General features: G+C 29.4%; 48 protein-coding genes and 1 other annotated feature. Of the genes, 43 read left to right on the top strand and 5 right to left on the bottom strand.

Annotated features, from left to right (window positions below):
* Positions 1–461 (bottom strand): hypothetical protein (locus OCV55_RS08085; RefSeq protein WP_394802859.1); only part of this gene is annotated, 461 nt, incomplete at its 3' end.
* 356 nt (positions 462–817) lie between these two features.
* On the opposite strand from OCV55_RS08085, the gene OCV55_RS08080 reads away from it, so the two are divergent.
* The 7 genes from OCV55_RS08080 (at position 818) to OCV55_RS08050 (ending at position 13,106) form a co-directional block, all read left to right on the top strand.
* Entirely contained in the window at positions 818–3,037 is a 2,220-nt protein-coding gene (locus OCV55_RS08080; protein WP_267309868.1) for a GGDEF domain-containing protein, read from the top strand.
* 33 nt (positions 3,038–3,070) lie between these two features.
* A complete protein-coding gene (locus OCV55_RS08075) occupies positions 3,071–4,714 on the top strand; it encodes a sensor domain-containing protein (protein WP_147580304.1) in 1,644 nt (547 codons plus the stop codon).
* Positions 4,715–4,827: 113 nt separating this feature from the next.
* Positions 4,828–6,867 carry a polyphosphate kinase 1 gene (ppk1, locus tag OCV55_RS08070; RefSeq protein WP_147580303.1) on the top strand — a complete coding sequence of 680 codons (2,040 nt, stop codon included), beginning with the start codon at positions 4,828–4,830 and terminating at the stop codon, positions 6,865–6,867.
* A gap of 10 nt (positions 6,868–6,877) precedes the next feature.
* Entirely contained in the window at positions 6,878–7,945 is a 1,068-nt protein-coding gene (locus OCV55_RS08065; protein WP_032090684.1) for a 6-phosphofructokinase, read from the top strand.
* A gap of 76 nt (positions 7,946–8,021) precedes the next feature.
* Positions 8,022–9,152, top strand: a complete 1,131-nt coding sequence (locus OCV55_RS08060; protein ID WP_147580302.1) for a GGDEF domain-containing protein — start codon at positions 8,022–8,024, stop codon at positions 9,150–9,152.
* Positions 9,153–9,181: 29 nt separating this feature from the next.
* Positions 9,182–11,548, top strand: coding sequence for a diguanylate cyclase (locus tag OCV55_RS08055; protein WP_267309867.1), 2,367 nt, complete (start codon positions 9,182–9,184; stop codon positions 11,546–11,548).
* Positions 11,549–11,666: 118 nt separating this feature from the next.
* Positions 11,667–13,106, top strand: coding sequence for a glycoside hydrolase family 1 protein (locus tag OCV55_RS08050; protein WP_032090681.1), 1,440 nt, complete (start codon positions 11,667–11,669; stop codon positions 13,104–13,106).
* A gap of 442 nt (positions 13,107–13,548) precedes the next feature.
* Here OCV55_RS08050 and OCV55_RS08045 read toward each other — a convergent pair whose 3' ends face one another.
* Both OCV55_RS08045 and OCV55_RS08040 read right to left on the bottom strand, forming a co-directional pair.
* The gene (locus tag OCV55_RS08045; protein WP_147580300.1) at positions 13,549–14,463 is read right to left on the bottom strand and encodes a prepilin-type N-terminal cleavage/methylation domain-containing protein; all 915 of its coding nucleotides are present in this window, start codon (positions 14,461–14,463) and stop codon (positions 13,549–13,551) included.
* Between the two features lie 31 nt (positions 14,464–14,494).
* Positions 14,495–15,415: a LysR family transcriptional regulator gene (locus tag OCV55_RS08040; RefSeq protein WP_147580299.1), complete on the bottom strand. Its 921-nt coding sequence runs from the start codon at positions 15,413–15,415 to the stop codon at positions 14,495–14,497.
* Positions 15,416–15,544: 129 nt separating this feature from the next.
* On the opposite strand from OCV55_RS08040, the gene OCV55_RS08035 reads away from it, so the two are divergent.
* The 6 genes from OCV55_RS08035 to typA all read left to right on the top strand — a co-directional run bounded on the left by OCV55_RS08035 (position 15,545) and on the right by typA (position 21,565).
* The gene (locus tag OCV55_RS08035) at positions 15,545–15,778 is read left to right on the top strand and encodes a hypothetical protein (RefSeq protein ID WP_199588461.1); all 234 of its coding nucleotides are present in this window, start codon (positions 15,545–15,547) and stop codon (positions 15,776–15,778) included.
* 1 nt (position 15,779) lies between these two features.
* On the top strand, positions 15,780–16,625 hold the full coding sequence (locus OCV55_RS08030) for a DUF3737 family protein (RefSeq protein ID WP_147580298.1): 846 nt from the start codon (positions 15,780–15,782) through the stop codon (positions 16,623–16,625).
* A 2-nt stretch (positions 16,626–16,627) separates the two neighbouring features.
* Positions 16,628–17,791 carry a MalY/PatB family protein gene (locus OCV55_RS08025; RefSeq protein ID WP_147580297.1) on the top strand — a complete coding sequence of 388 codons (1,164 nt, stop codon included), beginning with the start codon at positions 16,628–16,630 and terminating at the stop codon, positions 17,789–17,791.
* 62 nt (positions 17,792–17,853) lie between these two features.
* Positions 17,854–18,756, top strand: coding sequence for an Rpn family recombination-promoting nuclease/putative transposase (locus tag OCV55_RS08020; RefSeq protein ID WP_147580296.1), 903 nt, complete (start codon positions 17,854–17,856; stop codon positions 18,754–18,756).
* 91 nt (positions 18,757–18,847) lie between these two features.
* A complete protein-coding gene (locus OCV55_RS08015) occupies positions 18,848–19,642 on the top strand; it encodes a Cof-type HAD-IIB family hydrolase (protein WP_032090671.1) in 795 nt (264 codons plus the stop codon).
* Positions 19,643–19,747: 105 nt separating this feature from the next.
* The gene (gene typA, locus OCV55_RS08010) at positions 19,748–21,565 is read left to right on the top strand and encodes a translational GTPase TypA (protein ID WP_119363816.1); all 1,818 of its coding nucleotides are present in this window, start codon (positions 19,748–19,750) and stop codon (positions 21,563–21,565) included.
* Positions 21,566–21,573: 8 nt separating this feature from the next.
* On the opposite strand, the gene OCV55_RS08005 is transcribed toward typA, so the two are convergent.
* Positions 21,574–22,407: a MerR family transcriptional regulator gene (locus OCV55_RS08005; protein WP_119363815.1), complete on the bottom strand. Its 834-nt coding sequence runs from the start codon at positions 22,405–22,407 to the stop codon at positions 21,574–21,576.
* 106 nt (positions 22,408–22,513) lie between these two features.
* Between OCV55_RS08005 and OCV55_RS08000 the strand changes: the two genes are divergently transcribed.
* The 27 genes from OCV55_RS08000 (at position 22,514) to OCV55_RS07870 (ending at position 49,491) form a co-directional block, all read left to right on the top strand.
* Positions 22,514–23,695, top strand: coding sequence for an iron-containing alcohol dehydrogenase (locus OCV55_RS08000; protein WP_147580295.1), 1,182 nt, complete (start codon positions 22,514–22,516; stop codon positions 23,693–23,695).
* Complete coding sequence (locus tag OCV55_RS07995) at positions 23,688–24,344, top strand: cyclase family protein (protein ID WP_081918962.1); 657 nt, start codon at positions 23,688–23,690, stop codon at positions 24,342–24,344. The genes OCV55_RS08000 and OCV55_RS07995 overlap by 8 nt, the downstream gene beginning before the upstream one ends.
* A 2-nt stretch (positions 24,345–24,346) precedes the next feature.
* Complete coding sequence (locus OCV55_RS07990) at positions 24,347–25,003, top strand: YczE/YyaS/YitT family protein (RefSeq protein ID WP_032090667.1); 657 nt, start codon at positions 24,347–24,349, stop codon at positions 25,001–25,003.
* Positions 24,987–26,399: an MFS transporter gene (locus OCV55_RS07985; protein ID WP_147580294.1), complete on the top strand. Its 1,413-nt coding sequence runs from the start codon at positions 24,987–24,989 to the stop codon at positions 26,397–26,399. The genes OCV55_RS07990 and OCV55_RS07985 overlap by 17 nt, the downstream gene beginning before the upstream one ends.
* 79 nt (positions 26,400–26,478) lie before the next feature.
* On the top strand, positions 26,479–27,291 hold the full coding sequence (gene cdaA, locus OCV55_RS07980) for a diadenylate cyclase CdaA (protein WP_032090665.1): 813 nt from the start codon (positions 26,479–26,481) through the stop codon (positions 27,289–27,291).
* Entirely contained in the window at positions 27,284–28,684 is a 1,401-nt protein-coding gene (locus tag OCV55_RS07975) for a CdaR family protein (protein ID WP_052010941.1), read from the top strand. The genes cdaA and OCV55_RS07975 overlap by 8 nt, the downstream gene beginning before the upstream one ends.
* A 12-nt stretch (positions 28,685–28,696) precedes the next feature.
* The gene (gene glmM, locus OCV55_RS07970; protein WP_147580293.1) at positions 28,697–30,049 is read left to right on the top strand and encodes a phosphoglucosamine mutase; all 1,353 of its coding nucleotides are present in this window, start codon (positions 28,697–28,699) and stop codon (positions 30,047–30,049) included.
* Between the two features lie 94 nt (positions 30,050–30,143).
* On the top strand, positions 30,144–30,797 hold the full coding sequence (locus OCV55_RS07965) for a response regulator transcription factor (RefSeq protein WP_022001805.1): 654 nt from the start codon (positions 30,144–30,146) through the stop codon (positions 30,795–30,797).
* A complete protein-coding gene (locus OCV55_RS07960; RefSeq protein WP_147580292.1) occupies positions 30,797–32,104 on the top strand; it encodes a HAMP domain-containing sensor histidine kinase in 1,308 nt (435 codons plus the stop codon). The genes OCV55_RS07965 and OCV55_RS07960 overlap by 1 nt, the downstream gene beginning before the upstream one ends.
* 124 nt (positions 32,105–32,228) lie before the next feature.
* A complete protein-coding gene (gene murG / locus OCV55_RS07955) occupies positions 32,229–33,305 on the top strand; it encodes an undecaprenyldiphospho-muramoylpentapeptide beta-N-acetylglucosaminyltransferase (protein ID WP_032090661.1) in 1,077 nt (358 codons plus the stop codon).
* A gap of 2 nt (positions 33,306–33,307) precedes the next feature.
* Positions 33,308–34,222: a UDP-N-acetylmuramate dehydrogenase gene (gene murB, locus OCV55_RS07950; protein ID WP_032090660.1), complete on the top strand. Its 915-nt coding sequence runs from the start codon at positions 33,308–33,310 to the stop codon at positions 34,220–34,222.
* 1 nt (position 34,223) lies between these two features.
* A complete protein-coding gene (locus tag OCV55_RS07945) occupies positions 34,224–34,976 on the top strand; it encodes a cell division protein FtsQ/DivIB (protein WP_147580291.1) in 753 nt (250 codons plus the stop codon).
* A gap of 97 nt (positions 34,977–35,073) precedes the next feature.
* Complete coding sequence (locus OCV55_RS07940; RefSeq protein WP_032090658.1) at positions 35,074–36,336, top strand: cell division FtsA domain-containing protein; 1,263 nt, start codon at positions 35,074–35,076, stop codon at positions 36,334–36,336.
* Positions 36,337–36,355: 19 nt separating this feature from the next.
* Positions 36,356–37,435: a cell division protein FtsZ gene (gene ftsZ / locus OCV55_RS07935; protein ID WP_147580290.1), complete on the top strand. Its 1,080-nt coding sequence runs from the start codon at positions 36,356–36,358 to the stop codon at positions 37,433–37,435.
* A gap of 49 nt (positions 37,436–37,484) precedes the next feature.
* Positions 37,485–38,258, top strand: coding sequence for a pyrroline-5-carboxylate reductase (proC, locus tag OCV55_RS07930; RefSeq protein WP_107029559.1), 774 nt, complete (start codon positions 37,485–37,487; stop codon positions 38,256–38,258).
* 463 nt (positions 38,259–38,721) lie between these two features.
* Positions 38,722–39,099, top strand: coding sequence for a sigma-E processing peptidase SpoIIGA (locus OCV55_RS07925; RefSeq protein ID WP_147338788.1), 378 nt, complete (start codon positions 38,722–38,724; stop codon positions 39,097–39,099).
* Positions 39,099–39,794, top strand: a complete 696-nt coding sequence (locus tag OCV55_RS07920) for a sigma-70 family RNA polymerase sigma factor (RefSeq protein ID WP_022001796.1) — start codon at positions 39,099–39,101, stop codon at positions 39,792–39,794. The genes OCV55_RS07925 and OCV55_RS07920 overlap by 1 nt, the downstream gene beginning before the upstream one ends.
* Before the next feature lie 43 nt (positions 39,795–39,837).
* Entirely contained in the window at positions 39,838–40,608 is a 771-nt protein-coding gene (locus OCV55_RS07915) for a sigma-70 family RNA polymerase sigma factor (RefSeq protein WP_267309866.1), read from the top strand.
* Positions 40,609–40,632: 24 nt separating this feature from the next.
* Positions 40,633–40,875 (top strand): PRC-barrel domain-containing protein, encoded by a 243-nt coding sequence (locus OCV55_RS07910; RefSeq protein ID WP_022001794.1) that lies wholly within the window; start codon positions 40,633–40,635, stop codon positions 40,873–40,875.
* Positions 40,876–40,953: 78 nt separating this feature from the next.
* A complete protein-coding gene (locus tag OCV55_RS07905) occupies positions 40,954–41,394 on the top strand; it encodes a cell division protein SepF (protein ID WP_032090653.1) in 441 nt (146 codons plus the stop codon).
* Positions 41,395–41,423: 29 nt separating this feature from the next.
* Complete coding sequence (locus OCV55_RS07900) at positions 41,424–42,182, top strand: YlmH family RNA-binding protein (protein WP_032090652.1); 759 nt, start codon at positions 41,424–41,426, stop codon at positions 42,180–42,182.
* Between the two features lie 9 nt (positions 42,183–42,191).
* Positions 42,192–42,635 carry a DivIVA domain-containing protein gene (locus OCV55_RS07895; RefSeq protein ID WP_032090651.1) on the top strand — a complete coding sequence of 148 codons (444 nt, stop codon included), beginning with the start codon at positions 42,192–42,194 and terminating at the stop codon, positions 42,633–42,635.
* Positions 42,607–42,805, top strand: a binding site (T-box leader). It overlaps the preceding gene by 29 nt.
* Before the next feature lie 39 nt (positions 42,806–42,844).
* Positions 42,845–45,583 carry an isoleucine--tRNA ligase gene (ileS, locus tag OCV55_RS07890; RefSeq protein WP_147580289.1) on the top strand — a complete coding sequence of 913 codons (2,739 nt, stop codon included), beginning with the start codon at positions 42,845–42,847 and terminating at the stop codon, positions 45,581–45,583.
* Between the two features lie 112 nt (positions 45,584–45,695).
* Complete coding sequence (locus OCV55_RS07885) at positions 45,696–46,577, top strand: DMT family transporter (RefSeq protein WP_117480619.1); 882 nt, start codon at positions 45,696–45,698, stop codon at positions 46,575–46,577.
* The gene (locus OCV55_RS07880) at positions 46,574–47,845 is read left to right on the top strand and encodes a D-alanyl-D-alanine carboxypeptidase family protein (protein ID WP_119363800.1); all 1,272 of its coding nucleotides are present in this window, start codon (positions 46,574–46,576) and stop codon (positions 47,843–47,845) included. The genes OCV55_RS07885 and OCV55_RS07880 overlap by 4 nt, the downstream gene beginning before the upstream one ends.
* A gap of 109 nt (positions 47,846–47,954) precedes the next feature.
* Positions 47,955–48,740 carry a Cof-type HAD-IIB family hydrolase gene (locus OCV55_RS07875; RefSeq protein WP_147580288.1) on the top strand — a complete coding sequence of 262 codons (786 nt, stop codon included), beginning with the start codon at positions 47,955–47,957 and terminating at the stop codon, positions 48,738–48,740.
* A 1-nt stretch (position 48,741) separates the two neighbouring features.
* Positions 48,742–49,491 carry a DeoR/GlpR family DNA-binding transcription regulator gene (locus OCV55_RS07870; RefSeq protein ID WP_147580287.1) on the top strand — a complete coding sequence of 250 codons (750 nt, stop codon included), beginning with the start codon at positions 48,742–48,744 and terminating at the stop codon, positions 49,489–49,491.
* 12 nt (positions 49,492–49,503) lie between these two features.
* Here the strand turns inward: OCV55_RS07870 and OCV55_RS07865 are convergent, their stop codons facing one another.
* Positions 49,504–49,698 (bottom strand): hypothetical protein, encoded by a 195-nt coding sequence (locus tag OCV55_RS07865; protein ID WP_032090646.1) that lies wholly within the window; start codon positions 49,696–49,698, stop codon positions 49,504–49,506.
* Between the two features lie 94 nt (positions 49,699–49,792).
* On the opposite strand from OCV55_RS07865, the gene OCV55_RS07860 reads away from it, so the two are divergent.
* The 3 genes from OCV55_RS07860 to OCV55_RS07850 form a co-directional block, all read left to right on the top strand.
* A complete protein-coding gene (locus OCV55_RS07860) occupies positions 49,793–50,434 on the top strand; it encodes an HAD family hydrolase (RefSeq protein WP_147580286.1) in 642 nt (213 codons plus the stop codon).
* Complete coding sequence (locus tag OCV55_RS07855) at positions 50,431–50,877, top strand: DUF523 domain-containing protein (protein WP_032090644.1); 447 nt, start codon at positions 50,431–50,433, stop codon at positions 50,875–50,877. Before OCV55_RS07860 ends, OCV55_RS07855 begins: the two co-directional genes overlap by 4 nt.
* Positions 50,878–50,879: 2 nt before the next feature.
* Positions 50,880–51,100, top strand: a 221-nt coding sequence (locus tag OCV55_RS07850) for a type I phosphomannose isomerase catalytic subunit (RefSeq protein ID WP_317233024.1), incomplete at its 3' end; no start/stop codon positions are given.

Below are 51,100 nucleotides of genomic sequence, written 5' to 3'. Positions count from 1 at the left end.
TCTGTTGATAACATTACTAAAAAGGGTTGCTGTTCAGTAGCAACTCCTTGTTTATGTTCTTCTTTACTTTTTGAGCCTATATAAGCAACGTCTGCTTCATAAAAAAAGCTATCCAGAATTTTTTCACTGTTACTTTGGGACATAAGAATCCTACATTTTCTACAAAGTAATAGCGCTGTTTTATAATTTATTTCTAATTCATTAGCTAATTCAATCGCAGAAAGACCTTTATTTGCCGTAAAAAAGAGATACATTCCTAAAATTAATTTATAAAGATCTAACTTATTATCTTGAAATATAGTATTAGAAAGTAGGTAATGTTGATGACCACATTTTTCACAGTAAAAGCCAACAGGCCATTTCATTTTGAAAAAGAATTTTACACATTCATTATGATTATTTGCATATTTTCTAGTTAAAGTAATTAAAGAATCCTTTTTTGGTTTTTGATTTTTAGCCATAGTAACCTCTTTAAGACAAGTATATAATATTTTAAAGAAGTGATAGATGATACTCCTCGGTTTAAAGTGATAATAACGGTGTTAAATCACAAGATGTGTCAGATAGTTAATTAAGTTTTTAACAATGTAATCGCTTTTATTTTTGCTTTTGATAAGAATAAATTGATTTTTATTTAAGAAAAAATATAATAAACATCATAGACAAATCATGAACAGGTTTTTCTTCCTTAAATAATTTTTTGACAATAACATTCTGAAATTTGTACAAGACTTGTAGAATTTATCTGAAGGCCATTTGGTCTTTTTTTTATCTTTTTTATAGGTTTGTGTTATAATTGATGAAAAGAGGTGAAAAAATGGAACACTCAATTAAAGCAGGACTTATGATTACAAGTGCCTCTGATTATAATATGGAAATATGTCGAGGAGCAAATGAAGCGTGTAAAGAACTGGGAATAGAACTTGTTATCTTTTTTGGTGGTTCAGTTGATCCAAATGTAAAGTTTGTACAATCTTCTGATTATCAAAAAGCAAATGTCTATGCTTTTGCAAATTATTTGGATTTAGATTTTTTAGTTATTCCCGCTTCAAGTATTTGTCGTACGGATCAAAAAACAAGAGAAGCTTTTCCAAAATATTTTCATATACCAGTTGTTACTTTAAATTCACAAATAAAAGATTATCCTTTTGTTATCTATAATAACAAAAAAAGTGTTTATAATGCTGTAAGTTATATGATTGAAAAAAATCATTGTCAACATATTGGAATTATTACTGGTTATGATAGCGGGGTTACTGCCAAACAAAGACTTGCAGGTTATCAAGAAGCTTTATCAAGTCATGATATGCCTTTTGAAGAAAAATATATTTTATCAACACCTGGTTATAATATTGAATCAGGGAATTTAATGAACAAGTGGCTTCAAGAAAATCCTGAATTAGATGGAATTATGTGCGTGACGGATGATATTGCTTATTATTTATATCGTGAATTAGAAAAAATAGGAAAACGTGTAGGTAAAGATATTATGGTGTCTGGTTTTGATGATAAACCAGAATCAACACATATGGTTCCACCACTTGCTTCTTGTCATGCGGATGCTTCTTTTATTGCTTATTTAGGAATAAAACAAGGCTATGATCTTTATAAAAATGGTTCTACACAAAATCAATACATTGATGCCCATTTTATTCCTCGTCTTTCTGTTGATTGTGAAAACCATGAAGAAATTGAAATTGGTGAATTTATTCGTTTTTGTAGAGCTGAAAAAGAAAGTAATGAATATATAGCTCAAGGAATGACACAATATGTTTTTGGTAATAAATTGGTTTATAGTTCCAATTATCAAAAAACTGTATGGAGTTTCTTTACTTATTTATTGGATCTTTCGGTAAAAGATTGTACGAAACATCGTGTTTATCAACAAATAGGAGATTATATTAATTTGATTTTTAATGAAGATGATATTCGTTATTTGGATTTAGAAAGACTCTTTTTATGTCTATCATTTTTAATAAATACTGAAAACTACCTCAACATGGAAGATAAAATAAAACTCCAATCTTTTAAACAATATATTTATTTACAAATGATTAGTAGTTATAATTATCTTCTTTTGTTAAAAGAAAAGCGCTATACAAGGAGAATGAGAAGTATTGGACAAGTGAATAAAGGGATGTTGTTTGAATCATTGAATGATGATATTTATGCTATTGCGGATAATATACCTTCTCTAGGTATTCATAATGCACAGCTTTATCTTTTTGAAACACCTGTTATGACTTATGAATTTAGACCATTTATCATGCCAAAAACAATGGAATTAATTATAAATGTAGAAAATGGTCAAAGACAGCCTATTAAAAATACACATGTGTTACTAAAAGATGTTTTAAATCTTGCAAAGCAACCTTATAAAATACTTACAAGCATTTACTCTAATGAAAATTTTTATGGCTTTTTGGTGACGGATTGTACATATTTTGATTTAGAAACACTTGAATATCTTTCTAATCAAATTGGGGTATCTTTAAATGTCAATGCCATTGTTAGAGAACTAAATAGTATTTCTAATACAGATGAATTAACTCATATTTATAATCGACGAGGACTTATTCAAAATATTAAAGTTCTTTATAAAAAATATAAAGAACTTTCCAAAAATCTTTATTTCTTTATAGGGGATTTAGATAATTTAAAATATATTAATGATACATTTGGACATGACCAGGGAGATAAAGCAATTCAAACAGTATGTGAAATACTAAATGATATTTTTCAAACACATGCTGTTATTGGACGCTTAGGTGGCGATGAATTTGGTATTGCGTTTACTTGTAAAAATGAAGATTTTATTATTCAAATTGATTCATTAATTCAAGAAAGAACACAATACTTTAATAAAAAATATCATTTACCTTATTATGTTAGTTTATCCTATGGAATAAGTGTCTTTGACTATAATAGTCCTTTTGATTTAAATCATACCATTAGATTGGCAGATACATTAATGTATGAAAGAAAAAAGGAAAAACATATACAAAGAGGAAAAAAGGATAAGGAGGAACTGTTTTGAAAAAAAAACAAAATAAATCTTTCAAGAGAACAATTGGAAGAAGTTATTCAATTATTTAATCGAAGTATGGATGATTATTTATATCTTTTTGATATTCAAAATGATTATTATAGTATTTCAAAACATGCCGTAAATCGTTTTTGTTTGCCAAATTATCATTTTTGTGATGCAACAAAAGCCCATAATTATTTTGTTTATGAAGACGATCTCCCTTTATTATTTGATGAGTTCAATAAAATTAAATCGGGAGAAATTACCGAGCATAGTTTACATTATCGTTGGTTAGATCGACAACATAATCCAGTTTGGGTCAATTGTCGAGGTGATGTGATTTTAGATGAATTTAATAAACCTTTATACCTTATTGGTTGTGTTAATGAAATTGGAAAAAGACAAAAAGCAGATAATATTAGTGGACTTTTAAGAGAACCAAGTTTAGAGGAGTATGTTTCTTCTAAAAGTAAAAATAATATTACAGGTTATTTTATGCAAATTGGTATTGATGATTTTGACGAAATCAATGGGCGTTTTGGTTTAAAGTGTGGAGATGAAATTTTAAAACAGTTTTCTATGTGTATGCAATCGTGTATCAATGAAAATCAAAAGATTTACGAATTGGGAAATGGCCGCTTTATAATTATGGACTTAGAAAATCACTCAAAAGAAGATATCTTAGAACTTTATGATGAATTAAAAAAATCAGTTGAGGTTGCTTTAGAAGAGAATGTATATCGCGTGGTTTATACGATTTCAGTAGGGATTGTTGAGATTGATAAAGAAATGAAAGATTATGATACACTTATTAAATATTCAGACTTTGCCTTAAACGAAGCTAAGAAAAAAGGAAAGAATAGTTGTTATTTCTTTACACAAGATAAATATAAACAATTCATTCGAAGAAGAGAAATTCGTGTTGAATTACAAAATGCAGTTGATCACAATTTTAAGAATTTTGATGTTTATTACCAACCAATTATTGATATACATACAAGAAATCTTATAGGCGCAGAAGCTTTAATGCGTTTTAAAATGAAAAGAAATGAACAAATTGAATTTATTTCACCAGCAGAATTTATTCCTATTTTAGAAGAATCTGGTTTAATTATTCCTGCTGGTCGTTGGATTTTAAGACAAGCGGTTGCTTGTTGTAAAAAGTGGCAAGAATTTATTCCTGAATTTAAGGTGAATGTTAATTTGTCCTATGTACAAATTATTAAAAGTAAGATCTTAGATGAAATTAAACAAGCTTTAAAAGATTTTAACTTAAAACCTGCTTTGTTAGGGATTGAGGTAACAGAATCAGGTTATTTAGAAAATACATATCATTATAAAAAACTTTGGTCATCATTGAAAGAAGAAGGGATTACGCTTATTTTGGATGATTATGGAACAGGTTATTCAAATGCATATCGTTTAAGTGATTTAACACCGCATTATATTAAAATAGATCGTGTTTTAACCCAAAAAGCACTTTCTTCAAATTATGAAAGAAGTATTTTGATTTATATTATTGAAATGGCACATTCTTTGAAATTGAATGTATGTATTGAAGGTGTTGAAACGGAAGAAGAACTTCAAGAAATCAAAAAATTAAATCCAGATTATATTCAAGGTTATCTTTTTGGAAAACCAGCACCAGAAGATGAGTTTTATAATCGACAAATTAAGAAGAAATAATTCTTCTTTTTGGAATTTTACATAAACTTGATAGATGGTAGATTGTTGAAAGTATAAAATGTTTTTATATTAAATAAGAAAGAGTGTATAAATTATACATTGGAGGAATAAAAATGAACGTATGCCGAGAAAATAGAGAGTTATCATGGCTTAAATTTAACGATCGTGTTTTAATGCAAGCAAAAGATCCACAAGTACCACTTGCGGAAAAGTTAAGCTTTATTTCAATTTATCAAACGAATTTAGATGAGTTTTTTATGGTACGTATAGGATCACTTTATGACCAAATGTTATTTTATCCAGATTCCAAAGACAATAAAACAGGAATGACGGGTTTAGAACAATTAAAAGCCTGTTTAAAAAAAGTCCATTATCTTAATAAAAAGAAAGATCGTATTTATGAAAATGTGATGTCAGAACTTGGACGATCAGGATGGTCAGTAATAAAATATAAAGATATTGAAAGCAAGGAAGACCGTCGTTATTTTGCTGATTATTTTGAAAGAGAATTACTACCACTTATCTCACCACAAGTTATTTCTAAAAGACAACCATTTCCATTTATCAACAATCGTGAAATGTATGTCGTTGTACGTCTTGAATCGAAAAAAGGTAAAAGAAAAATGGGAATTATTTCTTGTGCTAATGCGATGGATGAAAGACTGATTGCACTTCCAAGTCAACCACAAAAATTTATTTTAGTAGAAGATATTATTTTACATTTTGTTTCACGTATTTTTTCTAAATATACTGTAAAAGAAAAAGCACTTATTCGTGTAACAAGAAGTGCGGATATTGATGAAGATGATCATTCATTAGAAGGACATGAAGATTATCGAGAAATGATGGAAAACTTAATTAAACAAAGAAGAAAACTTTCACCAATGCGTTTAGAAATGACGCCAGGATTAGGCGAACTTGAAGTACTTATGTTGATGAATTTCTTGAATTTAAAGAAAAATCAAGTTTTCATTAATAATTCACCTCTTGATTTTGGTTTTGTGGGTGAATTAAGAGAGCGTTTAAGATATATTTGTCCAAGTATGTTCTATAAACGTTTAGAAGCAAGAAATAATGCATTCGTTGAAAATAGAGTACCAATGATTAAACAAATCTTAAAAAGAGATTTATTACTTTCTTATCCGTTTGAATCTATGTCACCATTTTTAAGACTTTTAGATGAAGCAAGTAATGATAAAAATGTGGTAAGTATTAAAATGACACTTTATCGTGTAGCAAAGAATTCTAAAATCGTAAAATCTTTAATTAAAGCAGCAGAAAATGGAAAAGAAGTTGTTGTTTTAGTTGAATTAAGAGCGCGTTTTGATGAAGAAAATAATATTGGTTGGTCGAAACGTTTAGAAGAGGCCGGATGTCGTGTGATTTATGGTTTAGATGGTTTAAAAGTGCATTCTAAATTATGTTTAATCACGTATAAAAATGAAAAAGGAATTCAATATATTAGCCAAATTGGTACGGGAAATTATAATGAAAAAACATCAAGACTTTATACAGATTTATCATTAATGACTTCTAAATATGAAATCGGAGAAGAAATTAATGGAGTATTTAATCATTTATGTTTAGGTGAAACCGAAAATCATACAGATTTACTCATGGTAGCACCACATTGTATGATCAGTCATATCTTTAAGTATATCGATGAACAAATCGAACTTGCTAAACAAGGAAAAGAAGCTTATATTGGCTTTAAATGTAATTCGGTAACAAGTAAAAAGATGATTGATAAGCTTATTGAAGCAAGTCAAGCAGGGGTTCAAATTGATATGGTTGTAAGGGGAATTTGTTGTATTATTCCTGGTGTTGAAGAAGCAACGGAAAATATCCGAGTTCTATCAATTGTTGGAAGATATTTGGAACATTCTAGAATTTATATTTTCGGTAAAAATAATCCAACTGTTTATATTTCTTCAGCTGATTTAATGACACGAAATCTTGAAAGACGTGTTGAAGTGGCAGCGCCTGTATTAGATGAAAAATTAAAACATAAGTTACTAACAATGTTTGATTGTATGCTTCGTGATAATGTAAAAGCATGTTCATTAGAAAATAATGGTAAATACAAACGTATAAAAAATAAAAATAGAGAAATGAATAGTCAAGAATACTTTTTTAAAAATGATGTGAAATAGGAGGAGTTTTATGAGAGTTGGAATTCTTACAAGTGGTGGTGATTGTCAAGCACTTAATGCAACAATGCGTGGTTTAGTAAAAGCACTTTACCAACAAAGAAAAGATATTGAAATTATTGGCTTTTTAAAAGGTTATCAAGGATTGATGTATGAAAAATATAAAAAGATGTCTTTAAGTGATTTTGAAGATATTTTAAATGTTGGTGGAACGATTTTAGGTTCTTCACGTTGTCCTTTTAAAAAAATGCGTGTTATTGAAGATGGTTTTGACAAAGTTGAAGCTATGAAAAAAACATACAAGAAATTGAAACTTGATTGTCTTGTGGTTTTAGGAGGAAATGGTTCTTTAAAATCGGCTAACATGTTAGCACAAGAAGGTTTAAATGTGATAGGACTCCCTAAAACAATCGATAATGATACATGGGGTACAGATTATACTTTTGGTTTTCAAAGTGCGGTCGATATTGCAACAAACTATTTAAATGAAATTGAAACAACCGCTAAAAGTCATAGTCGAGTTTTCGTTGTAGAAATCATGGGACATAAAGTAGGACATATTTGCTTACAGGCAGGTATTGCAGCAGGAGTGGATGCGATTTTACTTCCAGAAATTCCTTATGATATTAAAGTGGTTGCGAAAAAAATTAAAGAAAATCAAAAAACAGGAAAAGAATATACAATCATTGCTTGTGCAGAAGGAGCGATTAGTGAAGAAGATAGTCTTTTATCGAAGAAAAAATACAAAGCAAAAGTTGCAAGTCGCCAAGGACGTTCGGTTGCTTATGAAGTCGCTGAACAATTACAAGAGTTGATTCCTAATGAAATTCGTGTGGCGTTAGCTGGACATATTCAAAGAGGAGGCAATCCTTGTGGTTATGATCGTTTTATGGCAACACGCTTTGGGGTATATGGGGCAAATCTTCTTTTAAACAAAGATTTTGGAAAACTTGTTGTTTTTGATAAAAATGAAATCAAAGCAATTCCTTTAAGTGAAACAGCAGGTAAATTAAAATTTGTTGATCCTGAGTGTGAAGTTGTTTCGAGTGCTAAAAAAATGGGGATTACATTTGGCGAATAAATACCGTTTAACGGTGTTTTTTTGCATTAGTAAATAGTGTATAACAAGGCTATATTGATATGAATGAAGGTGTATTATGAGTAGTGAAATAATGAGTTTAGAAATGGATGTTTTTTGTTTATTATTATTGATTCGAATTTTATATCAAATGTATATCAATCGTGAACAAAATGATCATTGGAACTATTTTTATTATACCATTGCTTGGGCTTGTGTTTATTTGTTTATGGATGCAATTTGGATCATGAATGTAAAACATTTTCTTACTTTTAGTAAGATTCAAAGTGGAATATTTAATAGCTTCTATTTTTGTTCACTAGCAATGCTTGTTTGTTCTTGGTATGTTTATGTCCAAAAAACACTTCATTCAGCTGTTTTGAAGCATAAAAAAATATTAGTGCTTACTTTTATTCCTCTCATCTTTTTTATAGGATCTTCTTTGCTTTCTTATTGGACACATGGATTATTTGTTATTGATCAAGTAGGAAACTATCATCGTGGCAAATTGTTACCATTCTATTTTTTAATTTTATTTGCTTATATCCTTTATCTTTCAATAAAAGCAGGATATTTATCTAAAAAAGCAAAGAATTACTTATATCAAAAGGAATATAAAGTGATTGTTCGTTTTTCTTTTCTTCCTTTTATTACTGCGTTAATTCAAATTACAGTGGATCATTTACTTATTTTTAATCTAGGACTCACATATTCAATTTTTATTGTTTATAATTATTTTCAACAAAACCTTATTTCATTAGACCCGCTTACCAAAATCAATAACCGAGAACAATTGGATATTTATTTAACAATGAAAATGAAGGAAAATCATCAAAAAAAAGATCTTTATTTATTTTTATTAGACATTGATCAATTTAAAAAGATAAATGATGAACTTGGGCATGTTGTTGGAGATCAAATCATTTTAAAGACAGCTGATATTTTAAAACAAATTGCATATTTACATAATTGTTTTATTTCACGTTATGGTGGAGATGAGTTTATCATGGTATGTGAAAGAGATAAAAATGAGGAAATAACTCCTGTATTTAATGATTTACAAAGATTATTTCAACAATCTTATGAAGGTTTACCAGATTTTAGTGTGAGTATTGGTTATGCTAAATATGATGAGTCATTAAATTATATTCCAAAATTTATTGAAAAAGCAGATCGCTATATGTATCTAAATAAAAATGTGAAAAAGTGATAAAAATGAGTCATGGAAGGAGTATGTGTATGCCAAAAAGAAAAGCAAAAATATTGATTGTTGATGATGCCCAGATTAATCGAATAATTTTATGCGAATTATTGAGGAATCAATATCAAATTTTAGAAGCAGAAGATGGGAAAAAAGCTTTAGAAATGATAAAAGAAGATAAATCGATTGATTTAGTCTTATTAGACATTGTAATGCCTAATATGGATGGTTATCAAGTTCTTGAAAAGATGAAGGAACAACGTTATTTAGAATATCTTCCTGTTATTATTATTTCTTCAGAAGGAGATTCGACTTCTATGGAAAAGGCTTATGAACTTGGAGCAACTGATTATATCAGGAGACCTTTTGAAAGTTATATTATTGATCGAAGAATTAAAAACACTTTAATGCTTTATGAAAAACAAAAGAAACTGGTTCATTTAGTAGAACAACAAATTCAAAAAAGAGTAAACAATAATACGACATTAATCAATGTCTTAGGACATATCGTTGAATTTAGAAATGGCGAAAGTGGTTTACATATACAACATATTCAAACAATTACAAAAATGCTTTTATTACAAATGGGTAAAAAATCGCACGAATATAAGTTAAGTGATGCGGATATCTTACTTATTAGTACAGCTTCATCTTTACATGATATTGGAAAAATTTCAATTGATGAAAAGATTTTAAATAAACCGGGACGACTTACAAAAGATGAATTTGAAATCGTAAAACAACACTCTTTGATTGGTGCAGAAATGTTGAAAACAGTTCCTAACTACAATAATAATGATTTATTGGAGTATGCTTATCAAATATGTCGTTGGCATCATGAAAGATATGATGGACATGGTTATCCTGATGGATTAGTTGGTGATCAAATTCCTATTTCAGCACAAGTTGTTTCAATTGCGGATGTTTATGATGCTCTTACGAGTGAACGTTGCTATAAAAAAGCATATAGTCATGGACAAGCTATGAAGATGATTATTGATGGTCAATGTGGGGTTTTTAATCCCCTGTTATTAGAATGTCTTTATGATATTAGTGAAGAAATGAAAGCTTCTTTATTTGAAAATGAAAATTATGCAGATCAAGCAGTTGTTTCAAAGATGACAGATGAGCTCGTTATTAAACAATTTAGAAGTGAAATGCCTAAAGAAAAAAATAATGAGTCTCAAAACAGAAAATTTTTTCAGGAAATGACATTTGAATACGATGCATTTAAAGATGCTGTTTATATTTCTTCACAAGCAGCAAAAGATCTAGGAATTGATGAAATAATTTATCACCCAAAAAATCATGAATTTTCTTTTTTTAATAAATCAACAATTAAATTACTTAAGGATAAACTCAAAGAAACAACACATTTAAATCCAGAGGTTGATTTAAAGATTTATGCACAAGTTGGAAAACAAAAACAATGGTATCATTTACAAGCAAGTACGCGATGGAATGGAAGTGTTTATAAAGGATTTGTTGGAAAACTAGTTAAAGACAACAATATTCAAGTTATACATAATATTCAAGAAAATATTTCTTTAAAATATACATATACTGAAATAAAAGATTTTATTGAATCCTTAAAAGATATTTTTACGGTTGTTCGTTTGATAGATTTTCAAAAACATCAATCCGCAAAAGCAGAGAATGATCAAATAGAAATTATTGAAGGCAATTGTTATGATTACTGGAAAAGAAAAGATGTTTGTGTCAATTGTATTTCTAAGCAAGCGTATATCAAAAAAGGGCAAGCTTTTAAATTAGAATTTGTTGATTATGACATTTATGCCATTATTGCGCAGTATGTAGAAGTGGATGAGCGTCCTTGGGTCTTAGAACTTGTTTATAAAACAAAAGAAGATATTATTTTAGGAGCTCATGGGAAAACACGATTCTTAGAAAATATCGTAACTTATAATAAAGAATACTATACAGATGTTTTGACTAATGCTTATAGTCGACGTTATTATGAAGAATACGTTCAATACATCAATGATGTATCAGCAGTAGCAATGATCGATGCCGATAATTTTAAGGCAATTAATGATCAATATGGTCATAATGCTGGCGATCAAGCAATCAAAGCTGTTTCTAAAGCTATTCAATCATGCATTCGATCTGATGATATCTTTATACGTTATGGTGGGGATGAATTTTTACTTGTTTTCCAAGATATTCATTATAATACTTTTACAACTCGGTTGTATCAAATTAGTGAATGTGTAAAACAAACAAAAGTAGATGATTATGAAGATTTATCATTATCAATTACTGTTGGGGGTATTTATGGAAATTCAAAAGTCAATGATGCAATTAAAAAAGCCGATAAATTGATGTATGAAGGAAAGAAATCAAAGCGTTCGATCGTTGTAAAGAAAACAAGTGAGGTGGATTAAGGTTCACCTTTTGTGTTTGTCAAGTGATTTTACAATACTGAAAAAAGTAAGTGTTTTTTCAAAGGATAAGCTATAATGATTTTTGAAATTTTGTATATCAAAACAAGGAGGAAGAAAAATGAGTTTTCCAAAAGGATTTTATTGGGGTGGAGCAACAGCTGCAAACCAATTAGAAGGAGGCTGGCAAGAAGGTGGTAAAGGTATTTCTTGTCCAGATATTTGTACAGGAGGAACTGCTACAAAAAGTAAAAGAATTACACCAGTATTAGAAGAAGGGACATTCTATCCAAGTCATGATGCGATTGATCATTATCATCGCTTCAAAGAAGATATTGCGTTATTTGCGGAAATGGGATTTAAAATGTATCGTTTTTCTATTGCATGGACACGTATTTTCCCAAATGGTGATGAAGATAAACCTAATGAAGCAGGTTTAAAATTCTATGAAGAATTAATTGATGAATGTTTAAAATATGGTATTGAACCACTCATTACAATTTCTCACTATGAAGTACCATTTAACTTAACAAAAAAATGGAATTCATGGGTAGATCGTCGTATGATTGATTGTTACTTAAATTTCTGTAGAGCTATTTTTACTCGCTATAAGGGAAAAGTAAAATATTGGCTAACATTTAATGAAATCAATAGTGCAACAACAGCAATGGGAGCATTTTTAGGACAAGGTATTTTAAATGAGATTAAAGAAATGGAATTTATGGATCAAGTAGATGTTCCTCAAAACCGTTTCCAAGGATTACATCATCAATTTGTAGCAAGTGCTTTAGCAGTGAAAATGGCACATGAAATTGATCCAAACTATCAAGTAGGATGTATGCAAATCATGGCCACAAGTTATGGTCTTACATGTAATCCAGATGATCAAATTGAAAATCAACAAAAGAATCATTTAATGAACTGGTTCTGCAGTGATGTTCAATGTCGTGGTAAATATCCAAACTACATAAAGAGATATTTTAAAGAAAATAATATTGAAATTAAAATGGAAGAAGGAGATGAAGAAATTCTTGCAACTGGTCCAGTAGATTTCTATACATGTTCTTATTATATGTCAAACTGTCAAACTGCTGATAAAACAAAAGAAGGTGGAAAAGGAAATATCTTAGGTGGAGTTCCTAATCCATACTTAAAAGCATCTGACTGGGGATGGCAAATTGATCCAGTTGGTTTAAGATATTCACTAAATGAAATTTATGATCGTTATCAATTACCAATCTTTGTTGTAGAAAATGGGTTAGGGGCTTATGATACAATTGATGAAGATGGTAAAGTCAGAGATAGCTATCGTATTGATTATTTAAGAAGTCATATTGAACAAATGCATGAAGCTGTTTTAGATGGTGTTGATTTAAGAGGATATACACCTTGGGGATGTATTGATTTAGTTTCTGCTTCAACTGGAGAAATGGCAAAACGCTACGGATTTATCTTTGTAGAAAGATATGATGATGGTACAGGAGATTTTGCTAGAAGAAGAAAAGAATCTTTCTATTGGTATAAAAAAGTCATCGAAACAAATGGAGAAGATTTAAAATAATAGTAAAAGAGCTCAATTGAGCTCTTTTATTACTTTGTTATAAAATTAATACCACGTGCTTGCGTGTGATAACTCTAGAGTTTTAGCGTTAAGCAAAAAGCCTCAAGTGATAAACTAAAAATAGCCTGGTAGCTAGAAATAGAAATAAAGAAGATAATATTTAGATAGAATTACTCTTTTTAGTAACAAACAACCATGTCATCTTTATCGAATTAATACCTTAATTTATTGGCGAAGATAGTTGTAATGCGTTAGAATCATTTTGGTTTTCATATATAAATTATATAACAAAAAAGAACAATGTTTCAGCTTTTGCTGTTTCATTGTTTTTTTTCTATTTTTGACTGCTTATTTTGTTACACAGTAAAAGCAGTGTAACTGTCAGGCTTCGGTAAGTGAAGACTTTGGAAGTACATACCGCGTCTTTTAGGCGTGTTTATTACTATTGTGGTAAAGTATCTTTGTATTTAGGATAATCATTTTTTACAACATTAGCATAAGCTTTATAAGCCTCTTCAAGTGTATTGTATTGATCTTTTCCAGTTATGTATGATTTATATTGACTAGAATTGCCACTACCGGTTGGAGCAATCGCTATATATGGTTTATGAGCACTATCTTTTCGCTTTCGTGCAGTCGTTGATGATGAAATGTAGAATTTTCCATCAGCTGTACTAATAATGACAGGAATTTGTGTGTTAGCATTGATTTTATCTGTATCAACTGAAGTCCAAAATAAATATCTTTCAGTTTTTTCTTGTGGATTTCCATAATAGGCCCATGTACCATGGTTTAATAAACTCTTATTTTCAATCTGTTCTATTAATTTTGGAACCATTGTTGAACCATCACATTTCGAATCAATTTCAAAAAAAGATTTCTTTTTAAGATCATTTTCTAATAAACCGCTATTATTTAATGCACTATGTAAATTCGATGAAAAATCAATAGTGGATTCTTCTGTCTTACTTCCTTTCCAATTAAAAACAACAGTATTCTTTTCTTTATTGTATGAGATTTCACAAACACCACCGTCTTTAGGAATTCCTTTCCAGTTATCAGTGTCACCATCTGATTTCTTGTGCGTAATACCAGCAATAGTTACAGAATCAAAAGCTTGCCAATCATTTTTCTTTTGTGTAAGTTCTACTTCTTTTACAATATCTGTTTTATATCCTGTTTTTCCCATCGCAATGATATCTGTACAAGCAGCACGAACGTTGATGAGGTCATGCGATTCGCGACTTTCTTCAAGGTATCCTTGACAAGCTGGAATAGCGATAGCTGCAAGAATGGCGATAATTAGAAGAACTACTATTATTTCTACAAGAGTAAATCCTTTATTTTTTCTTTTCATAGGCCCCCCCTTCTTTAATGAATGATTAATTTTACTTTATCATATTTTTATTAATTTGTGGGCATTTATGAGCTTTTTTTATTTCTTCTTCTAATACTTTTAAAAAATATTGTGCAGGTTTAGAAAGAACGCGATATTTTTTCCAAATAAAGGCAAGTGATGAAGTGATTTGTGGCTCAAGGGGTCTAAAACACAAAGAACTTTCATTACTTGTATCAATGAGGTTTTTTAAAGAAATCACAGCTCCATTACATTCCTTTGTTAGAATACTGGCATTATAAATTAAATTATAGGTTGCAATAATATGATACTTAGAAAAATAAGAATTGGCCCAGTTTTCTATTTGTTTATATTTTAATTCTTGTGAGGAACAAAGAAGAGGAACATCAATTAAATCTTGAGGAGTAATTGATTCTTTTAAAGCAAGAGGGTGATCCTTTTTTATATAAATGCCCCATAAGTCTTGATAAGGTAAAGATAAATGATTGTATTTATAAATATTAGCGGGTTCAATGATCATACCAAAATCAATCAGACCTTTTTCAAGACGATCTGTCACATCTTGTTCATTACCACTAAATAAATGGAATTGGATACGTGGATAATCTTCTTGTACACGTTGAATGGCTTTACAAATGATTTCGATGCCTAACGTTTCACCACTACCAATGCATACTTCACCACTTAAAGTTTCATCGAATAGCATAATTTCACTTTCTGTTTTTTCAACCAAACTGACAATTTCTTCAGCACGTTGGCGAAGTAAAATACCTTCTTCTGTTAAAGTGATTTTACGATTACCACGAATAAAAAGTTGTTTTCCTAAATGATCTTCAAGTTCTTTCATTTGTCTTGATAAAGTGGGCTGAGTCACGTTTAAGCTTTCAGCCGCTTTTAAAATTGTTTCCTCTCTTGCAATCGCAAGAAAATATTGTAGAAGTCTAAATTCCATGATTTCACATCCTTTATGCTTATTTTAATCATCTTTATTATGCCTTGCAAGTATAGAAATGTATTTGTTATAGGTATTTGATAATATAGAGATAAAGAATTACAATAATAAAGGAAAGTGGTGAGAGCTTTGGGAAAAGAAGTAATTGAAGAATTAATTATGAATTTAAAAGATGCAGGATGTGATGAAGAACTTATTACAAAGTGTATTAAAAAATATAATAATGATGATTTGAAGATGTTGATAAAATCATTACAGTGTCATCGTTGTTGTTTATTAGATAAATTGCATGAGGAACAAAAGAAAATAGATTGTTTAGATTATTTAATATATACGTTAAAGAAACAAATGAAGGAGGATTAAGATGGAATTAGTTAAACAAGCTTATTTAAAAGGTGAAAGAGCTTTATTTAAAAGTCATGATTTAAAAGTAGAAGATAGTATTTTTGCAGATGGAGAATCGCCTTTAAAAGAAAGTGATCATATAGATATTAGTGGAAGTATTTTTAAGTGGAAATATCCACTATGGTATTGTAATCATATCAATGTAGAAAACAGTACCTTACTTGAAACTGCTAGATCAGGTATTTGGTATACTCATCATATTAATATTAAAGATAGCGTGATTGATGCGCCTAAAACATTTAGAAGAGGGACACATATTTCTTTAGAAAATGTTAATATGGTCAATGCTCAAGAAACCTTATGGAAATGTAGTGATATTAAGTTATATAATGTGGTTGCTAAAGGTGATTACTTTGGAATGAATAGTGAAAATATTGAAATTGATGGTTTGAATTTATCAGGAAATTATTGCTTTGATGGTGGTAAGAATATTATTGTTAGAAATTCAAAACTTGTTTCAAAAGATGCTTTTTGGAATTGTGAAAATGTAACGGTTTATGATTCAGTAATTATTGGTGAATATCTTGCATGGAATACGAAAAATATTACTTTTGTGAATTGTACAATTGAAAGTTTACAAGGATTATGTTATATCGAAGGATTAAAGATGGTAAATTGTAAATTAATTAATACCACTCTAGCTTTTGAATTTTGCAAAGATATTGATGCACAAATTGTAAGTCATATTGATAGTATTACAAATCCTATTTCTGGTAAAATTAGTGCACAGAGTATTGGTGAAATGATTATTGATGATCAAATCATTGATCCAAGTCAAACAAAGATTCAATTAAAGGAGATGTAAAGATGTACGATTTTTCAAAGATGACCAATCGTTTTAATACAAATTCATATAAATGGGATGTTAAAGAAAATGAACTTCCTATGTGGGTAGCTGATATGGACTTTGAAACAGCTCCAGCTATTATAGATGCTTTACATAATAGGGTAGATCATAAAATCTTTGGTTATAATACGGTACCTGATGATTATTTTGAAGCTTATCAAAATTGGTGGGAAAGAAGACATCATTTTCATATGGAAAAAGATTGGATGATGTTTGTTACAGGAGTTGTTCCTGCTATTTCTTCGGTAGTTAGAAAGGTGACAACAGTAGGTGAAAATGTTTTGATTATGTCACCAGTTTATAATATTTTTTATAATTCTATTTTAAATAATGGAAGACATGTTTTATCAAGTGACCTTGTTTTTGATGGAAAAGAATATCATATTGATTTTGAAGATTTAGAAAGAAAACTTTCTTTAAGTCAAACAACATTAATGATTTTCTGTAATCCCCATAATCCAATAGGTAAAATTTGGGATAAAGAAACTTTACAAAGAATTGGTGATTTATGTGCAAAACATCATGTTATTGTTTTAAGTGATGAAATTCATTGTGATATTACCAATCCTCAAAAAGAATATATTCCTTTTGCTTCCGTTTCAAAAACAAATTTAGAAAATACAATTATGTGTATTGCACCAACCAAAGCCTTTAATATGGCAGGGATGCAAACAGCCTGTATTGTTGTACCAAATGAAGTATTAAGACATAAAGTCAATCGAGGAATTAATACGGATGAAGTGGCAGAACCAAATAGTTTTGCGATTTGTGCCACAAAGGCAGCTTTTAATCAAAGTGAAGATTGGCTTAATGAATTAAATCAATATATTCAAAATAATAAAGATTATGCGATTTCATTTATTCAAAAAGAAATCAAAGATGTTTATGTAGTGCCTACAGAAGCAACTTATCTTTTATGGATCGATTGTCATAAGGTATGTTTAGATAGTGTTGAACTCACTTCTTTTATAAGAAAGAAAACAGGTCTTTATGTAAGTGATGGTCTAGAATATGGTGAAAATGGAAAAGCTTTTATTCGTATGAATGTAGCTTGCCCATTTGAAAGATTAAAAGACGGTTTAAATCGTTTTAAAGAAGGAATTTATTTGTATCAAAACAAATAAATCCTTTTTTTTAAAGAAAAACGTATGAAAAAATACAATATAAATAATAGGAGGATCAAAAGATGAAAGAGAAGATAACCATACCATTTTATAATGACCTATTATTTAAGTATTTTGTTTATGATAATGAAGATGAAGGATGCCAGTATATTCTAAAAAAGATTATTGAAGAAATAACACCTATTCGCTGTAAAGAACTTTATGTTATTAATTCAGAGTTAATGACACATCACTATCGGGAAAAAAGATCTATTTTAGATGTTAGAGTAAAAACACAAGAAGGAGAGTATATTAATATTGAAGTACAATCAGCAGGTTTATTTGAAAGTTTGCATCGAAGATTTCAATATTATGCTTTTAAAAATATTGCTTTACAAATAAAAAGTGGGGATGAATATCGAAAGTTGCAACCGGTATATCAAATAATTCTATATCATGAAGAAGATAAGGAATATCATGAATTAATAAGAAAATTTAGTATTATGAATAATAAATATCATGATGATAAAGGAAGTTTAATACATATTTATTATGTGTTTTTAAAAGAAATTGAAAAAATAGTTAAAGAAAAGGGAAAAGATCATTTAAATGAATTAGAAGAGCTTTGTTATGTCATTGAAAAAGGAAATGAATGTGATAGAATAAAGATGACAAAGGTGGGACAAATCATGAAAGAAAAATATGATAAGTTTATGGAAGATATGAACTTAAGAGAAGAAGCCTGGGCTTATGAAAAAGCTGAATTTGATAAGATGGCTCATTATGTCGATGGAGAAGCTAAAGGAAGAGCTGAAGGCAAAGTAGAAAAGTCAAAATCGCATGTCATAAAGCTCTATAAAACGAAATATCCAAATGAAGATATAAGTTGGTTAGAAAATCTCACAGAAAAACAATATGATGAAATCTTTGATATGTTATTAAATAATGAAGATTTAGAAGTAATAAAGAGAATAATAGGAAAGTAAGGTACGAAAAATCGTACTTTTCTTTTGCTTTAATATTGAAAAATAAATTATATTTCTTTAATATATTTTTGAAGAAAAAGGGGAGAAGTGAATGATTAAATTAATAGCAACAGATATGGATGGAACTTTTTTAGATTCTTCTAAAAGATTTTCAATGGAATTTTTTGATATTTTTGCTGAACTTAGAAAAAAAGGAATTAAGTTTGTAATTGCTTCAGGAAATCAATATTTCCGTTTATATCAAAAATTTTTACCAATTTCTAATGAAATGTATTTTATTGGTGAAAATGGGAGTTATATAGCTAAAGGAGCAAAACTTATTTCAACTAATACTTTAAAAAAGGAACAAGTACAAGCGGTTATTCAATTAGTAGAAAAACATCCTGAATTGAATATGATTTTATGTGGTGTAAAAAGTGCGTATTGTTTAAGTGAATTTAAACATTTAGAATCAGTTGTTCGTACATATTATTGTAATTATCAATTTGTAGAAAGTTATGATGAAATTGATGACGAAATTATGAAAATAGCAATCTATGATCCTAGTCATCAAATTATCCGTTATGCTGATGATATTGCTAGAGGATTAGATAAAGGTGTTAAGGCAACAACTTCAGGTAATGAATGGATCGATATTCAAAATGAAGATATTAATAAAGGGGTAGCTATCAAGTTATTACAAAAAAAATTAAATATCAAACCGGAAGAATGTATGGCGTTTGGTGATCAAATGAATGATTATACTTTACTTAAAGCGGTAAAATATAGTTATGCTATGGCCAATGCTGTTCCACGTATTAAAGATATTGCTTATGGCATTGCTAAAAGTAATGATCATCAAGGTGTTTTAGAGGTGATTAAACAAGAAGTATTGAATGAATTATAGAGTGTAAACTCTTACATTGAAAAATAATTCTTGACATAAAAAATAAATAATGACAATTCAAATTATTATGATATAATGAGGAAGTTATCGAAGGGAGAGTAGCGTATGAATATTAGAAATATAGCGATTATTGCCCATGTAGACCATGGAAAAACAACATTAGTAGACCAATTATTAAAGCTATCTGGAACATTAGAAGACCGTGAACAAATTAGTGAACGTGCGATGGATAGCAATGCCCTTGAAAGAGAAAGAGGAATTACAATTCTTGCTAAAAATACAGCAATTAATTATAAAGATTATCGAATCAATATCATGGATACACCAGGCCATGCTGACTTTGGTGGAGAAGTAGAACGTATCATGAACATGGTAGATGGTGTTTTATTAGTAGTAGATGCTTATGAAGGAACAATGCCACAAACACGTTTCGTTTTAAAGAAAGCTTTAGCTGCTAAAGTAAAACCTATCGTAGTTATTAATAAAGTAGATAGACCTGTAACACGTATTGATGAAGTTATGGATGAAGTCTTAGAATTATTTATGGAATTAGGCGCAGATGATGACCAATTAGAATTCCCAACAATCTATACTTCAGCTTTACAAGGGACATCAAGTTTAGATCCTGATATTTCAACACAAGTACCAAATATGGATTGTTTATTTGATATGATTATCAAAGAAATTCCTGAACCATTAGTAGATGTTGATGGACCTTTACAATTCCAACCAGCTTTATTAGACTATAATGATTATGTAGGGCGTATTGGAATCGGACGTATTCAAAGAGGTAAGATTCATGTTAATGAATCAGTCACTTGTGTAAGAGCTGATGGAAGCCATAGTCAATTTAGAATTCAAAAATTATATGGATTTATTGGATTACACCGTATTGAAATTGAAGAAGCAAGTGCAGGAGATATCGTTGCTATTGCTGGTCTTGCTGATATTGGTGTTGGTGAAACAGTATGTACAACTGGTCAAGAAGAAGCCTTACCATTATTACATGTTGATGAACCAACAATTCAAATGGTTTTTGGAACAAATACTTCACCATTTGCTGGTCAAGATGGTAAATTTGTGACTGCTAGACAAATTGAAGAAAGATTATTTAAAGAAACAAATAGAGACGTTTCATTAAAAATTGAAAGAATTCAAAATAGAGAAGAATGGATCGTTTCTGGACGTGGAGAATTACACTTATCTATTTTAATTGAAAATATGAGACGTGAAGGTTATGAATTACAAGTTTCTAAACCTAAAGCAATCATGAAAGAAATCGATGGTGTTTTATGTGAACCATATGAAGAAGTAACTATTGAAGCACCTGATGATTGTATTGGAGCGGTTATTGAATCACTTGGATATCGTCGAGGTGTCTTAGAAACAATGGATTCTCGTGATGGACAAACACGTGTTGTTTATACAATTCCATCAAGAGGTTTATTTGGATTTATGACAAACTTCTTAACAATGACAAAAGGATATGGAATTATCTCTCACTCATTTATTGATTACCGTCCAATGGAAGGTGAAACAGTTGGTAAGAGAAACTTAGGAGTTTTAATTTCAATTGATAGTGGACAAACTACAGCTTATTCACTTGGAAGTGTTGAAGATCGTGGAGTTATGTTCGTTGGTCCTGGTGTGGATGTTTATGAAGGTATGATTGTTGGTGAACACAGTAGAGATAATGATTTAACTGTTAATGTTACTAAAGGTAAACAAATGACAAATACACGTTCATCATCAAAAGATTCTACAGTTGTTTTAAAAAGACCTCGTCAATTTAATCTAGAATCTTGTTTAGATTATATTAATGAAGATGAACTTGTAGAAGTAACACCAAATAATATTCGTTTAAGAAAACGCTATTTAACTGAAAACGAAAGAAGACAACAATATAGAAAAAATAACGGATAAGAAAGAGCTCATTCGAGCTCTTTTTTAAATTTGACACTAATTTGTGTAATATAATTTTGTGGATTTGCTTCAGTAAGTTCATCAATTAAACTTTCATCATAAGCAATATCATCTAATACTAGATGATTTTTTTTAGCATAATCTAAAAAAAGATGATAGGATTGATAAGATGTTTCATAAGTTCCTTTATGATAAATAACTAAATAATTACCAGAAGGTATAATATCATAATTTTCATCTTCTAGTTGATTATCTAAAATTGTGTAATAATATTGATAAAATGTTTTCTTTCTTTTTGACTTTAACATTTTTTTCCATTCAACCATTCCACTAATAGCATGTCCTAAGGAATGGTTTTGTTTTTTTCTATATTTAATATGTTCTCCTAAAATTTTATACTGATTGATTTCTTTACTATTAAAAGGAATATAATCACTTTTAATAATTTTAATCTCATCTCGATATTCGATATATACCATATCTGTCAATATTTGATTAGCTTTGGTAATAAGTTGACATTTTGTTTCCATCATATTGATCATTTTATGATAGGTAGTAATAATCTCTTTTAAAGTATTAATCTTATTAGAAAATAATTCATACGTACTTTGAGCATTACGATGTTCAATATAATCTTTGATTTCTTCTAAAGAAAGTCCTATTTTTTGAAGAGACTGTATAGTAGCTATAATGTCTAATTGAGACATTAAATAAAATCTATAGCCTTTTTCGTTTTTATATGCAGGTAAAAAGATACCTTTTTTTTCATAAAAAATTAAAGTTTGACGACTCACTCCTGAAATACTTGCAAATTCTGTTGGTGAAACATAAAAATTATCCATTTTTTAGCCAATCCTTTCCTAAATTAAAAAATTCACAAATAACACTTGATTGTATAGTTACAATATAGCATAAAATAAACGTAGAGTTAAGAAACAGGAGGAAAATATGTTAGAAGTCAATAATTTTTTTCATGGAACACGTATTGTAGAAGGATATGGTGTTTTAAATGAAACAGGGAATGAAGTAAAAGCATTAGGATTTAAGAAAGTGTTGATTGTTACAGATGATTTTTTATCTAAATCAGCTCATTATCAAGTATTAAAAGAAAGTTTAGAAAAAGAAGAAATTGAATATTTATTAGAAACAAACGTAAAACCTAATCCAAGAGCAGAAGATTGTGATGCAATGGCAAAAGTTGCTATTGAAGAAAAGGTAGATGCCATCATTGCTTTAGGTGGAGGGTCAGCAATGGACCAAGCAAAAGCAGTTGCTGCAATTGTTACAAACGGAAAAACAACTGTTGAATGGGGAGATGTAGAATTAGAACATTCAATTTTACCACTTATTTGTATTCCTTCAACTGCAGGAACAGGAAGTGAAGTTACATGGTGTGCAGTCATTACAGATACAGCAAGAATGTATAAAATGACAGTTGGGGATCCTATTCATATGATTCCAACACTTGCAATTTGTGATCCAACAATTACTTTGGATTTACCACAATCACTGACAGCATCTTGTGGAGTGGATGCTTTAACACATTGTATAGAAGCTTACACAGTTAAAGTTCATCAACCAATTACAGATGCGCTTGCTTTAAAAGGAATTTCATTAATTGCTCAAAATTTAGAAAAAGCTTATGTAAATGGTCATGATAAAGAAGCAAGAAGAAATATGATGATAGCAAGTACAATAGGAGGTATGTCATTTATTAGCTCTAATGTTGGTGCTGTTCATGCCTTTGCTGAAACAGTTGGTGCATGGTTTGATACACCACATGGTGTCGCTAATTCTTTATTTTTACCATATATTATGGAATACAACATTCCTGCATGTTTAGATAGATTTGTAGATATTGCTGATGCTTTAGGTATTGAAAGAAATGGTATGAATGATCAAGAGTATGCATATAGTGCAGTTCAATATGTAAAAGATTTAAATAGAAGATTAAATATTCCTAAAATTAAAGAAATAAAAGGGATTACTGAAGATAAGTTTGATGCAATTGCTCAAAGATCAGCAGATAATGTTTTATCAAATGATAATGCAAGAGAAATTCATAAAGAAGATTACTTAGAATTATTAAAAAAAGCTTATAAAGATGAAGGAGAAAAAGAAAATGCATAAGATTAAAAAAATTGTTGATTTATCATGGGAATTTACAGCTGATACACCAATTTATCCAGGAGATCCTGAACCATCAGTTACTGTAGCAACAACTTTAGAAAATGAAGGTTATAATTTATCAACATTAGTAATGGGAACACAAACAGGTTCACATGTAGATGCCCCTTATCATTTTTCTAATGAAGGAGCAACAATTGATCAAATGGAGTTAGATTTCTTTTTAGGAGATGCTATTGTTGTAAGAGTCACTGATAAAAAAGCTGAAGAAGCAATTACAATGGAAGATATTGAACCTTATAAAGAACAAATTACACCTGGTAAAATTGTTTTATTTAATACAAATTGGTATAAAAAAAGAGGAACAGAAGAATTTTTCCATCATCCTTATGTTAATGGAGAAGTTGCTCATTATTTAGTAGAACAAGGTGTTAGATTTATTGGAATTGATACAATTAATGCTGATCAAACAGGTGGAACAGAATTCCCAGTTCATGATTTATTTTCTGAAAAACGCTTAATGATTGGAGAAAACTGGGCTTATTTTGATCGAATTGATTTTGAAAATCCTTATATTATTGCTATTCCAATGAAAGTTGTAGGTTGTGATGGTTCACCAGTAAGAGCAATTGCTGTTGAGTGGGAGGATTAATGATGGATAAAAAGATTATTCTAGGATATACACGTAGATTACTTGCAATTATTCCTTCTATTTTCTTTTGTGCTCTAGGGGTCGCTTTACTTGTTTCACCAGAATGGGGAAGCGATCCTCTTACTACTTTTGAAATAGGACTATCTAATGTTTTTCATGTTCAATTAGGAACAGCAGCACTTGTTTTTGAAGGAATTGTTTTCTTTGTATTTTTAATTATTAGAAGAGATTTAGTACATTTAGGAACATTAGCTTGGTGCTTTTTAATAGGTCCATTTGAAAATGTTTGGTTAGATTTTTTAGCACCAATATTACCACCTGTAGATGCGATGTCATTTGGTTTAAAAGTAGGTTGCATTATTGCTGGATCTTTAATCATTATCCTTACTCTAGCCTACTATATTCCTATTGGTCTTGGATATCAATCAAGTGATATTTTTGCTTTTGCAATGGCTGATTTATTACATAAGAGTTATGGTATAGGTTTATCAGTTTCTTATTGTATTTTATTTGCCTTGGGAGTTTTTATGGGAGCTTCTTGGGGGATAGGAACACTGATTGCAGTTTTTGTTTATGGACCAGTTATTGATCAATTATTACCTTATTTTAAACCTTATACTTATAAGATAGCTGGGATGACAGATGAAAAAGATGACTAAAAAACAAATGTATTTGTATGGCTTACCTGGTCTTGCAACATTGTTTACATTTACAATGTTTACGACTTATGGTTTATATTTCTTTACAGATGTTGTAGGACTTTCAGGAAGTTTTGCAGGTTTTATTATGACTATTGGGACTGTTTGGGATGCCATTACAGATCCTCTAGTAGGAATGATTTCTGATGCAAGAGATCCTCAAAAAGGACGAAGAAGACCATTTTTAATTGCTTTTGCCATTCCTTTTGGAATTGTTACATGGCTTTTATTTACGTCATGGAATTTTGTAGAAACCACACAAAAGATTTATTTTATTGTTGTTGCCATTTTATTTTATACATTTCAAACATTAATAGATATTCCTTATACATCTTTAAGTGGTGAAGTTACAAATGATTATGATACTAGAAGTCGATTAGCCACTATTAGAACATTTTGGGCTATCGTAGGGGTTGCTTTAGGAAGTGGTATCATGGCATATACTTCTTTTTTAGCTCCTTTTGTAGGAAGTATAAAGAATGCTTGGTCTGTTTGTTTTGCTATTTTTGGTTTTATTTGTACAATCAGTATTTTAATTGGTTGGAAAGTTTCTAAAGGTTATGAAAATCAAGAAGTCATCATTAAAGAAAAAGTAACTTTTAAAGATTTATTAAATGGACCATTAAGAAATAAAGCTTTTTTACATTTAACAGCAGCATTTATTTTTGCTATTTTAGCACAAGCTGTATTTTTAGGCGTATTAGTTTATTACCTTACTTATAATTTACAATTAAATAATATGCAAGTGTCGATGGTCAATATTATTATGTGGATTGTTGCTTTGTTTTGGGTGTTTCCTATTAATAAATGGTCCATCAAATATTCTAAAGCTAAAGCTTGGTGTATTTCGATGGGGATTTGGTTTGTATGTATGATTGTATTTCCTCTATTTATTTTAAAACCAAAATCAGCTATTGGTCCTGTTATCATGACAAGTATTTTAGTAGTTGGACTTAATGCTTTATATCAAGTGATTTATGCAATGATTAGTGATTGCGTAGAAGTTGATTGTTTGATAAATAAGGTTAGAAAAGATGGTATTTTTTATTCAATGGCTACTGTTTCACAAAAAATAGCAGCAGCTATTGGGGTAAGTATCTTAGGAAACTGTATGGATAAAATTGGTTATAATGGTCAATTAGCAACCCAAAGTTTAGCAACACAACATGGAATTGCTCTTTTATTTATAGGTGTGACGTGTATGTGTTTACTTTTATCTATTATTTGTATGATGACAAATCCACTTACGAAAAAAAGATATCAAGATGTTTTAGAAGCTTTAAAGAAAAAAGAACAAGGTCAAGAAATTAATATTGAAGAATTTAAAGATTTGTTAATAATAAAGATGAAAAGATAGATTTTGAATAAAAATCTATCTTTTCTTTATAAAATAGAAAACATCAAGTATAATATGTTTGAAGAAAGTAGGGGATAAAATGATAGCAGGTATAGAAGTTAATCTATCATTAATTTTAAACATTATTCGTACAATTATTGATTTATTATTAGTGTGGTATATTTTATATTTAGGAATTAGTATGTTTAAACAAAATATGAGAACGATGCAGTTATTTAAAGGGGTTCTCATTATTTTGTTAATTAAATTAGTAACAAGTGTTTTAGGACTTTCAACAATGTCTTATTTAGTAGATACGGTTTTGACTTGGGGAATTATTGCGGTAATTGTAATCTTTCAACCAGAAATTCGTTCATTACTTGAAAAAATGGGACAAACTAAAAGAGATTATCATATGGAACGTTTATCAAATGATCAAAAGGAACATTTGTTAGATGAAATTGTTGATTCAGTGACAAAGTTATCAGAAACACAAACAGGGGCCTTGATTACTTTTGAAAGAGGACAATCTTTAATAGATTATATTAATACAGGAACTAAAATCAATGCCGATATTAAATCAGAATTATTTAATACGATCTTTTGGGAAGGAACACCTTTACATGATGGGGCAGTTATTATTAAAGATGACCGTGTTGTTTGTGCAGCTGCCTTTTTCCCACCAACTCAAAAGGATCTTTCACCTATTTATGGGGCAAGACATCGTGCTGCTTTAGGAATAAGTGAAATTACTGATTCATTAACAGTTGTAGTTTCTGAAGAAACAGGGACGATTTCTTTTGCTATCAAAGGAGAACTTATTAAAATTCCAAGAAAGGAATTAAGAGCAAGCTTAGTTAATGAACTAGGTTGGTTTAAATCAGAAGATGAAGAAGGTGATGAAGATGAGTAAAAATAATCAAGAACATCGTGATTCAACAACTGATTTTTTCTTAAATTTTATTTCAAAAGAAAAAGAAAAACCAAAAACAGAAGAAAAACATATCACTCCTCAATCTATTAATGATGAAATAGATTTAAGGGGAAGAGCTTTTGTAAATGGTGCTATTAAAGTGATGAATTTTATTAATTCTACTTTAGATAGAATGTTACAATCAGGATTATCTTTAAAAATATTATCATTTATTTTAGCAACGATTTTACTATTTACAGTTAATGGAGGTAATTTTGAAAATTTATTTTCAACACCTAATTCAGGAGATTATATTCAACAAGTCCCTGTGAAAATAGAAAATTTACAAGATGATTTTGTTGTTGCTGGAATGCCAGAGACTGTAAGTGTAGGCTTAGTTGGTCCTTCTATTGATATTTATAATGCTAAATTGATGAAAAATTATGAAATATATGCTGATTTTTCGGGAATAGGGGAAGGCGAACAGACAGTAGAATTGAAATCAAGAAATTTCTCTAATGATTTAGAAGTTCTCATTGTTCCTCAAACAGTAACGGTAACAGTTTCACAAAAGGTAACTAAAACGTTTAGTTTAGGATATCGTTTTAAAAATGAAGATAGCTTAAAGGATAAACATTCTGTTTCAGTAGATAGTATTGAACATAGTGAAGTAGAAGTAAGGGGTTCACAAGATAATATTGATAATGTTTATTCTGTTGAAGCAATTATTGATTTAAAGGGAGTGACAGATTCGTTTACTCAAGAATGTAAAGTAAAGGCTTTTGATCGAAGTGGAAAAGCTTTAAATGTAAGTGTTATTCCTTCAATTGTTAAAGTGGATTGTTCATTGTCTAATTATAGTAAGACAGTTCCACTTGTACCTGAATATACAGGAAATGTGGCTAATGGATATGCAATAGATCAAATGACTTTTTCAAAAGATAAAGTAAAGATTTATGGTGATGAAAGTAAATTAAAGGATATTAATAATATTAAAGTTAAAGTGGATGTAAGTGATTTGGAAGAAGGTCGTACATTTAAAGACTTAAAATTGTTAAGTGTTTCAGGAGTTAATAAGATGTCATTTACTAAAGTGGATGGAACAATTACGCTTGTTCCTTCTGAACAAAGACAATTTACGGATATACCAATTCAAATAAAAAATGGCAAAGAAAGCAATGTTTCTATGTCAAGCGATACATGCAATTTAACAGTTATTGGTACAAGTGATCGTATTAATGCTCTTACAAATGATGACATTAAGGTCTATGTAGATGTCGTTGGGTTAAAAAAGGGTCGACATAATGTGAAATTAGAAGTAGAATTAAGTGACGAAACTTTAACATATCGTTTAGATAGCGATGAACAGATTCGCGTAAATATAAAGAAATAGGAGAGATTTAAAATGGGAAAATATTTCGGAACAGATGGCTTTCGTGGGGAAGCTAATAAAGATTTAACAGTTGAACATGCTTATAAAGTAGGAAGATACATTGGGTGGTATTTTGGAAGAAATAAAGATCATGCTCAAGTTGTTATTGGGAAAGATACAAGAAGAAGTTCTTATATGTTAGAATATGCACTTGTTGCTGGACTTACAGCAAGTGGTGCAGATGTTTCTTTAATGCATGTAACAACAACACCAAGTGTTGCTTATATTACAAGAACAGATGGTTTTGATTGTGGAATTATGATTTCTGCTTCACATAATCCATATTATGATAATGGAATTAAAGTTTTAGATTGTAATGGTCATAAAATGGATGCGAAGGTTGAAAATTTAATTGAACAATACATTGATGGTGAAGTAGATGAAATTCCATTTGCTACAAAAGATGAAATTGGATGTGCAACAGATTATTCAGTAGGTAGAAATAGATATTTAGGATATTTAATGTCTATTCCTACACGTGCTTTTAAAAATATTCGTGTTGGTTTAGATTGTGCTAATGGTGCTAGTTCTAATCTTGCTAAAAGTGTTTTCGATGCTTTAGGAGCAAAAACTTATGTGATTCATAGTGAACCAGATGGTTTAAATATTAATACAAACTGTGGTTCTACACATATTGAATCATTACAAGAACTAGTAAAATCTAAAGGATTAGATATTGGCTTTGCTTATGATGGTGATGCTGATCGTTGTTTAGCCGTTGATGAATTTGGAAGAGTTATTGATGGTGATTTAATTCTTTATGTTTGTGGTAAATATTTAAAAGAACATGGTGAATTATCTAATGATACAATTGTTACAACAGTTATGTCTAACTTAGGTTTATATAAAGCGTTAGATAAAGAAGGTATTAAATATGAAAAAACAGCTGTTGGAGATAAATATGTTAATGAAAACATGGTGAAAAATGGTCATTGTATTGGTGGAGAACAATCAGGACATATCATTTTCTCTAAACATGCCACAACAGGAGATGGTATTTTAACATCTTTAAAAATTATGGAAGCAGTTATTGAAAGCAAAAAAACATTAGCTCAATTAGTTGAACCTGTAACAATTTATCCTCAATTAATGAAAAATGTATATGTAAGAGATAAAAAAGAAGCTCAAAATGATGTTGAAGTACAAAAAGTCATTAAAGAAGTTGAAGATAAGTTAGGTGATGAAGGACGTGTTCTTGTTCGTGAATCAGGAACTGAACCGGTTGTACGTGTTATGGTTGAAGCGAATACAAATGAAAAATGTTTACAATCTGTAGATTATATCATTTCTAAAATGAAAGAACGCGGATTTGTTATTGAAAGATAAAATCACATATTATCACAAAATATTGCCATATATTATGGCAATATTTTAACTATAATAGGTCATAATAGAATAGGATACAAATGAGGTGAAGAAGATGTTATTTAAAATTAATATTATAGATGATGAAAAAAATCTAAATGATTTGGTAAGAACTTATTTAGAAAAAGAAGGCTATAGTGTTTGCTCATTTTATACGTATGATGAAGCTTTACTTCATAAAGATGATGATGTACATCTATGGCTTATAGATATTATGTTAGATAAGGCAAGTGGTTTTGAATTGTTTAATGAAATAAAGGCAAGTAAGCCTAAAATGCCAATTATATTTATGTCAGCTAGAGATCAAGAATTTGATCGCATTATTGGTTTAGAAAAAGGCTCAGATGACTATATTACAAAACCATTTAATATTAAAGAAGTTATTTTAAGAATTAATAATTTATTAAAACGTGCTTATGATAATCCATCTAAGATACAAATAGATGGTTATGATATTGATTTAGAAAAAAGAAGAGTCTTCTATAACAATAATGAAATCATTTTAACAACAAAAGAATATGATCTACTTGTTTACTTTTTAAATAACAAAGGATTAGCTATTTCAAGAGAACAAGTTTTATCAAAAGTATGGGACGAAAATTATTTTGGTAGTGATCGTGTCGTTGATGATACACTTCGAAGATTGCGTAAAAAAATGCCAGAAATTAATATTCGTACGATTTATGGATTTGGATATCGTTTAGATTAATGCTTACGAAATATTCTTTACAAAAACAACTTGTTATTATTTTTTCAATTATTGCGATAGGTGTTTTAGCAATTCTATTGCCTATTATTGATAACAACTTAACACATGTTATTGATAATGAAATGTATGATGTTTTGACACGCTCACAAAATGATTTTTACTCATATGATTTTTCTCCTGATTATGCAGGTTCAGATAAACAAATTTATCATTTTACTTATAACATTAATGAAGATACGCTTACAACAGCGCAAAATATTTCTGCTAAGAAATATCAAATATTAGATTATGTTTTTCAAAATGATCTTTATAAGATGGTTAAGAAAAATAAAAAGAAATTACAAGAAAAGGTTAAAATGCAAGACCAAACAGTATATTATCAAATTGTAAAAGCGGATGATTCTAATTATATTATTTCACTTGTTTATAGTGATTATTCTAAAACATTGATTAATAATCTAAAGGATCAAGTTATTGATATCTTTTATATTGCTTTTTTAATTATTGGACTTGCTTTGTTTATTTGGGTTTCATCTTTAATAAAACCATTGAAACTTATTAAAAATTATATAGATGATATAAAAAATGATAAAGAAAGTGAATTGCATATTCAAAGAGAAGATGAGATAGGTGTTTTATCTTCTTCATTAATAGAAATGAAAGAAGAGATAGATCGACAAAATGAAATTAAAGAAGAAATGATTCATAACATTTCTCATGATTTAAAAACACCTATTGCTTTAATTCAAACATATGCTCAAAGTATTAAGGATGATATTTATCCTTATGGAGATAAAGATTCATCAGTGGATGTTATTTTAGAAAATACAGATCGGTTAGAAAAGAAAGTAAAAAGTTTATTATATTTAAATCGATTAGATTACATAAGTGGACAAATTGGAGATGAAACATGTTCAATGAAAGAATTGATTGAACATATTGTTTTCCAATTAACAGCTATGCATCCACAAATAGAAATTATTACGGATTTACAAGGTTCATCTTTTAAAGGAAAAGATGATTATTGGCGTATTTGTATTGAAAATATTATAGAAAATGCTGCTCGTTATGTACACCATGAAATTAAAATTATTTTAAAAGATCAATATTTAGAAATATTTAATGATGGTGAACCTATAGATAATTCAAATCCTGAATCTTTATTTCAACCTTATGAAATAGGACATAAAGGACAATTTGGTTTAGGATTATCTATTGTTTATAAAACAGTAACAATGTATGGATATAAAGTTGAAGCTGTTAATAGAGTTGATGGTGTAAGTTTTATTATTCAAAAGAAAGATTAGTCGAATGATTAATCTTTTTTTTAAAAAGTGTTGCTTTTTTTGATAAAGAGTGGCACTATTTTAGAGTTATCAATTCTCAAAAATAGAGAAAAAGAGTATAATAAACTTTAAGGAGTGAGTAAAGATGAAAGTTGTTGTTGCTGCTGGAGGAACAGGTGGACATTTATACCCTGCTCTTGCATTAGTTGAATATATAAAAAAACAAGATCCAAATTCAAAATTTTTATTTATTGGAACAAAGGATCGTTTGGAATCTCAAGTTGTTCCCCAACTTGGATATGATTATGTTGGTTTAAATGTTAAAGGATTAGCGGGTAATCCTTTAAAGAAAGCTCATGCAGCTTTGTTATTTATTAAATCTATTGGAAAAGCAAAAAAAGTTATAAAAAAATTTAATCCTGATATTGTTGTTGGTTTTGGTGGATATCCAAGTGCTTCAGCTTTAGAAGCTGCTGCAAGTTTAAAAATTAAAACGATGATTCATGAACAAAACTCGATTATTGGTTTAACAAATAAAATTCTTATAAAAAAAGTAGATAAGATCATTTGTTGTTATCAAAAAGCGTATGAAGAATTTCCTCAAGAAAAAACACTATTGCTTGGAAATCCTCGTGCAAGTGTTGTCAGCCATGAAGTTCCTAAAGATATTTATGATAAATATGGTTTAGATAGAAATAAAAAAGTTGTTACGATTGTTATGGGATCATTAGGATCACAGACAGTTAATCAAACGATGAAGGAATCGATGAATCAATTTGTTGGTAAAGAATATCAAGTACTTTATGTTACTGGGAAACCTTATTATGAATCAATGAAAGATTATGAAAATGAAAACGTAAAAATCATCCCTTATGTTGATGATATGCCTTCTTTAATGCATGCGACAGATCTTATTGTTTCGCGTGCAGGAGCCAGTACCCTTGCCGAATTAACAGCTTTAGGCGTACCAGCTATTTTGATTCCTAGTCCTTATGTAGCAGCAAATCATCAAGAATATAATGCACGTGAATTAGAAAATAATCATGCTGCTAAAATGATTCTTGAAAAAGATTTAACAGGAGAAAAATTGATTTCTACAATTGATAGTGTTATTAATGATCAAACTGCACTTCAAATTTTAACAGAAAACGCTAAAAAGTTAGGAAAGCCAAATGCAGTTGAAGATATGTATCAAGAAATTATTTCGATGTTAGGAGACTAATGATGAAGTTTGAAAAATATTATGAAGAACTTAAACAATTAGATGTTGGAACAGTTCTTAAAGATGAACCGTTATATAAACATACAACTTATCGTGTAGGTGGGCCAGCAAAATTATTTATAAAAGTTCAAAATGTCGATGAGTTGATTGAAGTGATAAAGTATTGTCGTAAGCATCGTATTCAACTTTTTGTTATTGGAAGAGGTTCAAATTTATTATTTTCAGATAAAAGTTTTGAAGGAATTATTATTTCCCTTGAAGATATGAATCAATACCATGTCAATGGGAGCGAAGTAACTGCCCAATGTGGTGTTACAATGATTAAACTTGCTTATGATTGTGCTAAAATTGGTTTGAGTGGTTTTGAATTTATGGGAGGAATTCCTGGAAATATCGGTGGTGGTATTTTTATGAATGCAGGGGCCTATAAATCATGTTTAAGTGAAGTTGTTAAATCAGTAAAAGTATTAGATGAATGTTTAAAAGTGGTTGAATTATCTAAAGATGAAATGGATTTTTCATATCGACATTCCATCATTCAAGACCATCCTAAATGGATTGTTTTGGAAGCTACTTTTGTTTTGGAAAATAAAAGTGTTGAAGAAATTAATGAAACTTTAGATAAAAGAAAAGAAAGAAGAATGTCTACGCAACCTTGGAATAAACCAAGTGCAGGAAGTGTTTTTAGAAATCCAGAAGGTGCAGCTGCATGGAAATATATTGATGATGCAGGTCTTAGAGGTTATGAAATTGGTGGAGCACAAGTTTCTCCAAAACATTCTAACTTTATTGTAAATAATGGTTATGCTTCTGCTAAGGATATTCATGATTTGATTTTTTATGTCCAAAAAACAGTTCAAGAAAAGTATGGTGTTTTATTAAAACCAGAAGTACGTTTTATTAATTGGGAGTCTTAAGATGACAACGTATGTATATAATGAACATGATGAAAATCAAGTGTTAACAATAAGAAATAAATTAAAAAAGAAAAAAAGAAAAAGAAGAATTAATTTTGTACTTATTGTTTTGTTTTTGATATTTTTAGTGATTTTTTTATTTGGAGATATGTCTAAAGTAAAAAAAATAACTGTTTCAGGATGTCATTTGACTTCTGCTGAAGAGATTATTGAACGATTACCGGTTAAATCAAAACAAACTTATTTTTTTAAAGTAAATAAAAAACAGATTGAAACAGAGGTTGAAAAAATGATCTTTGTTGAAAAAGCAACTGTAACGAAAGATTTGATAGGGAATATAAAGATAAGAATTAAAGAAAACAATGCTTCTTTATATGGCTATATTAATAATATTTTATATGTTGCAGATCAAGATGGAATTTTTGAACAAGATCAACAACAAAAATGGATTTCTTATGTACAACGTTGTCCACAAATGATGAATTTTGACGAAGAACATTTCCAATCATTTGTGAAAGCATATGTCAAATTACCATCAGTTGTTCAAAATCAAATCTCTAGTATTGTCTTTGAACCTGATGAAAAAGATCAAACCAAATGTAAGTTGGAACTTGATGATGGTAAGGTTTTTTATGTACGTATTGAAGACATGGAAAAACAACTTACATCAACAAATTATTACTTGGTTATTCAAAGTTATCCTGATTATAAATACTATGATTATTTAGGAAAAAATATCTATGTATACAATTAAATAGTGTATGAAAAAAGCTACGTGTTTGAAACTAAAACCTTTAAATATCGTAGCTTTTATGATAATATAATGGTATATGTAGTAAGGGGAGATAGACATGAATGAAGTTTATGCAGTATTGGATATAGGTAGTGCTTCAATTGAATTGTTAGTTGGTGAAATTATCAATTCTAATTTACATGTTCTTTTTTCTAAAAAGGTCCCTAGTCATGGTGTAAAAAAAGGCATCATTGAAGATGAAAATTTATTAGTAAATGATATCAAAGGAGTTGTTCAAGAAGCTAATGATTTTCTAGATGGAGAAATCAAAGCAGTTGGTCTTACAATCCCTACTATTCGTTCTAAACTTTATCAAAGTAATAGTAGTGTATCACTTAGTGATCATGATAAGATTTCTAAGGATGATATTGTAAGAGGTTTGAAACTTTCTACTAAATTCAAAAAATCTCATGAAGAAGAGGTGGTTTGTGTAATACCAGTTCGCTTTAATGGTGATTTTGGAATTAGTCAAGTACCTCCTATAGGAGAAGCTTCAAGAAATTTAATTATTGATACATTGATTATTACTTCACAAAAACAGATTTTATATCCATATATTATGGCTGTTGAAAAGGCAGGTTTAGAAATTATGGATATTTGTATCAATGCCTTTGCGTGTGCAAAGGAAGCTTTTGATGCAGTTTATCTTCAAGAAGGTGCATTGATTATTGATATGGGATATAAAACGTCAACAATATCTTTCTACAAGGATGGATATTTAAAATATTTAACAGTATGTTCAGTTGGGGGTTATAATTTGACTCGAGCAATTGCTCAACATTTACAAATTTCTATGAATCAAGCTGAAACATATAAAGTCAAATATGGTTCTTTGGATTATACTGTTGGACAAGAGGATATTATTCATACAACTGAGCTTCCAGATGGTCGTAAAGATTATACACAAAAAGATTTTGCGGGTATTTTAGAAGAAGCTGCAGTTGATATGTTAAATGTTATTAAAGAAAAAATGGGTGTTATCGATAATGGACAACATTATGAAACACTGATTGTTGGTGGCGGAGGAGAACTTGAGCTACTAGATAAAGTTGCTGGTCGTGTTTTAGAAGGTCCAGTGAGAGTTTATCGTCCAGATATTATTGGCATTAGAGATATGGCATTTGTTTCTTCTGTAGGAATGATTTTTTATATGTCTGATCGTGCTAAATATCTTGGTCCTTATGAAACATCTGTTGTTTTACCGGATATTTCTAATACAATGGCTGTGAGATTTAAAGGACTTACGAAAGTAAAAGATACAAAAGAGAAAACTGGAAGATTTAGTAGACTACTAGATACTTTCTTTGGTGAAGAAGAATAGATAAAAGAGAGGGTAAATCATGAACGAAGAATTAGATTTTGAACAAGTTGCAAAAATAAAAGTAATCGGTGTTGGTGGCGGAGGAAACAACGCTGTTAACCGCATGGTTGAAGAAGGCGTTAGAGGAGTAGAATTCTTTGTCGCAAATACAGATGTACAAGTATTACGTCGTTCGCCTGTAGAAAATAAAATTGTTTTAGGAAAAGATTTAACAAAAGGTTTAGGAGCAGGAGGTAATCCAGAAGTAGGAAAGAAAGCTGCTTTAGAATCTGAAGGAGATATTAGAACTGCCCTTGAAGGTGCAGATATGGTTTTCATTGCTGCTGGTATGGGTGGTGGAACTGGTACTGGTGCAGCACCTGTTTTCGCTAAGATTGCTCGTGAATTAGGAGCACTAACAGTAGGTGTTATTACTAAACCATTTACTTTTGAAGGAATGAAACGTAAAAAACAAGCAATCGAAGGTATTGATGAATTACGTTCTAATGTAGATAGTATTATTGTGGTTTCAAATGACCGTTTATTACAACTAATTGGTGGACGTCCAATGCAAGAAGCATTTAGAGAAGCTGATAATGTATTAAGACAAGGTGTTCAAACAATTACTGATTTAATTGCTGTTCCTGCATTTATCAACCTTGACTTTGCAGATATCTGTGCAGTTATGAAAAATAGAGGAAATGCGTTAATTGGTATTGGCATGTCATCAGGAGATGATAAAGCAAAAGAAGCTGCAAAACGCGCAATTTCTTCACCTTTATTAGAAGTTTCCGTAGCAGGTGCTAAAGACGCTATTATTAACGTTACAGGTGGACCAAATATTTCATTATATGATGCTAATATTGCTCTTGAAACAATTACTCAAGAAGTTGGAGATGACATTAATACTTATTTAGGTATTGCTATTAATGAAAACTTAGATGATGAAATTATTGTTACTGTTATCGCAACAGGATTCGAGGAAGAAAAGGAAGAAGTAACTGTCCAACCTTCAGTAGCAAGACCTTTAGGTGAAGAACCTCAAACTTTTGAATCATATGATGATGACGAAGATGATGATGGTTTTCCACCAGCATTTATCAAAAATAGAAGAATTTAATAAGATGAGCTAACGATGTTAGCTCATTTTTATAAAGGGGGAAATTTAAATGAAAATTGGATTTATAGGATTAGGGAATATGGCCGGGACAATTTGCCAAGGTCTTATTAAAAGTGATTTTATTGATGGTAGTGAGGTATATGGATATGATATAAATAGTCAACAGCTGATGATGTTTGAACAAGATTTTGGTATTCATGTATGTTCAAGTGAACAGGACGTTGTTAAAAATTGTGATTATTTGGTGATGGGGGTCAAACCAAATGTCGTAGAAAGTGTTATTTCAAAAATAAAATCAGTCATTGATCAACAAGTGATCGTTTCAATTGTTGCTGGTTATGGAAATGATAAATATGAAGAATTATTACCGGGAACACATCACTTAACAATTATGCCAAACACACCAGCTAAGGTATTAGAAGGAACGACTTTATTTGAAAAAGACAATACTTTAACAGCTGAAGAATTAAATTATGTACAAACAATGTTTGAAAGCATAGGTGAGGTTTATCTTATTGAAAATTATCAAATGGTTGCCGGTGGTGCTTTAAGTGGTTGTGGACCAGCTTTTGTTTATATGTTTATTGAAGCTTTAGCAGATGGTGCAGTCTTAAATGGTTTGCCTCGTGATTTGGCTTATAAGCTTGCCAGCCAAACTGTTTTAGGAAGTGCAAAAATGGTTAAAGAGACGCAATTACATCCAGGTATTTTAAAAGATCAAGTTTGTTCTCCAGGTGGTATTACGATTCAAGGTGTTAAGGCTTTAGAAGAAAATAATTTTAGAAACGCTGTGATGGAAGCAATCGATCGTTCAAAAAAATAATGTGTAGAAAGTATGGATTTTTGTCCATACTTTTTTAAATGTCCAATCTTTTTTGACATCTTTTTTACTTGCCATCATATATGATGATAAAGGGGTAAGCAAGATGGAGGTCTATGTTGAATTAACTTATTGTATGAATGGTATCTTATTTATCATGACTTATGAAATGATTTCATTATTGCTTAATATTAATTGGTCATTTTTGAAAATCCTTTTCTTGAGTTTTTTAAGTAATATATCGATTGTTCTCATTTATATAGACTATTTACCATATATAAGTTTTTTATACTGGATTGTCCTTTTTTTATTTATTTTTAAAAAACAATTTTTCTTATATTTTCCAGTTTTTTTAATTGTTTATTTTTCAATACTATTCTTTATCAATACCCTAATAAAAGAATCATTTATATACAACGGAATCTTGATTACTCCCATAAATTATAAAGATATAGTTATTGTTGTTATGACATGTGTTTTTTTAATTATTGAAACAATTTATTTAATTTATACAAAAAGAAAAATAAAACAAAAAGATGATCTATATGATGTAACACTTATTTTTAATAATAAGATTTATCATTTTTCAGGGTTTTTAGATAGTGGTAATCATGCAAACTATCTAGGTTATCCACTTATTTTTATTAAAAAAAGTAAAATTGATACTTATCAACAATTAGATACATTGATTATTGATGGCTTAAAAAAAAGAAAAATAGATATTATTTTAGTTGATCAAGTTTTAGTAAATAAGCAATCTTTAAGAAATGTTTATATAGGTGTATTGGATGAATTAGATTATGATTGTTTATTAAATAAAGAATTGATGGGAGGGATTATTTGATGTGGCAAATGATTAGACAGTTTTTAAATACAAAACAGTATCTTTATTATATAGGAAGACATGATATTTTACCGCCTCCTTTAAAAGGTCAACAAGAAAAGGAAATAATTGAAAAAGCAGTTTCTGGGGATCAAAAAGCAAGAGATTTATTGATTGAACATAATTTAAGATTGGTTGTTTATGTTGCTAAAAGATATGACAATAGCGCCAATTGTCCTTTGGAAGATTTAATTAGTATTGGCACAATTGGTTTAGTAAAAGCAATCAATACTTTTAAGGCAGATAAAAATATTAAACTTGCTACGTATGCTTCAAGGTGTATTGAAAATGAAATACTTATGTACTTAAGAAAAAATAATAAGATTCGTTATGAGATTTCTTTAGATGAACCTTTAAATATTGATTATGATGGTAATGAGTTATTATTAGGAGATATCGTAGGAACTGATGATGATCTTGTTGAACAAGAAATGTTGAAAAGTGATCAAAAGAAAATTTTTTATGAAGCTTTAAAAGAATTAAATGAAAGAGAAAAAGAAATATTGATTTTAAGATATGGTTTATCTAATAATGATGAATTGACACAAAAGGATGTTGCTGATTTATTAGGTATTTCACAATCTTATATTTCTAGATTAGAAAAAAAGATTATAAAAAAATTAAGAAGTCAATTAAATTATGATGAAGTGAAATAGTATATTTTTCTCAAAAAAAGCCACACTAATTTTGGTGATTATTGTGGAAAAAGAAAGTTTTATGAGCGCTATCCCTATTCAAAAAACACTTTCTAAAGAAGAATTATATACTTTGATTCAAAATTATCAAAAGAATCATGATCAAAAAAGTAAAGAAATGATTATTCTTTCTAATACAAAATTAGTGTTATCTCTAATGAAAAGATTTTACCAAAAATCAAATCATTATGAAGATCTGTTTCAAGTAGGCATCGTTGGTCTAATAAAAGCAGTCGATCATTTTGATACCAATTATCAATTACAGTTTTCAACGTATGCAGTTCCTTTGATCATTGGTGAAATGAAACGTTATTTAAGAGATAATACACAAGTTAAGATTTCTAGACCAATCAAGGATTTAGCTTATGCTATTTTAAAAGAAAAGGAAAAATATTTAAATCAATATCAAAGAGAACCAACGATTCAAGAATTATCACAAAATTTAAATATTGAAAAACAAAATATTATAGAAGCAATGCAATCTACTCAAAGCATTGCTTCTTTCCAAGATGCTGTAGGAAATGATGATCAAAATGAATTATCATTATCAGATATTATCTCACTAGATCCAGAAACATTGAAGCATTATCATGATCACCTTGATTTAAAAAATGCCTTTGATTGTTTAAATCAAAGAGAAAAGAAAGTAATTCAAGAAAGATACTATCAGGGTTATTCGCAATGTGAAATAGCAGATGAGCTTTTTGTATCACAAGCGCAAATTTCTCGAATTGAAAAAAAAGCTTTAGAAAAATTACATAAAAAATTAGTCTAAAGCATATTTTATAGGGGTGATCGTATGAGATTTGTATCATTACAATCAAAAGATGTGATTAATGTTTATGATGGTAAAAAAATAGGGTATATTGCGGATATTGAATTAGATTGGTGTCAAAAATGTATACGTGCTTTAATTGTCGAAAAAATGAATTTTTTTCATTTTTTTTGTTTTTTTAAAGAGCCTCCTGTCTTAGTTATTCCGATTGAATGTGTGATTTCTTTAAAAGGCGATGTGATTTTAGTGAATATTGAACAGGTTTAGCTAGATTTCCTTGTTGATACCTTTGATAATCAATAAATGTATGGTATAATATTGAGGAAATAAAAGGAGGATGACTTCATGGGTTACGGTGAAAAAGTAAAAAAATGGTTTTTTGATGAAGATGGGGATGGAGAAGATATTGCTGAAGATTATGATGCTGTAGAGGTTGATACTGAACCTAAAACAAGCTTATTTGAACAAGCAAAATTTTCTAAAACAAGCGAAGCTGTGAAATCATTAAATATGAATAAAGATAGTCATTTAGTTTTATTTGAACCACGTTCATTTGGAGAAACTCAAGATATTGCAAATTATTTAAAAACAAAAAAAGCAACAGTTGTTAATTTACATCGTTTACAAAAAGATCAAGCTAAACGTGTTGTTGATTTCTTAAGTGGTGTTATTTACGCTATTGAAGGTGACATTCAAAGAATTGGACCAAAAATTTTCTTATGTACACCTCGTAATATTTCTGTTGCAGGAACAATTGATCTAGATGAAGATGAACAAGAAGATTAAAAAGTATGGTTTCCATACTTTTTTAAGTTATGTTTGAACATTTTAAAGGGGAAGAAGTCTTTGTAAAAAAGGTACTTGATTATTTGGATCAAGTACAATATAAACAAAGACTTATTTTAACGCAATTTTTAGATCCGTATCATCAATCAATTGTTAAAAGTGTTATTGGGCATCAAGATGAAGTTCAAGTTTTAGAAAATGGTGGTTTTATTCATAGTGAAAGTCAAAGAATGATTATTGCTCCTTATTTTTATGAAATAGAAAAGGAAGATTTTGAAATCGTTGTTTGTAAGATTATTTATGCAAAAAATTTTGAAAAATTAACACATCGAGACATTTTAGGTGCTTTAATGTCTTTAGGGATTAAAAGAGAGTTATTTGGAGATATTGTTGAAAAAGACAAAGATTTTTATTTAGCTGTTGATCGACATATTTATGAATATTTAAAAGATCATTTATCAATGATTAAAAGAAGTAAAGTAAAGTTTGTTGAATGGGATGAAGAAATAGAAGTAAAAAATGATTATTTAGTAAAATCATTTATTGTATCTTCATTTCGATTAGATAAAATCATTTCTTCTTTTTATAAAATTTCAAGACAAAAAGCAGCAGAATTTATTCGTGCTGGTCATGTAAAAGTTAATCATAAACCGGTTGAACAAATAAATTATTTATGTAATAATAAAGACATAATATCATTCAAAAAGCATGGTAGAGTGATGTTTGTTGATTGTAATAAACAAACACGCTCTGATAATTATGTGGTTGAAGGGTATTTTTATAAGTAGGGAGTGAACATGATGTCATTGAAAAAACAAGTATTTGGTTATAATAAGTCACAAGTTGATGAATTGATCAATGAAAAAGATAATGAAATAAAACAGTTGAATGATCAAATTAAAAAATTACAAGAAGATTATCAACAATTAGAACATCAAAAATCATTATTGCAGCATCGTGTAAACATCCAAGAACAAACAAATGAAGAAATTGCACGTCTTGCATTAAAAGAAGCAAGCGAACTTATTGACAAAGCGAAAAAGAATGCTAATATGATACTGAGCGAATCGCTAGAGTATGTTCGTTCGTTGTCTGGTGAGATGAGCGACTTTAAGGCGCAAGCTGTTAAATTTAGAGCTTCGGTAGAAAAAATGTCAAAAGATATCCTTGAGTCTATTGATCAATCTGAAGTTTACAATTTAATTAATGAAGATAAATACGATGAAGGAGACAGTTTATAATTAGAGTTTTAAGAGAGCTGATGGTTGGTGTAAATCAGTAACAAAGATTATAATGTATCACTCTGGAGTAGCCCTTTGAATTAAGTAGAAGGTGACGTTAATCGCGTTAAGATTTCAAGAGCGTATGAAAATACGAATTAAGGTGGTACCGCGATCACATCGTCCTTAGGATGATGTGTTTTTTTATTTTTAAAGAGAGGAAAGAAAAAATGAATTACAAAGACACATTATTAATGCCAAAAACTGACTTTGAAATGCGTGGAAACTTACCAAAAAAAGAACCTAAGTATGTAGAACGTTGGCAAGAAAACGACATGTATAACAAAGTTATCCAACAAAACGAAGGAAAAGACAGCTTTGTCTTCCATGATGGTCCTCCATATGCTAATGGAAATATGCACATGGGACATATGTTAAACAAAGTCATCAAAGACGTTATTTGTCGCTATAAAAATATGAATGGTTTCTATACACCATATATTCCTGGATGGGATACTCATGGTTTACCAATTGAAAATGCTATTCAAAAATTAGGTGTTAATCGTAAAGAAATGCCTACGGCTAAATTTAGAGAAAAATGTGATGCTTATGCTCATGAACAAGTAAATAAACAAATGGAACAATTGATCCGTATGGGAACATTTGCGGATTACAAACATCCTTATTTAACATTACAACATGAATTTGAAGCAAGACAAATTGAAGTGTTCGCTAAAATGGCGATGGATGGATTGATTTTCAAAGGATTAAAACCAGTATACTGGTCACCATCAAGTGAATCTGCTTTAGCTGAAGCTGAAGTTGAATATCATGATATCAAATCACCAACAATTTTTGTTAAATTCCAAGTTAAAGATGGTAAAGGAGTCTTAGATAATGATGTTAATTTCGTTATTTGGACAACTACTCCTTGGACAATTCCTGCTAACTTAGCAATCTGCTTAAATGCTTCTTATAACTATGCATTAGTAGAAACTGAAAAAGGAAAATTAATTGTCTTAGATACTTTAGTTGATGAATTAATGGCTAAATTTGAAATTACTGATTACAAAGTTGTTAATCATTATAAAGGATCTGAATTAGAATATATTACATGCCAACATCCGTTATATGATAGAGAATCATTAGTTATCTTAGGAGATCACGTAACAGCTGATTCTGGTACTGGATGTGTTCATACTGCACCTGGATTTGGGGCAGACGACTTCTTTGTAGGTCAAAAATATAACTTACCAGCTTATTGTAACGTTGATGAACATGGTTGTATGATGGAAGATTGTGGTGAATGGTTAGCTGGTCAATATGTTGATGACGCTAATAAAACAGTAACTATGAAATTAGATGAAATTGGAGCTTTATTAAAACTTGAATTCATCACACACAGTTACCCACATGATTGGCGTACTAAAAAACCTATTATCTTTAGAGCAACTGATCAATGGTTCTGTTCATTAGATAAAATCAGAGATAAATTATTGAGTGAAATTGATAATGTTAACTGGTTAAATGAATGGGGACACATCAGAATCTATAACATGATTAGAGATCGTGGAGACTGGTGTATTTCACGTCAACGTACTTGGGGTGTACCAATTCCTATTTTCTATTGTGAAGATGGAACTCCAATTATTGAACAAGAAGTATTTGATCATATTTCTGAATTATTTAGAGAACATGGTTCAAATGTTTGGTTTGAAAGAGATGAAAAAGATTTATTACCTGAAGGATATACAAATGAACATTCACCAAATGGTATCTTCAAAAAAGAAAAAGATATTATGGATGTATGGTTTGACTCAGGAAGTTCACATACAGGTGTGATGGTAGAAAGAGGATTTAATTATCCAGTAGATCTTTATTTTGAAGGTAGTGACCAATATCGTGGATGGTTCAACTCATCATTAATTATCGGTGTTGCTGCTCATGGTAAAGCTCCTTATAAAACTGTCTTATCACATGGTTTCGTATTAGATGGTAAAGGAAATAAAATGTCTAAGTCATTAGGAAATACAGTAGATCCTATTAAACTTGTTAACCAATATGGTGCTGATATCGTAAGATTATGGGCTACTTCTGTTGCTTATCAACAAGATGTTCGTATTTCTGATGAAATCATGAAACAAGTGGCTGAAGGATATCGTAAAATCCGTAATACCATGAGATTCGTTTTAGGTAACTTAAATGACTTCAAAGCAAGTGATTTAGTAGAAATCAAAGATTTACCTGGTGTTGATCAATATATGTTAGCTAAATTAAATGAATTAATGAAAGCTTATGATGAAGCTTATGCAAATTATGATTTTGCAACAGCCAACCAAGAAATCTTGAATTACTTTACAAATACTTTAAGTTCATTCTATATGGATTTCACAAAAGATATCTTATACATTGAAGATGCAAATTCTCCACGTAGAAGACAAGTTCAAACTGTTTTATATCATCATGCTAAAACAATGATGAAATTATTATCAACAGTACTTGTATTTACTGCTGAAGAATTACATGATCATTTCCATTGTGATGAAACTAAAGCAGAATCTATCTTCTTAGAACCAAAATATGAATTATTTGATATTGAAAATGAAGAAGAAGTTTTAGCTTATTTTTCTAAATTTATGGAAGTAAGAAAAGATGTTTTAAAATCTATGGAAGGTTTAAGAAATGAAAAATTAATTAAATCGAACATGGAAACAAAAGTAACATTATCTTTAAAAGATGAATATAAAGATATTGCTAACTTAAAAGATGATTTAAAACAATTATTTATTGTGGCTAAAGTTGAATTAGTTGATGATACAACTTTAGAAGAATATGAAACTAGCTACATTAAAGTTGAAAAATTCAACGGTGTACAATGTCCAAGATGTTGGAACTATTTCGATGAAGATGAAATGAATGGTGAATTATGTTCACGTTGTGCAAGTGTAGCTCATCGTGTAGCTGAATAGCAGATAACAGGATGTATCGAAAGATACATCCTTTTCTTTTTAAAAAACAATTTTGTAATGAAAAATAAAGCGAACTGTGTTATTATTTACGAGATTGTAGGTGAGGGAGTATATGAAAAAAGAAATATTAGGTAAATGTATGCTATTAATGTCTGCTCTTATTTGGGGAAGTTCTTTTATTGTTATGAAAAATGCTGTGGATTTTATTTCTCCATTTACGCTATTATGTATACGTTTTGTGTTAAGTACAATTTTCATTTCTATTTTATTTTTTAATAAAATAAAAAAAATCAAAAAACAAGATCTATTAGGTGGTTTTTTAGCAGGGCTAGCCTTATTTAGTGCTTTTTCAATTCAAACATTTGGTTTGCAATTGACAACACCTGGTAAAAATGCTTTTTTAACAGCCGTTTATTGTACGATTGTTCCTTTATTAAGTTGGCTTTATTTTAAAAAGAAACCCGATAAAGCACAAATATTTGCGGCTATCCTTTGTTTTATTGGAGTTGGTTTTGTTTCTTTAGATAGTTCCTTAAAGGTGAATTTAGGTGATCTTTATACTTTGATTGGTGGTTTTTTATATGCTGTTCATATTATTGTGTGTGAAAAAGCAATGAAAAAGACATCTCCAATTATTATTACTGCCTTACAATTTGCATTTGCTTCTATTTTTTCATTTATAGCAGCCTCTTTATTTGAAGATATTTCAGTTGTTTTCCATATTGATTCAAGTATTTATCTTCAAATCTTATATCTGGCATTTTTTGCAACTACATTATGTTATTTATTTCAAAATGTGGGACAAAAATTTGTTAATGAAAATATAGCAGCATTATTATTAAGCTTAGAATCTGTTTTTGGAGTTTTCTTTTCCATATTATTTGGACAAGAAATAATGACACTTCAAATTGGATTAGGATTTATGATTATTTTTATTTCGGTTTTGATATCAGAAACAAAGTTATCTTTTTTACATAGGGGAGGAAAACAATGATTAAAAAATTACTTACAATAACTTTATCATTGATGATGATTTTTACATCATTCGTACCAGTTTTCGCTGAAGGGGAAGAAGTCAATATTGTAGGACAATATGGAATTGTCATCGATAAAGATACCGGACAAGTTTTATACAATAAAAATGCCCATGATAAAATGTATCCAGCAAGTATTACAAAAATTTTAACATGTATTGTTGCTATTGAAATGTTAGATGATTTAGATAAAACAGCCACTATTACTCAAAGTGATATAGATACAGTTTGGGAAACAGGAGCTACTTCTGCAGACTTTACTGTCGGAGAAGTTGTCACTTATAGAGATATGTTGATGGGAGCAATGTTACCTTCAGGTGCAGATGCTTGTCGTGCTCTAGCTAATAATACGTGTGGTAGTCAAGAAAAGTTCGTTGAAAAAATGAATCAACTGGTAAACAAATTAGGGTTAAAAGATTCTCATTTTGTAAATACAACAGGAATTCATGATGATGATCATTATACAACAGCTTATGATATGGCTAAAATTACCCAATATGCTTTAAAAAATAAAAAATTTGTTGAAGTCTTTGATAGATATCAATATACGTCAAGTGATGGTCAACATCAATGGGTCAAAAAAGTTATTTATAAAAGTAAAAGAGACCATATTGATACATCAATGATTGAAGGCTGTAAAAGCGGTTACACAAGTAAAGCCCAAAGTACTTTATCTAGTTTATTGAATATTGATGATCATCATTATGTTTGTGTTGTTGGCTTTTCTAAAAATAGTGATGGTTATAATCATTGTACAGTAAACGATACCCTTGCTTTAGGTAATTATGTAAAAGATCATTATTCAGTTGCGAATATTATTAAAAAAGATGCAAAAATGAATTCTGTTAAAATAAAAAATGGTCAAACAAATAAAGTTGATGTCATCACAGAAAAAGATATCGAAGCTGTTTTACCAAATAATTACAATCCATCTGATTTAAAATATAAATATCATTTAAAAGATTTAACAGCTCCTGTTAAAAAAGATCAAAAAGCAGGAACAATGGATGTTTATTATCGAGATACTAAATTAGAAACAATTTCACTTAATACAACACAAGCAGTAGATGAAAGTGGTTCTGTTGTTTTTATGAGAAAAATGAAAAATGTTGTTTTACCATGTGTAATGGCAGTTGTCATCATTCTTGTGGTTTTATTATTAGTAAGAAAAATCATGATTAAACAAAGACGTAAAAAAAGACGTCAACAAAGAAATCGTAGAAAGTAGGGAAACCTACTTTTTTTACTTATATATGCTTAATTATTATATGTATATATAAGTAAATATATTGACATATACTTATATATACGTATAATATAAGCAAGAGGTGAGTAATATGACTTATAAATGCGTATTTAGTGATATTGATGGAACATTATTGAATTCAAAACATCAAATAAGTGAAAAAACAAAAAAGAAAGTACAACAGTTAGCTATACAAAATATTCCTTTTATTCTTGTTTCAGCGAGAATGCCTAAAGGAATGCATTATTTTTTAGATGAATTACAAATAAAGGCACCAATGGTAAGTTATAGTGGAGGTTTGATTTTAGATGAAAATCAAAAAGTTATCTATTCAAAAGGATTTTCAGTAGAAATGGCGAAAAGACTTTATAAATATATTAAATATTATTATCAAATTCCTGTTAGTTTTTATGTTGAGAATCATTGGATGGTCGATGAAATAGATGAAGGAATTGAAGAGGAAAGTATTATTACAGGGTTAAAACCTGAAAAATTGGATTTAAATGGAGTTAAAAAGGTTCATAAATTATTAGTGATTGCTGAAGCAGGAATTGTTGATCGTTTAGAAATGAGCTTAAAAGAAAAATTTAGTGGTTTAAAGATTTATAAATCAAAAGATACTTATTTAGAAATTATGGATGAATCGGTATCAAAATCCAGTGCAATTCAATTTTTATGTGATAAAATGAAAATAGGTCTTCATCAAACAGTTTCTTTTGGAGATAACTATAATGATTTAGATATGCTTCTTTTAACAGGAAAAGGATTTGCGATGGCTAATGGAGCGCAAGGTGTTTTAGAAAGTATTCCAACACATACGCTTTCTAATGATGAAGATGGAATCGTTTATGCATTAGATAATTTAGTAGGTGAATAAGGTGTATCAAGAAGAAAGAATTTATAGAATATTAGAAATATTAAAAGCTAAAAAGACAATGACAAATCAAGAAATTATGGATCAATTTCATATTTCTAGAGATACAGCAAGAAGAGATATTGTTCGTCTTGTAAGTGAAAACTTAGCTGTTAGAACACATGGTGGTATTACTTTAAATGATGTACATCAAATTGGAAATTATCAAACAAGAAAACAAGAAAATGAAGAGATAAAAAATGAAATTGGCAAAACTGCTGTTTCTTTGATTGAAAATAACAAAGTGATCTTTTTTGATACTTCAACGACTGTTGCAGCTTTATGTCAATATGTAGAAAGTGATATAGAAGCTTATAGTCATTCTTTAGATAATATTGAAATATTATCGAATCATTGTTTATGTCAGATGATTGGTGGAACTTACTTTAAAAAGAATCGTTATATGTATGGAAGTCAAACGTTGAATATGATTGATCAAATTTATTTTGATTTAGCTTATGTAGCAGCAGCAGCTGTGATGGAAGATGGTGTTTATGTTGAAGAATTTGAAGATGCTATGATTAAAAAAAAGGTAGCAAGTCGAAGTCAAAAAGTTTGCTTAGTTGTAGATCATAGTAAATTTAATAAAAAAAGTTCTTATAAAGCTTTAGCTTTTCAAGATATTGATGTTCTTGTTGTTGATTGGTTACCTGATACTTATCGAGAAAAGATAGAACAAGCAGGATGTCAAATAATATATACAAAAGAAAAGTAGATTCGCATGAATCTACTTTTTAGCAAGCATTTTATCAAAAAAATAACCAATTACTCTAAAAATCATGGCTAAACCAAAGATAGATAAAGCACCAATTGTTTCATATTTATGGAAAAGGAATGTACATAAAAAATATGTAATGATTCCTAATGCTGCTCCTAAACCTGTTAATAATGTCATGAAAACATCTTTTTGTTGTTGTTTCATAATTTCACCTCAAGAACTATTCTAACATAACAAAAACCAATAAACAATAAATAGAAGTTGTGCTATAATCTAGATAAAGTGAAAGGGGAAGTCTATGTATAATACGTTGATTTTTGATTTAGATGGAACACTTGTAGATTCAATAGAAGATTTAGCTTTATCTACAAATATATTAATGGAAGAAAATCATTTTCCTACCTATGATTTAGATACATATAAACAATTTGTAGGAAATGGTGTTGATAAATTAATAGAGCGTGCTTTACCTGAAAAATATAAAAAAGATGTGAGAAAATATCGTACACGTTTTGATGAAATTTATAAAGAAAATTGTTTAAAACATACAAAACCTTATTCAGGAATGAAAGAATTAATTGATGAACTTTATCATCAAGGGTATAAATTAGCAGTTGTAACGAATAAACCAAAAATAAATGCAGTAACAATTGTAAATCATTTATTTCCTGGTAAATTTATGTATGTTTTTGGAAATACAGTTTATCAACCAAAAAAACCACATCCTTGTTTAGTACAACTAGCTATGCAGTTAATGGAAAGTAATAAAAATGAAACATTGATGATTGGTGATAGTAATGTAGATATTGAAACAGCCATCAATGCTAAAATTAAATCTGTAGGGTGTGAATGGGGCTTTAGAGGAAAAGAAGAACTTGTTCAAGCTGGAGCAACTTATACTGTTTCTAAACCAAGTGATATTAAGGACATTCTAAAATGATTGCAGTATCGAGATGTTTAATTGGTGAAAATTGTACATATGCTGGAAAGAATAATCTTTGTAAGGAAATAAAGGAACTTTATGATCAAGGTTTAGTGTTACCACTTTGTCCAGAAGTCTTAGGTGGTTTACCAATTCCTAGAACACCTTGTGAAGTTATTGGAGAAAAAGTGATTGATCAAAAAGGAATTGATCGTACAAAAGAATATACACAAGGTGCTAAAATTGCTTTAGATAAATGTTTAGAAAAAAATATTAAAATAGCTGTTTTAAAAGCTAAAAGTCCAAGCTGTGGAAAAAATCATATTTATGATGGAACATTTTCACATCAGCTTGTTGAAGGTGATGGTATTTTTGTACAGGTGTTAAAAGAAAAAGGAATTGCAGTTTATAGTGAAAATGAAGTAACAGAGGTTTTAAAATTAATAAATGGAGGAAAGTAAAAATGGGACATATTTTATGGGTAGAACCTGTATTTAAAGAAATGATTTGGGGAGGAAACCAACTTAAAGAAAAGTATGGTTATGCTATACCAAGTGATCAAACAGGAGAATGTTGGGCACCTTCAGCTCATCCAAATGGTGATAATAAAATCAAAGAAGGAGAATTTAAAGGTCAAACACTTTCAAAAGTCTTTGATGAACATCGTGAACTTTTTGGAAATAT

This window comes from [Clostridium] ammoniilyticum (assembly GCF_025566905.1).
Lineage (GTDB): Bacteria > Bacillota_I > Bacilli_A > Erysipelotrichales > Coprobacillaceae > Faecalibacillus > Faecalibacillus intestinalis.
This window is presented reverse-complemented; position numbering and strand designations above follow the sequence as displayed.

Bases quoted from the DNA above. Each gene is read 5' to 3' on its own strand.
- OCV55_RS08080 (WP_267309868.1), top strand. From the start codon at position 818: ATGGAACACTCAATTAAAGCAGGACTTATGATTACAAGTGCCTCTGAT.
- ppk1 (WP_147580303.1), top strand. From the start codon at position 4,828: ATGAACGTATGCCGAGAAAATAGAGAGTTATCATGGCTTAAATTTAAC.
- OCV55_RS08065 (WP_032090684.1), top strand. From the start codon at position 6,878: ATGAGAGTTGGAATTCTTACAAGTGGTGGTGATTGTCAAGCACTTAAT.
- OCV55_RS08060 (WP_147580302.1), top strand. From the start codon at position 8,022: ATGAGTAGTGAAATAATGAGTTTAGAAATGGATGTTTTTTGTTTATTA.
- OCV55_RS08055 (WP_267309867.1), top strand. From the start codon at position 9,182: ATGCCAAAAAGAAAAGCAAAAATATTGATTGTTGATGATGCCCAGATT.
- OCV55_RS08050 (WP_032090681.1), top strand. From the start codon at position 11,667: ATGAGTTTTCCAAAAGGATTTTATTGGGGTGGAGCAACAGCTGCAAAC.
- OCV55_RS08045 (WP_147580300.1), bottom strand. From the start codon at position 14,463: ATGAAAAGAAAAAATAAAGGATTTACTCTTGTAGAAATAATAGTAGTT.
- OCV55_RS08040 (WP_147580299.1), bottom strand. From the start codon at position 15,415: ATGGAATTTAGACTTCTACAATATTTTCTTGCGATTGCAAGAGAGGAA.
- OCV55_RS08030 (WP_147580298.1), top strand. From the start codon at position 15,780: ATGGAATTAGTTAAACAAGCTTATTTAAAAGGTGAAAGAGCTTTATTT.
- OCV55_RS08025 (WP_147580297.1), top strand. From the start codon at position 16,628: ATGTACGATTTTTCAAAGATGACCAATCGTTTTAATACAAATTCATAT.
- OCV55_RS08020 (WP_147580296.1), top strand. From the start codon at position 17,854: ATGAAAGAGAAGATAACCATACCATTTTATAATGACCTATTATTTAAG.
- OCV55_RS08015 (WP_032090671.1), top strand. From the start codon at position 18,848: ATGATTAAATTAATAGCAACAGATATGGATGGAACTTTTTTAGATTCT.
- typA (WP_119363816.1), top strand. From the start codon at position 19,748: ATGAATATTAGAAATATAGCGATTATTGCCCATGTAGACCATGGAAAA.
- OCV55_RS08005 (WP_119363815.1), bottom strand. From the start codon at position 22,407: ATGGATAATTTTTATGTTTCACCAACAGAATTTGCAAGTATTTCAGGA.
- OCV55_RS08000 (WP_147580295.1), top strand. From the start codon at position 22,514: ATGTTAGAAGTCAATAATTTTTTTCATGGAACACGTATTGTAGAAGGA.
- OCV55_RS07995 (WP_081918962.1), top strand. From the start codon at position 23,688: ATGCATAAGATTAAAAAAATTGTTGATTTATCATGGGAATTTACAGCT.
- OCV55_RS07990 (WP_032090667.1), top strand. From the start codon at position 24,347: ATGGATAAAAAGATTATTCTAGGATATACACGTAGATTACTTGCAATT.
- OCV55_RS07985 (WP_147580294.1), top strand. From the start codon at position 24,987: ATGAAAAAGATGACTAAAAAACAAATGTATTTGTATGGCTTACCTGGT.
- cdaA (WP_032090665.1), top strand. From the start codon at position 26,479: ATGATAGCAGGTATAGAAGTTAATCTATCATTAATTTTAAACATTATT.
- OCV55_RS07975 (WP_052010941.1), top strand. From the start codon at position 27,284: ATGAGTAAAAATAATCAAGAACATCGTGATTCAACAACTGATTTTTTC.
- glmM (WP_147580293.1), top strand. From the start codon at position 28,697: ATGGGAAAATATTTCGGAACAGATGGCTTTCGTGGGGAAGCTAATAAA.
- OCV55_RS07965 (WP_022001805.1), top strand. From the start codon at position 30,144: ATGTTATTTAAAATTAATATTATAGATGATGAAAAAAATCTAAATGAT.
- OCV55_RS07960 (WP_147580292.1), top strand. From the start codon at position 30,797: ATGCTTACGAAATATTCTTTACAAAAACAACTTGTTATTATTTTTTCA.
- murG (WP_032090661.1), top strand. From the start codon at position 32,229: ATGAAAGTTGTTGTTGCTGCTGGAGGAACAGGTGGACATTTATACCCT.
- murB (WP_032090660.1), top strand. From the start codon at position 33,308: ATGAAGTTTGAAAAATATTATGAAGAACTTAAACAATTAGATGTTGGA.
- OCV55_RS07945 (WP_147580291.1), top strand. From the start codon at position 34,224: ATGACAACGTATGTATATAATGAACATGATGAAAATCAAGTGTTAACA.
- OCV55_RS07940 (WP_032090658.1), top strand. From the start codon at position 35,074: ATGAATGAAGTTTATGCAGTATTGGATATAGGTAGTGCTTCAATTGAA.
- ftsZ (WP_147580290.1), top strand. From the start codon at position 36,356: ATGAACGAAGAATTAGATTTTGAACAAGTTGCAAAAATAAAAGTAATC.
- proC (WP_107029559.1), top strand. From the start codon at position 37,485: ATGAAAATTGGATTTATAGGATTAGGGAATATGGCCGGGACAATTTGC.
- OCV55_RS07925 (WP_147338788.1), top strand. From the start codon at position 38,722: ATGACATGTGTTTTTTTAATTATTGAAACAATTTATTTAATTTATACA.
- OCV55_RS07920 (WP_022001796.1), top strand. From the start codon at position 39,099: ATGTGGCAAATGATTAGACAGTTTTTAAATACAAAACAGTATCTTTAT.
- OCV55_RS07910 (WP_022001794.1), top strand. From the start codon at position 40,633: ATGAGATTTGTATCATTACAATCAAAAGATGTGATTAATGTTTATGAT.
- OCV55_RS07905 (WP_032090653.1), top strand. From the start codon at position 40,954: ATGGGTTACGGTGAAAAAGTAAAAAAATGGTTTTTTGATGAAGATGGG.
- OCV55_RS07900 (WP_032090652.1), top strand. From the start codon at position 41,424: ATGTTTGAACATTTTAAAGGGGAAGAAGTCTTTGTAAAAAAGGTACTT.
- OCV55_RS07895 (WP_032090651.1), top strand. From the start codon at position 42,192: ATGATGTCATTGAAAAAACAAGTATTTGGTTATAATAAGTCACAAGTT.
- ileS (WP_147580289.1), top strand. From the start codon at position 42,845: ATGAATTACAAAGACACATTATTAATGCCAAAAACTGACTTTGAAATG.
- OCV55_RS07885 (WP_117480619.1), top strand. From the start codon at position 45,696: ATGAAAAAAGAAATATTAGGTAAATGTATGCTATTAATGTCTGCTCTT.
- OCV55_RS07880 (WP_119363800.1), top strand. From the start codon at position 46,574: ATGATTAAAAAATTACTTACAATAACTTTATCATTGATGATGATTTTT.
- OCV55_RS07875 (WP_147580288.1), top strand. From the start codon at position 47,955: ATGACTTATAAATGCGTATTTAGTGATATTGATGGAACATTATTGAAT.
- OCV55_RS07865 (WP_032090646.1), bottom strand. From the start codon at position 49,698: ATGAAACAACAACAAAAAGATGTTTTCATGACATTATTAACAGGTTTA.
- OCV55_RS07860 (WP_147580286.1), top strand. From the start codon at position 49,793: ATGTATAATACGTTGATTTTTGATTTAGATGGAACACTTGTAGATTCA.
- OCV55_RS07855 (WP_032090644.1), top strand. From the start codon at position 50,431: ATGATTGCAGTATCGAGATGTTTAATTGGTGAAAATTGTACATATGCT.